The organism is Chitinivibrionales bacterium, assembly GCA_035516255.1.
Classification (GTDB): Bacteria; Fibrobacterota; Chitinivibrionia; order Chitinivibrionales; family FEN-1185; genus FEN-1185.
In genome coordinates this window covers 1-56,972 of the sequence record DATJAL010000051.1, presented here as the reverse complement: position 1 = coordinate 56,972, position 56,972 = coordinate 1, and the positions used below count along the sequence as shown (strand labels likewise).

The window sequence follows — 56,972 nt, the reverse complement described above, 5'->3', positions numbered from 1 at the left end:
TCGGTGACGATAGCCCCCCCCGCCGCGGTGTACCCTATCACCGGCGGGAGCGCGCCCACCAGCGCGCCCAATAAAACGGCGAATCGTGTTTTCGGCTTAAGCGGGGTATAAACACCGTTATACCACGCGAGGGTCGCAAGGCCGAGCAGGCCCGCAAGGGCCGTTGTGCAGAAAAGCAGGCCCGCGCCGGCAAGCCCGCAGGAAAAAGCGACCCTAAGGGCCGCCGCGGAAGTGATTTTTCGCATCGGTAAAGGCCGTGATTTCGTGCGCCCCATCCGGACGTCATAGGCGGATTCCTGGACCTGGTTGACCGCCGAGGCCGCGCACGCAAGGAGGAACACGCCTGCGAAGGCGGCGAGCGCGCGCCATTCGGTCCGCCGGCTGAACAGCACGTATCCGGCGACCGCGGAACAGGCCACGGCGAGCGAAAGCAGGGGACGCACCAGCGCGGCGACGGAGTTAAATGACAAACGGGAAACCGTCATTTGAGGCCCTTGATGTACGCGATGATCTGTGAAATTTCCTGGTCGTTTACGAGGTCTTTCGTGGGCGGCATGGTGTTGGGGAACCCCGACACAACGTCGGCGCCGGGGTCGGCGATCGACCGGTACAGATACGCGCTGTCGGCCGTTACGGCGTGTTCAACGCCGGCGGTGGCCACGACCACCTTCGAGCCGAACAGGCCTTTCAACGAAGGTCCCACCATGAGGGTGCCTTCGAGCGAATGGCACGAGATGCACCCGCGCTCGAACAGGAGCCGCTCCCCCGCCGGCATGTTCGCGTAGTTCACGTTGCCGAGCGGGATGCTCTTCCCCTTGAGCCAGTCGTCGAACTGGCCGGGAAGCACCACGTACAGCCGCGCGATCATCGACGAATGTTTTCTGCCGCAATATTGCGAGCAGAGAACGTAATGCGTTCCCGGGGTCGTGGCGTTGAACCACACGTACGTTTTCATCCCCGGCACCGCGTCCTGCTGGATCCGAAACGCGGGCACGTAGAACCCGTGGATCACGTCGGCCGAGACAAGCTCGCACCGCACGTTTCTTCCCATGGGCACCACCAGATCGGCGCTCTTTTTCCCATTCGGGTACTCGAAAAGCCACGACCACTGGCGCGACAAAACCTTTACACAAAAGGAATCCTTCGGCGCCGCGCGGAGGAAGCCGAACCCGGTGAGCCCGTAGAAGAACATGGTCATGACGATGAGCGTCGGCACGATCACCCACAGCGCCTCGATGAGGCGGCTCGCGGGCAGCTCCGACGGCACCGGGTTGCGCGATGCGCGGTACCGCACCAGGAAATATGCCATGAAAAACACGATGAGGAAAAACAGCAATACCGAGACCGCGAGGATGTAGATGAGCGCGCCGTTGACGATGCCGGTGGAGGTCGCCATTGAACCCTACCTCGTGAACACGTCGGAAAAGGTGAGCCCGATGAATATGGCGAGCGTGATCATGGCGATGGGCACGATGAGCCGTATGATAAGGCGGCGCTCGTACCAGAGCTGCATGAAATAAAATATCACCAGGGTCGACTTGACAGCCGCGATTGCCAGGCACACCACCACCGCGATTTTCTGCAGATTGAGCCCGGCCACCGCCACGGTGAGCGCGGTAAAGGCGATCAGGGCCGCCCACACCCCAATAAGGCCGCGCAGGCCGGTTTCCTTCAGCAACCCGCGCGATGCTAGTGAGACTTGTTGATTTTCCATTTTCATCCGCCCTAAATGTGTGAAACAAACATTGTCATTCCCGCGAAAGCGGGAATTCATGGCTGAAATTTCAAATGAGAAGATGGACTCCCGCTTCCATAGAGCTAACGCGCCGCGCGGGAGTGACAGCATTCCCTACTTTGAGTTATTCAAGGTCCTCATTCTATTGCCTTTTCTGCGTCCTTTGCGGCGAAGTTTTTTCATGTTATCAAATAAAATAGCGGAAATAAAAATATCCAGATAATGTCCACCAGATGCCAGTAGAGCCCCGCGTTCATGAGATACACGGGCCGCGACGCGTTTACCGTGCCGCGCAGGACCCGGCCGAGCATCACCGAAAGCACAACGATCCCCACGATCACGTGGAGGGCGTGCAGGCCCGTCATCATGTAATACAGCCCGAAATACAGAATTTCCCCTTTGGGAAGGCCGAGAAGGTGCGCGGCGCCGGGAAATAGGCCGTGATGGAACTTTGCCGTCCACTCAAAGGCCTTTACAATAAGGAAACCGCACCCGAAACCGATGGTGGCCAGAAGATACGCCGCGGCGGCTTTTATCCTTCCCTCCCGTAAAAACAGAATGGCGAGCGCCACGGTAAGGCTGCTCGTGATGAGGATGCAGGTGTTGAGCGTGCCGAAAAACCGCGACAGCTCCGTTGATCCGGCGTGGAAATCCGCCGGGTGCGTGAGCCGGTACATGGAGTACAGCAGAAAAAGCCCGCCGAACAGGATGAATTCCGTGGCGATGAACAGCCACATCCCCACGCGCGCGCCGGCAAAGGTGTCTTTTTCGGCGTTCATGCGGCGCCGTCTTTCTTTACAAAATCGTAAGGGCCCTTCGTGATGACCGGGATCTCCTCGAAGTCTTCGTGTCCGGGCGGCGACGGCAGCGTCCATTCGAGCGTGGCGCCTCCCCAGGGATTTGCCGGCGCCTTGGGGCCCGCCAGCATTCCTCTTATAAGGTTTGCGGCCATGAGAACGAGACCTGCCACCATGATGAACGACCCGATGCTCGCGAACAGGTGAAGCCCGGCAAACTGCGGAAGATAGGTCGCGTAGCGGCGCGGCATCCCTTCCCAACCCATGATGAACATGGGGAAATAAAACATGTTGAAGCCCACGAATATGATGAGCCACGACACCACCGCGGGCATCTTGGCGTACATCCTGCCGGTCATTTTCGGGAACCAGTAATGGATCGTGGCGAACAGGCCGAAGCCCATGCCGCCGAAAATGACATAGTGGAAATGCGCCACCACGAAGTAGGTGTTATGGAGCTGGACGTTCGGCGACAGCGCTCCGAGAAAAAGCCCGGTGAGCCCCCCGATGGAAAACAGGAAAATGAACGCCAGCGCGAACAGAAACGGCGGCTCCACCTGGATCGAGCCCTTGTACATGGTGGCGAGCCAGTTAAACACCTTGATCGCGCTCGGCACGGCCACGAGAAACGTGAGGAACGAGAAGATGATGCCGGCGGTGTCGCTTTGTCCGCTCACGTACATGTGATGGCCCCACACGAGCGATCCCACGCTCGCGATGGCGAGGCTCGAAAACGCGATCATCTTGTATCCGTAAATGTTCTTCCGCGAAAAAACCGGGAAAATGTCGGAGACCACGCCCATGGCCGGGAGTATCATGATGTAAACCGCAGGGTGCGAGTAAATCCAGAACAGGTGCTGGTACAGGAGCGGGTCGCCGCCCTTTGACGGATCGAACACGCCGATGCCGAACAGCCGTTCCACGAGCACGAGCAGCATGGTGACGCCGATGATGGGCGTGGCCAGGATCTGCACCCACGCGGTGGCGTAGAACCCCCACACCGAGAGCGGCATCCTGAAAAACCTCATGCCCGGCGCCCGGAGCTGGTGCACCGTGGTGACGATGTTGATGCCGGTGAGGATCGACGACATGCCGAGCACGAACACCGCGAACACCGCGACCGGCACGTTTACCGTGGTCTTGAGGCTGAACGGAACGTAGAAGGTCCAGCCCGTGTCCACCGCGCCGCCGCCGAAGAACACCGACACCATGGCGAGCAGCGCGCCGGTCACGAAAAGGTACCACGTGAACAGGTTGAGCCGGGGAAATATCATGTCGCGGCCGCCGATGAGGATGGGAAGAAAAAAATTCCCGAAGATGGTGGGCACGGCCGGGATGACCACCAGAAAAACCATGATGATGCCGTGCAGGGTGAACGCGGCGTTGTAGCGCTGCGGCGTGAGCAGGTGGCTGCCCGGAAGCATGCTGATGCGCATGATGACGCCGATGGCCACGGCGACGGAAAAAAACGTCATGATGCACACGAGGTAGAGGATGCCGATGCGCTTGTGGTCGGTTGACAAAAGCCATTCTATGGCGCGGGGAAGGTTTCCCCTGCGGGCAAAATACGGAACAGGGGTGCCTGCGGGACGTTCGCCGCTGGTCATCGGGGGCCTTTCGCTGCGCGCTTCCTGCCGGAGGCGATAAGGTACGCCACGAACATCGCCACGATGAGGAAAACGACCGTCGCGCTCACCTGAAGGACGTTGAACACGAACCGGTGGCTTTTGGGATCATAACTGAAACAAGCGCGCAGCACCCGCGCGATGGTGGGCTGGACGGCGCCGCTTGATGCCTGCATCAGCGACAGGGTGATGTCCATGGGAAGAAAATCGGTGCCCATGATGTAGCGCACCACCTTTCCCTGCGGCGACAGCACGACGAGGCCGAGCGGGTGGTCGAATTCGTTTCCCTTTTTTACAAACCGGAAGCCCACCGCGTTCGTGACGCGTTTGATGCTCGGGCCTGCGCCGGTGAGAAAATGCCACCGTGTTTTGGAAAGAGGTCTCTGGAGCGACTCAAGCGCGATGGTTTTGGCTTTTGCCGCGTCCGCCGGCGTTTCTGTTTCGTCAATGCTGATGGTGACCACGTTCGGCGCCGTCCCCGATGTGTCGCCCATGGCGCCCAGGACCCGCGCGATGCCGGTGAGGAGCAGGCCGCAGGCGTCGGGGCACCGGTAATATAATAAGGAAAGGACCGTGGGCCCCTGCATGACGTCTTTGAGCCGCACCGTGTCGCCCGCCTCATCGATAAAAGGAACATCGAGCGGAACCATGCCGCCCGGCTTTTCCTCAAAGCCCATGGTGCCGGACAGCGGCGATTTTTCCACGGTGTCAAGGTGAATCAGGGAATCTTTGAGCACAACATTCGAATCCGGCGCTTTATGAACGTGCCCGCCGTGCGCCATGACCGGCGATGCGAAAGCAATCGCTGCGACAAGCAGGGCAATTGCAAGGCGTTTTATCCTTAACGAAGATTTTACAACAGGTTTCATCATGGCGATTTATCCCAGGATTATCTCGGCACGGGAGGCGCGCCGGGCCCAACGTTGACGGACGCGGAATCATGCCTTGGTTGGACGCTCCCGGCCTGCGCCGTATCGTGCCGGCCGGCGGGTGCGGCCGGGCGGACCGCGGCGGGCGACGACGCGGGCGCCTTGACCTTCAATCCGCGCCCGTATATGATCCCCGACCCGAAATATCCCAGCCCGACCATGGCGATGAACGCGACGGTGTAAAGGACGGTCATCGTCATGGTATGGAGCTTGATTTCGCTTCCCAGGATTATGCCGGCGCCGATCACCACGAGCGCGACGGAAGCGAGGGTCATCTTGATCATGATCGGCACGAACAGGGTGGCATGGTAGAAATGGATCCAGTCGATCACGCCGAGCATGATGGTGGGAAATACGAAAATGAACGCGAGGATCGAGGCGTGCCGCGCGGTGAGTACGAATTCCTTGCGCTTGAAGAACACGGCCACCAAAAAGAAAATAAGGGCGCCGGTCACCAGGCCGATCGGCATGTGCGTTATGGGAGAATGGAGCGGCTCCCTGAAACCGATTCTGGCAAGAAAGGCATAGAGATCATCAATCATCGCCACGCTCCGGTTGCGGACATCTGACGCTTCCCCGATAAAAAATATATTCCGGTGTCAGGTGCGGCCCGTCATTAGAAAATGACGGGATAAATTTTAAACCATTTTCACGGTGCGAAACGGTTTTTCAGCACACTACGGCGGGCGAAATCCCGTCCAGCGATTCGCATCCCGTCATTTTCATCGCCCGGGCGAGGTCGTCCCTCAAATACTCCATTTGCATCCTCACGCCGTTTGCGCCGCCGCCCACCGCGGCGCGGACGATGTCGCGTCCGACAAGGACGGCACGGGCGCCGGCGGCCAGCATCTTCAATACATCGTACCCGGTGCGTACTCCGCCGTCTGCCAGGACCATGATCTTCCCGCCCACCTCCTGGGCGATCGCGGGCAGGACCTCGGCCGTTCCCGGCGTATGGTCGAGCACCCTGCCGCCGTGGTTCGACACCACGATCGCCGCGGCACCGGCGTCAAGAGCGTTTTGCGCGTCTTCGACCGACATGACCCCCTTGATGATCACCGGCAGGGCCGTTGCGGCCACCAGTTCTTTTAAGTCAAGCATGCTTTTCCGGAACACGGGCTGGTGATGGCGCGCCATGGCACTGGAGCCATAGCCGTCGATATCAACGCCCACCGCCGCGCACCCGGCCCGCTCCGCCTTCCGGAAAAATGAGATGACGGTCGCCTGGTGCCGCGGCTTGACAATTTGTACTCCCCACCCGCCCTCGTTTGCGATCGCATCGATGCCGAACGCGTTTTCGAGGGAGTAATTGAATGAGTCGCCGCGCCATCCCAGGGTGCCCGCCATTTTACAGCCCGTGACGACGGCGCGGCACAGGTCGGGCTCGGTGATGACGCTGTCACCGCCGAAACTCTGGTTGCCGCTCACGCTGGCCGCCATGACGGGCATGGAAAGGCTGCGGCCGAAGAAATTGAACCCGGTGTCGGGCGTAAAATCCCGGCCGATGAGGCTTGACTTAAGGCAAATCGCGTCGAGCGCCTTGATGTTGTTGGCGAACGACGCGCCGCTGCCGATGCCGCCGATGCCGACGGGGCTCCCGTAACTGTGCCCCTGGCACAGCCGGATGTCCTGGCCGTCGCAAATCCGGTACACGCCGCAAATGCCCTTGAGCTTGGCCTTTGCAGCCTCGCGGACATCCTCAAGAGAAAGAATTTTGTCGGGCATAATTGATCACCTTTATTAAAGTCTAACAAAAATTGCGGCAGAAAAAGAGATTGTTAAAATTGCTTAATCAATAGGCAACTTAGTTTTCGTGTCATTCCCGCGAAAGCGGGAATCCATTTCAGAAGTTTCATAAAAGAAGATGGACTCCCGTTTGCGCGGGAGTGACGGTTTTCCTGACAAAATGAACTTTTAGAGACCCCTATTGATTGTTTCTGATGTTATCCTTCATGTTTTCCGCGCTCACAGCGGCAACCCATCACAGCATCATTCAGGTTATTCATCTTTGTTCAATTTTCACATATTCCCGCGGCCGCGGACCTGTATACAGGCATTCGGGCCTGAACAGGCGGTTGTCTTTCCGCTGCTCGAGAATGTGCGCGAGCCACCCCGCCGAGCGGGCCATGGCGAAAATGGGCGTGAACAATTGCCGCGGTATCCCGAGCATTTCGTACACGCCGCCGGAGAAAAAGTCCACGTTGGGATACAGCGGCTTTCCTTTCTGATCCATGCGCTGCCTGAAGCTTTTCTCGAGCGCGAGTAAAATTGACAAATGCCTGTTGCCGCCTTTCCTTTCGGTCAATTCCCGCAAATAGCCCTCCATGAGGTGCGCCCGCGGGTCCTTGACCCTGTATTCCCGGTGCCCCATGCCCATTATTTTTTTCTTTTCGGAAAGCGTCTTGTCGAGCCATGGCTCCACCTTGTCAATGCCGCCGATCTCATCAACCATTTCCATCACCTGTTCGTTGGCGCCGCCGTGCAGCGAACCGCGCAGCGACCCGATGGCGGCCGAGATGCTGCTGTAACAGGTGGAAAGGCTCGACGCCACCACGCGCGCGGTGAAGGTCGATGCGTTGAACCCGTGCTCGGCGTGGATGATCATGCATTTGTCCATGACGGCCGCCTCGTAGGGCCGCGGCTCCTCTCCGCGCAGCATGTACAGGAAATTCGCGCCGTGCGCAAGGCCTGGCCGCGGCGCGACATAGTTTTTTCCCTCCTTGAACCGCTGATACGCGGCAATCACGGTGGGGAGCTGGGCCACCTGGTGGAGCGTCTCGCGGCAGTTGCAGGTCGCGGAATGTTTTATCTTGTGCGCGACGTAGCCGCTCAGGTACGACATCACCGACTGGAGCAGCTCCATGGGATCGCCCGACTCGGGAAAGTTGCGGATCATGTCTTGGATCTGCGGCGCTATGTCCCTGCCCGAGCGGAAGTTTTCCTTGAACGCGGCAAATTCCGCCGGCGTGGGAAGTTTTTCGAACAAGAGCAGATATACGGTTTCTTCGTACGTTGAATTCCTTGCGAGATCATCGATGCCATACCCTCTGTAAAGAAGCCTTCCGTTTTGCCCGTCGATCTGGCATATCGTTGATTCCCCGGCAATAACGCCTTCAAGACCTTTTGCGTAAGCGGTTTCGGTCATGGGCTTTTCCTTTTTTAATGATTGTTGAATTAGTGCAACGCTGTCGTATCACTGCTTCTTCCCTACTGGCGGCGCGTGCAAGGAGCGTTTGTCAACATCGAGCGCGGCCTCGCGCAGCGCCTCCGACAGCGTCGGGTGCGCATGGACCGTGCGGGCGATGTCCTCGGCGCTGCCGCCGAACGCCATCACCGAGACCGCCTCGGCGACGAGCTCCGAGGCAACCGGGCCAACAATGTGCACCCCGAGCACCGCGTCGGTCGCGGCATCGGAAAGTACCTTGACAAAGCCGTCGGTCGCGCCCATTGCCGAGGCCCGGCCGTTTGCCCTGAATGGAAAACTACCGGCCGCAAATGCGATGCCGCGCTCCTTTAAATTTTCCTCGGTCGCGCCGACAAAGGCTATTTCGGGCGATGTGTACACAACGCCGGGGATTGTGGCGTAATCGACATGCCCGGCTTTTCCCGCAATGGTTTCGACGACCGCAATGCCCTCTTCAAACGCCTTGTGTGCGAGCATTGGACCGGGAACGCAGTCCCCCGCCGCATACACACCGTCGCATGCGGTCATGCCCAGCTTGCTTATCGGGATGCACCCGGTTTTTTGGTCAGGGATGATGCCTATTTTGTCAAGGCCCAGGTTTTCGGTGTATGGTCTGCGTCCCACAGCGACCAGGACCTTGTCGGCGGCGACGTCGCCGACCATGTTGTTCCAGCGGACGGCAAGGTGCATCCCGTCGCCGCGCATTTCCTCGCCTTCAACGTTTGCTCCGGTCATCACCGCAACGCCCTGCTTGTTCAACACACGGGCAAGCAGCCGCGCGGCCTGGCCGTCCCATCCCGGCAGCAGCTGCGGCATCAGCTCGATGATGGTCACCTTCGCCCCCAGCCTGGACCAGACGCTCCCCAGTTCCACGCCGATCGCCCCGCCGCCGACGATCGCGAGCCTTGCGGGTACCTTGTCAAAGGAGAGCGCGGCCGTCGAGTCGACAACCGTCGTGCCGTCGATGGGAACCGAGGCAAGGCCGGCAGGTGCGCTTCCCGCGGCAATGACGATTGCGCGTCCCGCCGTAATGGCATAGGTTCCGCCTGCGGATTCGATCGCCAGCTCACGCGGGCCCGTGAAACGCGCCGCTCCATGGACAAAATTGATGCGGTTGGCGCGGAACAGGGTTTCGATGCCGCCCGTCAATGCGGCCACAACGCCGTTCTTGCGCGCCATCATGGCCCCAAGGTCCAAGGAAACGTTTCCTGCATTCACGCCGTGGGCGGAAAGCACGTTTTTCGCCACGTCGAACAGCTCGCTCGAATCGAGCAGGGCCTTTGACGGAATGCACCCGACGTTGATGCAGGTCCCGCCGGCTGTTTTGCTTTTGTCAATGACCGCGGTCGAGAAGCCGAGCTGCGCGGCCCTGATGGCGGCGCAATAGCCTGCGGGGCCCGCGCCGATGACGAGGATGTCGTAATGCGTTTGCGCGTTCATGGAGTCAGCTTCACATTTCGAGCAGCAAGGTATCGGGATCTTCCACAAACTCCTTTACCTTTACCAAAAAGCCAATTGCATCTTTTCCGTCAACGATCCGGTGGTCGTAGGTGAGCGCGACGTACATCATGGGCCGGACAACCACCTCGTCGCCGACGGCGACCGGCCGCTTTTTTATCGTGTGCATGCCCAGGATCGCCGACTGCGGGTACGCGGGCACCGGCGTTGACATGAGCGACCCGAACACGCCGCCGTTGGTGATGGAGAAGGTGCCGCCGGACAGCTCGTCGGGCAAAAGCCGCTTGTCGCGGCCGCGCCGGGCCAAATCGGCGATCGCACGCTCCAGTTCGGCAAAGGTGAGCCTTTCGGCGTTGCGGACCACCGGCACGATGAGCCCGCGGTCCATGGATATCGCGATGCCGATGTTGCAGAAATCGTTGTACACGATTTCGTCGCCCTCCACCTGCGCGTTGAGCTCGCGGTGGGACGAAAGCGCCTTGCAGCAGGCCTTGACAAAAAACGACATGTACCCTATTTTGACGCCGTGCTCCTTTTCGAACGCCTCCTGGAAGTGCGAGCGGATCCCCATTACCTTGCCCATGTCGACCTCGTTGTAGGTAGTCACATGCACCGATTCCAGCCGCGCCTGCACGAGGCGTTCGGCGGTTTTTTTCCGCAGCAGGGTCATTTTCACCCGGGTCTGGCCGGTTTTTGCCGCAGCCGGCGCGACGGCCTGCGGTTGTTGCTTTTCGGCGGCGGCCTGCGCGTCCGCCTTGGTGATGCGTCCGCCCGCGCCGCTGCCCGGCAGCGCCGAAGGCTCGAGCCTGTTTTCCTCCACGATGCGACGCACCGACGGCGACAGCGGCACCGGTGGCTGCGCCACCGGCGATTTTTCCGCCGCGGGTTGTGAAAGCGGCATGGCCGCGGCCGCATCGTCAACCAATGCCACGACTTGACCAATGCGCACCTCCGCGTCCTTTTCCGCGAGGATTTCAATGGTCCCGCCGCTGGTGGCGGGAACGACCACGGTCGCCTTGTCGGTCTCCAGCTCAAAGAGTGGATCGCCTTCCCTGACCGCGTCCCCGTTCTTTTTCAGCCAGTCAACGATAACGCCCGTGCTCACCGACTCGCCCATCTCAGGCACAACGATGTTTTTTTTCATACGCTACTCCTCCGGAAAAATGCTTTCCACGAGTTTTTGCTGTTCCGCGCGGTGTTCCTTGAGCCTGCCGCTTGCGGCGCTGGCGGATTCCGGCCTGCCGTGATATCCGAGCGCGACGTCCGGGAAATTTTCCAGAAACCGGTCGCGGACAAATTGCCACGCGCCGAAATTTTTGTGCTCCTCCTGGACCCATGTAATTTTTTTATTTTGCGGATACCGGCCGAGCGCTTCCCGCACCTGGCGCGCCGGAAACGGGTACAGTTGCTCGATCCTGATGATCGCGGTGCGCGCTGCGGGCGCCTTTTCCTGTTGCGCAAGCAAGTCGTAATACACCTTTCCCGAGCATAGGAGCACCCGGACGACGTCAACGGGCGAGACGGGATCACCCAAGACCTCCACAAAGGTGCCGTTTGACAAATCAGAAAACGGCGATAAGGCGGACGGATGCCGCAACAGGCTCTTGGGCGACATGACGACGAGCGGCTTTTGCAAGGAACCTTTTGCCTGGCGCCGCAGCAGGTGGAAATACTGCGCCGGCGAGGTCGCGTTGCACACCTGGATGTTGTTGCCGGCGCATCGCTGCAGGAACCGTTCCAGGAGGCCGCAGGAGTGGTCGGGCCCCTGGCCCTCGTTGCCGTGGGGCATGAGCAGGACCAGGCCGTTTTTCTGCTGCCATTTTTTTTCCGCGCTGCAAAGGTAGTTGTCGAGGATTACTTGGGCGCCGTTAGTGAAATCGCCGAACTGGGCCTCCCAAATCGTAAGCGCCGACGGGTCTCCGAGGGCATAGCCGTATTCGAAGCCAAGCACCGAATATTCGGAAAGCGGGCTGTCGAACAGCCGAAGCATCGCCTGGCCCTGCCGCAGCTCGTTCAGCGGAGTGCGTGAAACCGGCGTTTGACTCTTTGCGTCCCACCAGACCATGTGGCGCTGGGCGAACGTGCCGCGCTCGCAGTCCTGGCCGCTCATGCGCACCGGCGTTCCTTCGAGCAGAAGCGATCCGAAAGCAAGCGATTCGGCAAAGGCCCAGTCAACCAGTTTTTTTTCGTCAAGAAGCCTGGCCTTTGCCGCGACGATCTGCCGCAGCTTCGGGTGCATGGAAAAACCTTCGGGCACCGTGGTGAGGCAAGCGGCCACCGCGCGCAGCGTTTTTTCCGCGACACCGGTGAAGACCGGCGGTTGTTCCTTTTCGTCAACTGGCGCCGGCTCGGGTGCGGCCGCGGCCTCGGCCCTTGCCTTGTCAAGAGAGAATTTGAGCCGGTCGTGATACGTTGAGCGCAGCCGCTGCTGCTCCTGCGCGCCCATGACGCCCCGCTGCTCGCAGCGTTTGCCGTACATGACGGCAACGCTTTGGTGCTCCGCGATGAGCTTGTACATGTGCGGGTGCGTGAAGGAAGGTTCGTCGCCTTCGTTGTGGCCGTGCCGGCGGTAGCAGAAGATGTCTATCACGCAGTCGCCGGCGAACCGCTGCCTGAACCGCAGCGCAAGCCCCACGGCATAGACGAGCGCCTCGGGATCGTCGCCATTGACATGTAAGATGGGAACGGCGAGCATCTTGGCCACGTCGGTGGGAAAAAACGTTGACCGCGCGCTGCGCGCCGACGTCGTGAACCCGATCTGGTTGTTGATCACGATGTGTATCGTGCCGCCCGTGGCATAGCCGGGCAGCCGCGAAAGGTTCATTGTTTCAGCCACAATACCCTGGCCCGAAACCGCGGCGTCGCCGTGGATGAGCACCGGCACCACGCGCTTGCGGCCGGCATCGCCCTTTTTATCCTGGCGCGCCCGGGCGATCCCCTCCACCACGCCGTCAACCGATTCGAGATGGCTCGCGTTGGACGCAAGAGTGACCCTGATGGAGCTGCCGTCCTCGTTCTTGTGGACCATGTCGTAGCCGATATGGTATTTGACGTCGCCGGCGCCGCCGTACATTCCCGGATGGTAATTTTCGTCGAATCGCGAGAACAGTTCCTCGGCCGACATGGTGAGCACCGTGGTGAGGATCGAGAGCCTGCCGCGGTGCGTGGAGCCGAGCACGATGTCGCTGATCCCCTGCCGCGCCGCCTCGTCCACCAGAAAATGGAGCGCGGGCACGAGCGCCTCCGAGCCCTCGAGCGAAAACCGGCGCTGCCCCAGAAAAAACGTGTCGAGAAAATGCTCGAGCTCCTCGGTGCGCAGAAGATCGTCGAGGATCGTTTCCCGCTGTTCCGTCGTGATGTCGGGCCGGTTGCGGGTGGTTTCCATGGTTTCCACGAGCCAGCGCCGTATCGCCCGGTCCTGGATATGGAGGAACTCGACGCCGATTGACGAACAGTAAGTATCGCGGAACGCCTCGATGAGGGTCCGCAACGGCGCGTTTTGCGGCCGCATGGCCCTGCCCGCGAAAAAGACCAGGTCGAGATCTTCCTGCGGAATGCCGAATTCCTCGAGGGTGAGCCGCTCGTAATCGCCTTTTGCCGGATGGGGCAGGTAGCTGTGGTCGAGCGAATAGTCTCCCAGCGGATTGAGTTTCGCGTACAGGTAGCCCACGTCGCGGAATGCCCAGAGCAGGCTGTCGACGCGGCTTTGCTTAAGCTGCTGAAAGGGCTGGCCGGCCGAAGTCTCTTTAACAGGAGCAGTTGCCTGCGTCGCGGGTGTCAAGGTACCGTCATTCTTCGCAAACACCTCGTGCCATTCCTTTGGGACGCCGGCGGGGTCCTTTTGCCACAGGGCATACAGGTCTTCTATATAGCCGATGTTGTCCATTGGTAACCGTCCCTGACCTGAAGTACTAGCTCGCACCTCACCGCAAAGGCGCAAAGAACGCAAAGTCAAATGGATTTTTTTTCATGGCACATTCTCTTGTAAATCTTCTTTGCGGCCTTTGCGTCTTTACGGTGAATGTATCATTTGCACACCTTATCGAAGTCCCAAAGCCCCCACCACCAAGTCCGGTCTGTCAACAATGATCACGCCTGCATCCTCAAGCACCGCGATTTTCTCTTCAACGCCGCCCCTTCCCGCCGAAATAATGGCGCCGGCGTGGCCCATCCTTTTTTCCTGCGGCGCGGTTTTGCCCGCAACATAGGCGACCACCCGTTTCGACATATGGCGGATATATTCGGCGGCGCGCTCCTCGTCGTCGCCGCCGATCTCGCCGATCATGACGACCGCCTCGGTGGCTTCGTCTTCATCGAAAAGATTGAGCAGTTCAACGAAACTCGTGCCCTTCACCGGGTCTCCCCCTATACCAACGACGCTCGACTGCCCCAGGCCGGCAGCGGTGAGCCGCGCCACCACCTCGTAGGTGAGCGTGCCGGAACGCGACATCACGCCGACAGGCCCTTTGCTAAGGACAGGGGCCGGAATTATCCCCGCCTTGCACGCGCCCGGCGTCGCGAGCCCCGGGCAATTGGGGCCGACAAGCCTCACACCCCTGTTATTGACATATTGGCAATTCTCGACCATCTCAAGCACTGGTATCCCTTCGGTGATACAAACGATGAGCGGGATGCGGCTGTCCGCCGCCTCCCTGATCGCTGCGGAAGCATGCGGTGCCGGTACGAACACCACCGAGCAGTCCGCGCCGGCCGCAGCCTTCGCTTCCTCCACCGTGTTGAACACGGGCAGAGTTCCTACTTGTGAACCTCCCTTTCCCGGCGTCACGCCGCCCACCACGTCGGTTCCTTCCCGCTGCATGGCAAGAGCGTGGAACGACCCGTCGCGCCCGGTGATGCCCTGGACCAAAACGCGCGTTTCCCTTCCGACAAGTATGCTCATGGCGCGGCCCCCGCGAGTTCCACGGCCTTTTTAACAGCGGCAACCATGTCGGTCTGCGTATGGATGGCTGCGTCCGCCAGCATGGCGCGGCCCTTTTCCCCGTTGGTACCGGTGAGACGTACCACGAGCGGCAACCCGATGCCCAGTTGCCGTTTGGCAAGAAGAATGCCCTGCGCAATGTCGTCGCACCTCGTGATGCCGCCGAAAATATTCACGCAAATCACCTTCACCGTTTTGCCGGCGAGCAGGAGTTCGAACGCCGCAAGGATTTTTTGGGGGTTCGAGCTTCCGCCCACATCGAGAAAATTTGCCGGCCTGCCGCCGAACAGCTTGATCAGGTCCATGGTCGCCATGGCGAGACCGGCTCCGTTCACCATACAGCCGATGTCGCCGTCGAGCCCCACATAGCTCAGGCCGGCGCGTTGGGCGGCCATTTCGCCTTCGCCGTACTCCTCGCTGTTACGGAGCGCCTCGAGATCGGGGTGCTTGTACAGGGCATTGTCGTCAATGATGATCTTTGCGTCGGCGGCAACAAGCTTGTTATCTCTTGTCAATATATATGGATTAACTTCGACAAGAGAACAGTCTTTTTCGTATAAAAGGCGCGATAATGCCGCGACGGCATCGGCCGCCATAGTCGCGATTTCCTTTTTTCCAAACACGCGCATGAGTACGCCCTCGCCCACAACGGGCGCGCGGGGAGCCAGGGAAACCGGCGCGGTCACGATTTTTTCCGGTGCGGATTTGCTCGTTTCCTCAATATCAACTCCGCCGGCCGCGCTCATGACGCACTGGACGCTCCGGCTCGCACGGTCAATGGTCAGTCCCACGTAAAATTCCCCTTCCGCCTTCAGCCGTTCGGCCACAAGCACTTGCTTAACGGGAAATCCGTTGATCCGCATGGCAAGCATGCCGCGCGCGGCCCGTCCCGCCTCTTCCGGTGTGGCCGCAAATTTCACGCCGCCCGCTTTGCCGCGGCCGCCCGAAAGCACCTGGGCCTTTACGACAACGTCGCCGCCCAGCTGCTGCGCGGCGGCCGCAGCTTCCTTTTCCGAAAAGGCAAGAATGCCTTTGGGAACGGCGCAGCCGTGGGCCGCGAGCAGCTCCCGCGCCTGAAATTCATGCAGTTTGATGGCCGCCCTCCTTTTGCGCGGTTATCGCCCGTTTTGTTTCATTAATGGTCTTTGTCACCTTGATGCCGCGGGGGCAGACCCTGGTGCAGTTGAAGCGGTTCTCGCATGCCCAGGCGCCGTCGGGTGCGTCAAGGACGTTGAGCCGCTCGCCCGCGCCGATGTCGCGGCTGTCAAATATGAAGCGCGCCGCCTGCACCACGGCCGCCGGGCCGACAAACGCCGGGTTTACCTGCGCCACCACGGGGCACGACGAATAGCACGCGCCGCACAGGATGCATTTGGTGGGATCGTCGAAGCGCGCCCGCTCCTCCGGCGACTGGAGCACCTCGTGGGAACGCGGCAGCGCGGCAGGGACGAAAAAGGGCTTGACAGAACGGTATTTTGCAAAGAATGCGTCAAGGTCCACCATGAGATCGCGCTGAAGGGGCATGGAACGCAGCGGCTCGAGCACCACGACGCCGCCCTCCACGGCAACGTCCCTGATGATTGTTTTGCAGGCGAGGCGCTCTACCCCGTTGATGAGCATGGCGTCCGAGCCGCAGATGCCGTGGCAACAGCTTTTGCGCACCGCGAGCGTCCCGTCAAGGCGGTGCTTGACATACAGGATCGCTTCAAGGACTCGGTCGGACGGATCGGCGTCCACCGGGTACTCCCGGTACTGGGGCGGCGCGCCGGTTTCGGGATCAAACCGTTTGATTCGCAGGACAATGTTCATGAAAAGTCCGTTTCAATAAGTGCGCGCCTTTGGCGCGAACCGCGACGTGTCGACACCCTTGGAGCCGAGTCTGACCTTTGTGCCACTGAGCCACGCCAGCGTGTGGTTGAGAAACCGCTCGTCATCGCGCTGCGGATAATCCTCCCGCGCATGGCCTCCCCTGCTCTCGGCGCGATGCGATGCGCACACCGCGGTGACCAGCGAGAGGTCGAGCAGGTTCGAAAGCTCCAGCGCCTCGAGCAATTCCGTGTTGAACCGGGAGCTCCGGTCGGAAACGCGAATGGAAGCGATGCTTTCACGGAGCGCGGCTAGCTCCGTCACGGCCTCCTCCATGAGTTTACCCGTGCGAAAGATGCCGACCTTGTCCATCATGATGCTCCGCATGCGTTCGCGGATGTCTGCCGCGTTATCTTTTCCCGTGCCTTCAAATAATTTTGACAGCTCCAAGCGTGCCGTCGTTGCGGCGTCGCCGTGAAGGGGCGTCAAATCGCAATGCTTGACATACTCCGCCATGTGTCTTCCGGCGCGGCGCCCGAACACGACGAGGTCGACAAGACTGTTGGTGCCCAGGCGGTTTGCGCCGTGCACCGAAACGCACGCGCACTCGCCGGCTGCATACAACCCTTCGTACGCATCCGTTGCGCCGTCGAGCACGCGGCCGTTCAGGTCGGTGGAAATCCCGCCCATGGCGTAATGCGCGGTGGGCTGGACCGGGATCGGCGCGGTTGCCGGATCAATGCCGAGATAGGTGCGGCAGAAATCGGCGATGTCGGGCAGCTTGGCCTCCACCGCGTCCCTGCCGATTCGCGTTGCGTCAAGGTTGAGAAAATCGTCGGCGCCGCCGGTGCCCAGAACGCCCCTGCCCGCGCGGATCTCGGTGACCATGGCGCGGGCGATCATGTCGCGCGGCGCAAGATCGAGGAGCGTGGGCGCGTACCGTTCCATGAACCGCTCTCCTTTACCGTTGCGAATCACCCCGCCCTCGCCGCGCACCGCCTCGGTGATGAGGATGCCCATGCCCCGGATGCCCGTGGGATGGAACTGGAAAAACTCCATGTCTTCGAGGGGAACGCCGCGCCGGGCAAGCACGGCCGGGCCGTCGCCCGTGCTGGCAAGGGCGTTTGAGGTGGTCGCGAACATGCGGCCGAAGCCGCCCGTGGCGACCAGCACCGCTTTCGCCCTGACCACGTACAGCAGGCCGGTGGCAAGCTCGAGCGCCACAATGCCGCCGCATGCCTTGTTGTCAAGCAGCACGTCAACGAGCTGGAACTCGTTGAAAAAAACCACCTCGTTTTTCACGCACTGCTGGTACAGCGTCTGCAGTATCATGTGACCGGTGCGGTCCGCGGAATAGCAGGCGCGGCACACCGGCGCCTCGCCGAAATCGCGGGTATGCCCGCCGAAGCGGCGCTGGTCGATGCGGCCGTCGGCCGTGCGGTTGAAAGGAAGGCCCCTGTTTTCGAGATCGTACACCGCGCGCACCGCCTCCTCGGCAAGAACAAACGCGGCGTTCTGGTCAACGAGATAGTCGCCGCCCTTGATCGTGTCGAACGCGTGCCATTCCGGTTTGTCAGCTTCAACGTTGCCGAGCGCGGCGGCAATGCCGCCCTGCGCCGTGCCCGTGTGGCTGCGCACCGGATGCACCTTGGAAAACACCGCGGTTTTCCTGTTCGCGGCGCTGCATTCCAACGCGGCGTACAGGCCCGCGCCGCCCGCGCCCACGACCACGGCGTCGAAATCGCGGACGGCGGCGATGCCGTTTTTGGCGAGCGCGGGATGCGTCATGCCGCCTCCGCGTTGAGCACGCCGCCGGCAAGCAAAACGCTGCGCTGCCGGTCCGATACGTCAAGCACGGCCACGATGACCCGCTCGTCGATCTCCGCGGCAATCTCGGTCGCGCCTGCCTCGATGGCGCGCCTGATGCCGGCAAAGACGATCCGGTCGCCCTCCTCGACGAAATCGTAGTCCCTGGGGTCTTTGAACACGAGCGGCACGATGCCGAAGTTGACGAGGTTCTGCTTGTGGATGCGCGCGAAACTCTTGGCGATCTTGGCCACCACGCCGAGATACCGCGGCGCAAGGGCCGCGTGCTCGCGCGAGGAGCCCTGGCCGTAATTTTCCCCGCCCACCACGACCCCGCTGCCCGCCTCCTTGGCGCGCCGGCTGAAGGACGGGTCGAGTCCTTCAAAAACGAAATCGCTTATTGCCGGAATGTTGCTGCGGAAGGGCAACACGCGGTTGCCCGCGGGCATGATGGCGTCGGTGCTTATGTTGTCGCCCACCTTGATGAGCACCGCGGCCGAAAGCGATTCGGGCATTGCGCCGAAACGCGGCAGCGGTTTAATGTTGGGGCCGCGCACGATCTCGACACCGCTTGCGTCGGCCGGCGGCATGATGAACCATTCCGGCTTGAAAAAATATTTTTCCGGGAGCGTGATTTCCGGATACGGTCCGAGCGTGCGCGGGTCGGTTATCCTGCCTGTCAAGGCCGATGCCGCGGCCGTCTCAGGCGAACACAGGTAGACTGCATCGTCCTTGGTGCCGCTGCGGCCCTTGAAATTGCGGGGAAACGTCCTGAGCGAGACCGTGCCGGTGGCGGGCGCCTGTCCCATGCCGATGCAGCCGAGGCAGGCCGGCTCGTGGACCCGGCCGCCCGCTTCGATGAATGCGCGCGTCCCGCCCGCCCTCATCACGTTGACGAGCGTCTGGCGGCTGCCGGTGTTGATCTCGAAATCGACGTTGGGGTGTTTCAGTTTGCCTTCCACGATTTTTGCGGCGATCATGAAATCGCGGTAACTGCCGTTGCACGACGAACCCAATATCACCTGCTGCACCTCCACGCCGCGAAGGTCGGCGGCCCGCTTCACGTTGTCCGGGTTCGACGGGCACGCGACCAACGGTTCTATTGTGTCAAGATCAATCTCCGTGTGCTCGTCCCATTCGGGGCCGCCGCCGGCCGACAATTCCTGCCAATCGCTTTCGCGGCTGTTGCGCGCCAGGTACTGGCGCGTTACTGCGTCCGACGGAAAGACCGCGGCCGTGCATCCCATGTCGACCGACATGTTGGCGATGGTGGCGCGCGCGCTCATGTCGAGGGTGGCGACGCCCGGCCCGAAAAACTCGATGATCCTTCCCAGCCCGCCTTTGCTGGTATGGCGCCGCAGCAATTCGAGGATGACGTCTTTGCCCGAAACATACGGCCTCAGCATTCCCGTAAGGTAAACTCCCCACACCGCGGGCGTCATAATATAGTAGGGTTTTCCGGCCATGGCCTGCGCCACCTCGATGCCGCCCGCGCCCATGGCAAGCATGGCGAGGCAGCCGCCCGTGGTGGTGTGGCTGTCGGAGCCTAGGAGCGTTTTGCCGGGTGCGCCGAAGCGCTGGCGGTGCACGTGGTGCGACACGCCGTTGCCCGGCCCGGAAAAGATCGCGCCGAACTTTGCCGCGCACGACTGCAGAAAACGGTGGTCGTCGGCGTTGCGGGAATCGGTCTGGATCACGTTGTGGTCCACGTAGCTCACGGCCAGCTCGACCTTGACGCGCGGCAATCCCATGGACTCGAATTCGAGATACACCATGGTGCCGGTCGCGTCCTGGGTGAGCGTCTGGTCGATGCGCAGGCCGATCTCGCGGCCCGGGCCCATTTCCCCTTCGATAAGGTGCGCGCGCAGCAGCCGTTCGGTCAATGTGTTTTTCATTGTGCCTCTTATTTTGTCAAGTACTGACGGAGGGGCCGATCATGTCCAGCGGCCGCACATAGGTTTCGAATTCTTTTTCGGTGACGAACCCGAGCGCCACCGCCGCCTGCTTGAGGCTCGACTTGTCCTCATGGGCCTTCTGCGCGATCTTCGCCGCCTTGTCGTAGCCGATGTGCGGGGTGAGCGCGGTCACCAGCATGAGCGAGCTGGCGACATGCCGGGTGATTGCGGCCGCGTCCGGCCTGATGCCCGCGGCGCAGTGCTCGTTGAAACTCCTGCACCCATCGGCAAGCAGCCGCATCGACTGGAGCAGGTTGTGGATCAACACGGGTTTGAAAACATTGAGCTCGAAATTGCCCGATGCGCCGGCGAAAATGATCGCCGCGTTGTTGCCCATGACCTGAACCGAGATCATGGCGAGCGCGTCGGCCTGCGTGGGGTTTACCTTTCCGGGCATGATCGAGCTGCCGGGCTCGTTGGCCGGAAGAATGAGCTCTCCGATGCCGCACCGCGGTCCCGAGGCGAGCCACCGTATGTCGTTGGCGATTTTCATGAGCGAGGCCGCCACGGTGGCGAGCGCGCCGCTGGTCTCCACGATCGCGTCGTGCGCCGCGATTGCCTCGAATTTGTTTTCGGCCGAGACAAACGGTTCGCCGGTCAGCTCGGCGATTTTTTGCGCTACCCGCTCCGCGAACCCGGCAGGACAGTTGAGCCCGGTCCCCACCGCGGTTCCGCCCTGGGCAATCCGGTACAGCCGCGGCAGGCACTGCTCGATCCGCTCGATGCCGTAGCGCACCTGCGTGGCATACCCGGAAAATTCCTGGCCGAGCGTGAGTGGAACGGCGTCCATCAGGTGCGTGCGCCCGATCTTGACAATGGGGGAATATTCACGGCTTTTTGCCTCGAGCGTCGAATGCAGGCCGCTCATGGCGGGAAGCAGTTTTTTTCTGATCGCCGCAACCGCGGCGATGTGCATGGCGCTCGGGAACGAATCGTTGGTCGATTGCGACATGTTCACGTCGTCGTTGGGGTGCACCGGGTTTTTGCTGCCCTTCACGCCGCCCAGAAGCTCGATGGCCCTGTTGGCGATCACCTCGTTGACGTTCATGTTGGTCTGCGTTCCGCTGCCGGCCTGCCATATGCCGAGCGGAAACTGCCCGTTCAATTTGCCCGAAATTATTTCGTCCGCGGCGCGGATGATGGCCTGCGCCTTTGCTGGGGAAAGCATATCGAGGTCGCTGTTGATTATCGCACTCGCTTTTTTCACGATGCCCAAGGCCCCGATAATTTCATGCGGCATCTTTTCCGCGCCGATATCGAACAGGGTCCGCGACCGCTCGGTCTGGGCGCCCCAGTAGCAGTCTTGCGGCACCTGCACCTCGCCCATCGTGTCTTTTTCGATCCGATAATTCATGGAATCGTTTTCCTCATTCTATATTGATTAAATGAACGCAAAATTCCTGCCGATCAGGGGAAAATTCAGTCCAGATTCATGAACAATGCCGAAATCCGGATGTGAAGGAGGCGTTTATTTTAAATCACGCAATAGTGAGAGAAGGTCCCGTTCTTAAATCTGCAAAAACCGTTCTCGGAATTGAGAATACCGGAAAAAAATGGACGCTCCCCTGCTTTGTAGGATCAACCTGGAAATAATGAACTTTGATTAATAGGATGAGACCTCAGCAGCCCGCCCGAACTTGACGAAGGGGAGGGAAGCGCCCATAGCTTTATTATCTTGCACTTGTAAACAAATTACTTTTCCGCAACATCCTTCAAATTCGCCAGCCCCGCGGAAAAATCCCTTCCCGGCATCTTTTCCATGTTGAAAAACATGCGGTTCAATGCGTCGAGCAGGAAATGCACGGATCGTACGCGCGCACCAGCATCTCGGCCCATTGTTTGACGCGCTCTTCCGGATCGTTTGCGTGCTCCGCCACCAGCGCCTCAAGATCCTTCTGGATATTTGCGTGGTTCTGGTTGGTGGGTATGATCAGGTTGGCGGCCACACAGTTGCCTCGTTCATCGAATGCATATTTGTGGAACAGGGTCCCCCGCGGCGCCTCCACGCATGCCGCCCCCACGGCGGCCTGCGGACTTACAACCGGGTAATGTTCCCGCTCCATGCCCCGTTCCAGCATCTCGTCGAGCAGCACTGCCGCGTGCTCCACGATGTGCACGCACTCGACGATTTGCGCAATGGTGTTCATGAACGGATTGTGGCGCCGCCGGTCAAGCCCGAGCGCCGAAGCGGCCTTTTTCGCCCGGGGCAGCAGCAAGGCGCCGTTGAGGTTGAAACGGGCAAGGGCACCCGTGGCATAGGATTCCCGGTGCAAGCGCGCCCACTTAGCTGTTGACATAGGGGGAATATACTCGCGGACTGCGGCCTCAAAACCGGCCGGTAGAATTCCATCCGCTGCATCACTGCTTGCGACCTCTCCATCGTATATGCTGTAAAGGCCGGGGCGCCTGACGGCGACGTATTCCGTTTCGCGTTGAAAATCGGGAATTCTGTCCAGAAAACCGCGCGCCTCCTCGACGAGTGACTCGAGCGGTTTGACCTGATCCTCAATTTTTTTCATGAGTGCACGCATGGTTTCCACCGAGGGAAGCATGCACATGCCTCCCACTCGGAACGACACCGGATGGGTCATTCGGCCGCCGAGGCGCTCCATCATATCATTGCCGAGCCGGTGAATCCCCATCACAGACTTTACAAAGGCGGGTTGAGATTGGGCAAGCGGGAAGATGGAGGCCGCGCCAAAGAAATCGGGCGCCGCGAGGAAGCCGATATGCAACGCATGGCTTTCGAGGTGCTCGCCGTAAAGGGTGAGTATGCGCAAAAGCTCGGTCTGACGGGAAATGGTAACGCCGAATGCCGCCTCGATCGCCTTGAGTGCGGCAAAGGAATGCGTGACCGAGCAAATGCCGCAAATCCGGCTTACCACGGTCTGGATGTCCTGAAAGTTGCGGCCGCGCACCATGGCCTCGAAAAACCGCGGCGCCTCCGGCACCTGCCATTCGACCTTTTCCACGCTCCCGTCCGCGACGACGATGTGAATGCCGCCGTGCCCTTCGACACGGGTGACATGCTTGACGGTTATTTCGGTTCTTTTTTTCATGAGTGACGGAGGCATCAGCGCGTGTTGAACAATGCGATTTTGTCAACAAGGCTTTCAAGGGTGATGTTGTATTCTTTCATCATTCCGCGCGCCGCGTTCACGTTGGGATCGTCGACCAGGCCGCGGCAGCCGAAGCACCAGAAACCGGCCGAGGGGCACGGCGCGTTGCACCCCGCGCGGGTGATCACGCCGAGGCAAAGTTCGTTGTAATCGTAGCGGCAGGGATTTCCCCGCATCTTGCATTCCACGCACACGGGATAGGAGGGGATGTCGGGCTTCGTTCCGATGACGATGCTGGTCATGACCTTGGTGAATTCCACCAAGTCAATGGGACATCCATGGATCGTGTATTCCACCTGCACCACTTCGTGTATCGCCTTCGTTTGGTAAGTTGCGAACTGCGGCAGGCCCGCGCTGCTTCCATAAACGCACGATTTCACCTCATCCAGGTCCGACGCATTCTTGATCTTGTTGACGCCGCCGATGGAGGCGCAGGCGCCGAGCTCGATGAGCACCGGGGCCTGCTCCCGGATGCGCCTGATGCGCTCCTCGTCTTCCGGCCTGGTGATCGACCCCTCGATGAGTGCGATATCATACGCTGCACCGTGCTCGGACATTCCCTCCCGCCATTCCACAATGTCAACAACTGCGAGGAGATCAAGCAGCTTTTCGTCCATGTTCAGCAATTGGAGCTGGCAGCCCTCGCAGCAGGCGAAATCGAACACCGCAACACGTTGCTTTTTCATAATCGCGAAGCCCGATTGAATGAATCCGGTTATCCCGCTATTGTAATTGCGTCCACCGGGCAGCTTTCCGCCGCTTCCCGGCATAATGCCTCTTGGTTCGCTGGCACGGGGGTCGAAACCGCCTCCGCAAACCCGTCTTCGCCCATCGAAAAAATAGAAGGGCATATCTGGGCGCACAATTCGCAGCCAACGCATAAACTCTTGTCAACGGCGGCTTTCATTTTCCTTCCTCCTATTTCATTGAACAATCGCCTCCGGATCAATGAGAACGAGCTAATTTTATGCCAGAGAGATAACCTATTTTATCGACGGAAACCTATTTCATTCTTGGCATGAATTTTGAAGTTTATCGGGAAACAATCAAAAAAGGATTTTGCGTGCCCGACCTGCCGAGCTCTTTTGAAGAATTGATTTTCACCTATGAAAAACCCGTGCTGGTTGATTTCTGGGCGGTGTGGTGCGCGCCGTGCCGGATCATGAGCCCGACCATCGAGCAAATCGCGAAGGAATATTCGGGCCGGCTTCTGGCGATAAAAGTGAACGTTGACGACAAGCCGCTCATCGCCACCCGGTATCAGATCGGTAGCATCCCGACGGTCATGATGTTTTGGAAAGGAAAGCCCGTTTTACGGATCATCGGGGCGCAACCGTTGGAAGAGGTCAAACGCCAGATCGATGAACACTGGCCGGAGCAGCCTTCTCAAGCCGCAAGCCAACCCCTGTTCGGCTCCTAGGAAAACATACCGCTGGGGCCTTCACTGCCGCCGCATGCCTTGTATAAATCAATTAATCGAAATGGTAACTAGGAGTGCCTTGTCTCGTTGAAGAAATCAAGAATGCGTTGTCGGTGATCGTGTTCATCATCGCAGAGATCCCGGAAGAGCCACAAAGCCGGTGAGTCCTCTTTCGAAGCCAAGGCCAACTCAAAGTAAAATTCCCCGGACGAGGATTCAAGCTGCAAGGCGCGATGACGGACTAATTGATAATCGGACAACTGGTGAGTATATTGTCGAATCGCGCTTTCAACTTCTGAATTTAATTTTTGGATGCTCGTGAGATCAGGGTCCATGGCCTCCAGGGGAAAAAGATCTTCATCAAAAAAGCGCTCCATGCCTGCCTGGAATAAGATCGCATGATGCTCTTCTTCATTCATCAGTTTAAGCCAGAACGGTCCGTCTACGGGAAATAATCTATCCAATAAGCGATAGAATTCCGCGCATTTCCGCTCCATACGAATGGTTGCGTCAAAAATGGCAACAAGCCTGTCATCCATCTTACCGCCTTACCATCAATCAAGCAAACCCTTTTCGATGAGCCAGCGCTCGGCATCGAGCGCGGCCATGCACCCGCTGCCGGACGCGGTGATGGCCTGCCGGTATTTCCTATCCGCAATGTCGCCGGCCGCGAAAACGCCGTCAACCGAGGTCATGGTGGAGTTGGACTGCGTCCGGATATGGCCCGAATCCTCGAGCCTGATTTGAGAGCCGAGGAATTTGTTGTTCGGCACTTCGCCGATCGCTTCAAAGGCGCCGCTCGCCGCGATGTCGGACGTTTCTCCGGTTTTCTCGTCCTTGAGCCGCAAGCCGGTGAGCACTTCGTCGCCGAGGAACTCCACGACGGTTTTGTTCCAGAAGACGTCGATTTTTTTATTTTCGAGCACGCGCTGCTGCATGACTTTTGAGGCTTTTAATCTGTCCCGCCGGTGAATGACGGCGATTTTTATTCCGAACTGCGTGAGGTGGAGTGCACTTTCGGCCGCGCTGTCTCCCCCGCCTATGACGGCCAAAGGCTTGTCCCTGAAAAGCGGCAGGGCGCCGTCGCATACGGCGCAAGCTGAGACGCCCCTGCCCCAGAATTTTTTTTCCGATTCCATGGGCAGCCGCCGGGCCGCTGCGCCGGTCGCGACGATGACGGCCTTCGCCTCGACGTTTTTACCGTTGGCGCAGGTCAGGGTGAACGGCCGCGCCATCAGATTCGCAGAGACCACGTCGCTCGCGATGGTTTGCAGACGGTATTCCCGCACCTGCTCGCGCATGAGCCGCACGAGCTCCGGTCCGTCAAGGCCCTTCGGAAGCGCGGGAAAGTTTTCGATCACGCCCGCGTTCATGAGCTGGCCGCCGGCGATGCCGCCGCTCTGCGCGCCTTCGATGACCAGCGGCCCGATGCCCGCCCGCGCGGCGTACAGCGCGGCGGTGAGTCCCGCAGGACCGGATCCGACAATCACCAGGTTTTCCATATCCGTTCTCTCCTATAATGGGTGTTAACTGTATTCACGGCCGTCCTTTTCAGAATTCCAGGGCCCCTCCCAATGTTACATGCGAAAAATCCTCATCAAGCCCTGAAAGATGTCCCCTGCATGCCTGCGACTGCTCGAGGAAAAGCCCTTTTATGACGTCGTTCTCCTCAAGGTCTGCCAGCTTTGAAAATAACTCAAGCTCCTTTTTTTCCTTGTTTGAAATAAAAATAAATACCTCGTTGATCGTCGTGAGGTTTCTCAGATTGATGTCAAGCATATACTGGACAAATGGGCTCAAAACCTGTCGTTCCGTTTTGTCCATTATCTCATCGGCGTTTCCCATTGCCGCGATAAGGCTCCGTTCGTGGTTCCTTTTGCGCTCCGCCATATTTTTGAGCAGTTTTTTCTGAGCCGAGCCGCGGATGAGCCGGGCGATGTTCTCGTAGCACCACCTCATTTCCCGGCAGCGGAACAGGAAAAACTGGATAAAGTCATTTCTTCGCGGCTCGTCCTGTGAAAAGATCACCGCTTCGACGACCGGGGCATGCTTCTCACCCGCCGGCGGACTGTCTTTTGGCTCTTTCTTTTCGTCAGAAGGCATAAGGCATCCGCCTGTTCCTTTTATTACTAAGGTGGCCATATTATTTGGACGGCCTTTTCGTCACCTGGGGTTGAGACGGCGGCAGCACCGGAACCCTTAAACAGGAATCGGGGATCGTCCCTGTAAGCGCATTGAAAAATGCCATGACGTCGGAAACTTGCATTTCCGACAGCTCTTTGTCGAGCTGGACCCTGGCCATTATCCTCACCGCTGTGTCGAGCGAGGCAACCGACCCGTCATGGAAATAGGGCGCGGTCATGGCAATGTTTCGCAGCACCGGCACCTTAAAAACATATTTGTCGCTTTCATCGCCCGTTACGATGAAGCGGCCGAGATCCTTTGTCGCGCTTTTCGTAGAGATCCAGTAGGGCTCTTTGATTCCGAATTTTTTATACTCTTGTCCTCCCAGATACGGACCGTTATGGCAGTTTGAGCATCCCGCGACGATAAAAACGTTCATCCCCGTTTTCTGGGCCGCCGAAAGCGCCGACGCGTCTCCGTTTTCAAATGTGTCAAGCGGACCCGGCGTGACGAGTGTCCTTTCAAACGCCCCGATCGCAAGCGCAAAATTTTCCGGCGTTACCGGATCGGCGCTTTTGGGAAAAGCGGCCCTGAACAGCGGCGGATATCCGGGAATCGACTTGAGGACTTTCATGGCCGAGTCGTACGACGGCATGCCGAGCGACACCGGCCCCACGAGCGCCTGCTTCGCCTGGTCTTCAACGTCGGTCCTGTTGCCGACCCAATGCGCCGAAATCTGGGCGGCGGCATTGAAAACGGTCGGTGCGTTCCTCGGGTTTACTTTACAGGAATTGCCGATTGCAAGCGGCAGGCCGTCGGTGCCGTACAGGCCGAAAAGATGGCAGCGCGAGCAGCTTGCGGTCCCATCCTTTGAAATGCGGGTCTCAAAAAAAAGAATCCTTCCGAGAAATGTTTTTTCCGGGGTGACATCGTTTTTCGGCGACGCCATCACCGCAGGCAGGACACCGAAAGTCCTGAGCGCGATCTCCATAAGACCGGAATCATTTTCCCCGGCGCCGGCCGCCGTAGGTGCGGCGAGGGAGACACCGCCAAAGAATATCGGGAAAACAAAATAAAAATTTAAACGGCGGGCGCTCATGACTTTTTAATCCTCTTGCCTAGTTCCCGCCGCCAATTTTTTTTATGGTGCCGATTATTTTATGCGCTATTCTCCTGCCGCCCTCAATGGTGTAATGGATTTGGGCCTTTGCATATTCCTTGATTTCGTCAAGCGTTGACAACCGGTTGCCGGCCTTGATTACGGCATTGCTGTCGAGGGAGAAGGTGTCCTGCTGTTCAAGGGCCGCAGAAATGATCATGGTTCTGCCCTGGTCCCGGATGGACCGTATCACACCCTCGGCCATTATCACGTCGTAGCCTTTTATCACCGCCGGGGGCGCCTCCCGCCACATGGGTTGGGTCGCGATGCGCATGGCGATTTTTTTACCTTCCTTGATCGAATAATGCACATGCACGGGGATCTTGGGAGCAAGATCCTTCATGGTCGCATTTATTTTACCCGCCTTTATAATGACCGCGCTGTCGACCTTAAAGGTGTCTTCCCGCTCAATGTTTGCCTTGAGAACGAGGGATTTTCCTGCGATATCGACGGACACGATGCGGCCTTCTATCATCACAGGGCTTTGTAATGACGAAGGTGCCGACGCCTGCTTTGCCTCCTGGACCGCAAAGGTCCAGCCGGCACACAGCCCGAGGAGCAAGACGATTGCAAATGTTCTTTTCATAGCGGATCCTCCTTAAAAAAGATGAATCACCCTGGGATTAAATCGGCATAAAATCTTCGGAAGCACCTCGTTTTTTATTTCTTTTTCCGGCTTTCATTTCAAGATACGCCTTAAGGGCGGTTGCATTGTTAAACGCCCTATCGCTTGACGCGTGGAGCAGCGTGAGCGTTCCTTTATTATTTTCACCGCTAAGGATTTTTAACTCATGTTCCTGTTTATCAAGTTCGGCAAAATAACGCCGTTTGAATTCGGGCCACCGGCCGGGGTCATGGTGAAACCAGGTTCGCAGCGCGGTGCTCGGTGCGATTTCCGGAACCCATGCCTTTATGGCAAGACCTTCTTTCTTTTTACCGCGCGGCCATAAACGGTCCACGAGAAACCTCGCCCCGTCGCTTGCCTCGACGGGATCATACACCCGTTTTACCTTGATCATACTTTCGGCCTTTTCACGGTCGTCCGCGCACTCCAAGGATGCTTGCCAGGATATTTCATATTGTCAATTGATAAGCGGCATAAACCATGAGACGGTTCGGGCCATCGATATCGGTACCCGCGGAAATCAGAATATGGTGCGCGGCATTGACATTGACGATGCCGCCCCCGTTTAACCCGGTTTCCGCCTGGTTGGCGTTCACCGCCTTGGTATTGTGGAAGAGTTCCGCCCCGAGCGTGAACATTTTGGTAATATCGTATTGGGCTTCCCATCCGAGAGACCAATAATTAAATTGGGAGTAGCTTGGACTGAACCACATTCCCCCGCCGCCGTATGTGGTAAAGGCGCCGAAACTTTTCTGCAGCCACAGCGGAACAAAAATCTGGTAGCGGCCGGTTCCGGTGCCCCGCGCCGTGTCTCCGGTAGGAACAAGCAGGTGCGGGAACGTTCCCACCTGCGGAAACCACGGATATTCTTTGATAAATCGGTATTTCACGCCCAGTTCTATATCGCCGATCCCATTGCGCAACCCCCCTCCGCTGGGATTCACGATGAGGTAGGGGGCTATGATATGCAATTGCCCGCCGGGAAACGCGCCGAAATTTACCTCTACGTGCGGGAGCGTCCCCTGGATTCCATAAGCATTTTCTTCTATCTGCGAACCGACATAGACTTCCCAGTGAAGGAAATCCACAGGTTCAGGGTCGTCGGTAACGAACGGCGGTCCTGCGAAACTCTTCTGCGAAGCGGCGAACACCGCAGCAAGAATGGCTCCATAAAAAACTATTTTGCACGGTTTCATTTCTCAAAATCTCGCGGTTTTTTTATTCATCAGCAGTTACAATGAGCAATAGATGTTCCAAAAGTGTTCTTGTTCAACGGTGCCGCTAATATTTCCCCAATGTTTCTTCCAATACTTTTTTTGAACTTAATCAAACTTTACTTCAGGCACATTGTTTGCGGTCATTTAAAATCGAAAATGGGGATTTTTATTTCCCTTTTGCATATTTAGGAATTTTTTTCTTTTACTTTCACTTTTAAGAAAGGAGTTTTTATGGCTGACAGTATCGACCGTAAGAAAATCGAGCAGCGCGCCTACCAGATTTTTGAAGAACGGGGCAGGACTCACGGGTGGGATATCGATGATTGGATACGAGCTGAAAGGGAAATAAAAAGCCTGGAGAAAAACAAAAAACCATTAGGCAGAAAAAAAACATTTCTGTAACAAGGTCGATTTTAAAAAGGCCCGCAGGTAAGGGCCTTTTTCAATTTTTGGCGATTCCCGTTTCAGCCGCTATCGCTGAGGCGACCATTGGCAAGGCGGAAATAAGATTTCATGTGGCAAAATATGCCGTCCATAGTATCCGTAAAACAATAAACGGAGGGAAGGGAGAAATTATGAATAAAACCATGGGGACAAGAAGGGTATTTCCTGAACGGCAGGATGAGTACGAAGCAAGAGAAAAATATCCGGAACCGGCGGTGTGCCCGGAGTGCGGGGACGTTTTCAGGAATGGACGCTGGACCGGACGTAAAATGTTTCCCAGCGGCGACTTGTACCTTGCAAAATGTCCGGCCTGCAGCAGAAAGGACGGCAACCGGCCGGCCGGGGACATCAAAATCAGCGGGCCTTTTTTTCAGGCCCATCAGGCAGAGATACTGAACAGGATCAGGCGCATTGAACGCAAAGAAAGAGGGACGCATCCGCTCGAGCAGATCATCGCGATGCATTCCGAGCCGGACTACGCCGACATCTCCACGAGCGGGATCCATCTTGCCCGCAGAATAGGAGATGCCTTGCGGCATTCCTTCAAGGGCGACCTGTCGTATTCCTATGGCAAGGGCGAAAAGAGCATTCGCGTTATTTGGGCGCGAAATTAAGGTAGGATTTTTCCGAGCGGAAATGGGATGGAAAAATGGCGACACGCGCGCAAATAAAAAAAATTCACGCGTTAAAATCCGTCCTCAATCTTGATGAGGATAATTACCGCACGATGCTTTCTTCGTTTATTATGCCCGACGGGACGCCGGTGTGGTCGAGCAAGGACCTTACTTTCGATCAAGCCTCTTCCCTCATCGCCGCCCTGGAACATTCCATCGATCATTCTCCGTCTTTGCAAAAGCGCCTCTATGCATCCGCGAAACAGCTTCGCCTGATTGCTGTCTTATGGAAACGGATCACCCGGGCAAACGATGAAGAAGGCGCCTCGAACACCCTTCACGCTTTTTTGCGGCACAGGTTTCACGTCCGGCGCTTTGACAGGATTCCTAAAAAACAAATTGGAAAAGTGATAAAATCCCTGCGCATAATGACGGAACATCGCCCTGCGCCGTAATGAACCGCCGAAGGGATAGCTCTCCACCTTAAAAATTAAAGGGGTTGGTAGGTCGCGCAATCGGCATGACTCTCATGGAGAGAGAACCGTACCGAGCCCGCAGTGCATTGCAATAATTTATTATAAACGCATGACTGCACCTTGCATGCCCCTACCCCGCCCGAGACATTTTGCAAACCGCCTTTAACGTTCGTTTTAAAAAACGTGTCACAGCTTGCGCAAATTTCATTCGGGCCGCCGACATTGATGGCGAATGCATGGCATTTTTTATTCTGATTGAACGAACATTCCATCGCATCGCATTCTTGAATCGCGGCCATCATTTCTTCTTTTTCTTTCATAGGTCTGACTCCTTTCTCGCTTGCCGTCCGTTCCCAAAAAAAAAAATTCACTCACTCATGTCTCGCCGTAATTCTTATGCCCACGATAATTTTGTCTTTTTCAAAAAAAAATGGCACGTGCGGTAATATTTAGGAACAAATTTTAAAAATGAAAAATTGAGGAGATGCTTCGTTTGTGAGGCAGCACCGATATCCGGCCTTCAATTTAACGCCGTTACCACCGTATAATCGGGTGCAATGATTTCCTGTTTTTCCGCCTTTGGCGGGATAAAATGTTTCTTATGATTAAGATACCAGATTTTTACGTCAAATAAAAATTCTCTCGACAGGTCGGCCAGCATGAGAAGAATTGCATTTATCCTCTCATCTTTTTCAACCGCCGCATAGGAAAGATAAAACTCCAATTCATCGGCCGCTGTTTCATGGACGTTTTTAAAAATATGCTCCAAACCTTCATCAATTCCTTCGCAGGGCGGCAGTGAAATTTTTTCCTCGCCCATGAGATAAACCCGAGGCGCCAGTTCAATGCCGAGGCAATGGACGATTTTTTCTATAATAACCCGTTGTGCGTCTTTTTTAACGCTCAAATAATTATAAAATGCCTTTTGAACGAGCGTCTCGGTTGCGCATTCTTTCTGTTCAAAAAACGTGACAGCCTCTGTTGCACGCTTTATTGCCGAGGTTAATATCCGGGTTATTTGAGAATGATTGACGGGGTTTTTATCCGAAAATTTTATGAAAGGATTTTTAATCGTATTGATCTGTTTCATTTTATTCCTCCAATTTTTATAACGTTTAAATTGCCCCCAATTCTTAAAAGGAAAACTGCAATAATAATGCCAATATTTGGCGAGCATCCGAAAGTTTAAAAGTGGAGTTTATCTGTTATAAAAGATGGTGTCAATACATCCCGAAACTCGCAAGAATCTCTTTTACCTTCTGGGGAGAAATGGGTTTTTCCAAATAATAATCTGTTCCCAGCGCAAAGACCGCTTGCTTGGTTTTTTCATCGCCAAAGGCGGTCATCACGAAAATTTTGCACTCTTTCTGATTTCTTTTGGCGGATTTGATCACTTCATAGCCATCGTAGTTTGAGATGCCGCTCAATTTGAGATCGGCAATGACTGCCTGATAGTCGTTTTCCTGAAGGAGCTTTAGCGCATCATGCAGCGTTTGCGCTGTGTGGATCTCAACTTCAGGTCCCGCAAGCGTTTTGGAAAATGCAAAAAGAATCGCCTCTTCATCGTCGACAATCAACAGTTTGTTTTTTTTCTGGTCCATGCTGTTCTTTTCCGAGCCCCTTTTCAATCCCATATCTGGAAAATAAAAAAAATTAAAAGCCACCCGCCTCAAAATAAAAGAAATTTTATAATGCCGTTTAACCGCTTTTCCCCATCTCACTAAATTTATTTGCAATATTCCTGCCATTAATAATTAGGAAAACCTATCATAAAAAAACATCAAATTACAAATCTTAAGGTTTTTCATAACGGTATATTCTTACTATTGATTATCAGTCATTCTAAAAAATGAGATTTCGATATTCTTTTTGTTTTAAAAATCCAGGTTTTCGGAATATTTTCTGGCATATTAATTGCCATTTTTTCATCCCCATGGTTCTGATTTTTGGTAAAAGCACAAAAAGGGTCTTTTTCAAGGAGGGCCTATGGTATGCAATGGAAAAATGCAATGCCTGGAATGTGTTTTGAGATCAACATGCCCTTCCAATACCCGCGTATTTATCAATTATTGCGGAAGCATGCCGCAGTCGCTCAAGGAACAAATTAATCGTGCCAAAGTGGATTGCCGGGTCCGCCGGCGGAGTTTGAGATATCACCGAATGCCTTTTGTCCGCTCTGCCGATATTTATGAGCCTTCAGGCGGCATGGTAGCAACGCACTGTCACCTATAATAAATGGCAAAGGAGAGTCCCAATGGAAAGCACGGTTCTTGAACAGGAAAAAACGGAAACGGTCCTGCGATTTCCCAAGAAATCTTCGGCCGCACTTCTTTCCCAGACAGTTCAGCAGCCCATAAAGCAATATTTGTATTTCGCCTTTCGCAGGAGTCTCCGCGATAAGGAGACCTACGAAGATGCCGCATCGCACATCCCTGATGACGACCGGCGCATTTTTCTTCTCGAAATGGCACTGCGAAAGAAGGAAGAGGCGGAACTTTTATACAGCTTTTACAAGGCGGATGGATATCGTGCGATGCTTAAAATGAAAAAACGAAGCATTATTTCCATTCCGCATTATCAACCAGGAATTAATATGTCGCAGATCGCTTCAATCGAAGACACGTATTCTTTTGCGTTCGCCCGTGAACACAACAAGCAGGTTCTCTATTTGAACCTGGCCGGTCTCGACAGCAATCGTCAAACGAAAAACCTTTTCAATTACCTTTCCCAACTGCAAACGAACCACATCTCGTTCATTGAAGAGAAGCTGGCCCGGTTAACCAGGCAATACGCCGTATAGAAAGCGGCTTTTCAAGCTTTGCGGCACGCAGGTTGAACATCAGCGCCGGCCGCAATCGAGCGGCGGAACACTCTCTATTTTCCTTCATCTACTTTTGCAAGTTTCCGGTAGAGCGACGAGAGGGAAATGCCGAGAATCTCGCTTGCCTTATACTTGTCGCCCGCGCAATGGTCAAGCACCCTCTTTATATGTATTTTCTCCATTTCCTCGAGATTTATCGGGGAGAACCCGTTCCCCCCTTGCAATGGGGACGGCGCCGCAGCGTTGAGTCCGGGAAAATGGACGGGTTCGATTTCCTGCCCTCGCGCCAGCAAAAAGGCCCTTTCCAGCATGTTCCGCAATTCGCGTATATTCCCCGGCCAGGGATACGCCACCAGAAGGTCGTTCACGGTCCTTGACAAAGGCAAGTGGGAATAATCGAAACTTTTCAGAATTTGTTCGCACAGTCCGGGAATGTCGTCTTTTCTCTCGCGCAGTGCCGGCAGATGAACGGGGAAAACGCAGATCCGGTAGTACAGATCGTTCCTGAATTTTCCGGATTCTGTTTCCTTGAGCAGGTCCCTGTTGGTGGCGCATATCAGCCTGAAATCGCTTTTCCGAAGGTGGTTTTCCCCTATTCTCCGGAACGATTTCTCTTCGATGGTCTTGAGCAGCTGCGCCTGCACTTCCATGTCCATGTCCCCTATCTCGTCGAGAAACAGGGTCCCTCCGTCGGCAACCTCGATAAGCCCTTCCTTGTCCTTGATGGAGGAGGTGAATGCGCCTTTAACATGACCGAACAACTCGCTCCGCAGAAGGTCTCCCCTGAGGCTCGAGCAGTTCAACTCGACAAAGGCCTCGGATTTTCTTTCGCTCTGGTTGTGAATCCATTTGGCAAGCAATCCTTTGCCGGTGCCGGTCTCGCCCAGGATCAGAACCACGGTATCGTTGGCGGCGGCGACGGCAGCGTGCTCCATCACCTCGGCAATGGTCCGGCTTGAGCCGAAATACGGTTCGTCCTGTTTGCCAAGACGGTTTTGAACCAGGGCCAGTTTCCGGAGGGATCCGATTTCAAGGGATTTCCGCAGCGAGGCGAGCAGGTCGGTCATTTCAACCGGCTTGGTGAGAAAGTCCTCAGCGCCGTTTTTTGTCGCTTTTACCGCCGTGGGAATGTCGCTGCTGCCGGTGATGACGATGACCGGAAGATGGGGATATCCCTTTTTCAGCTCGGGAAGCCATTCAAGGGCGTCACCATCCGGCAATTTCAAATCGAGGACAACTGCGTCAAAGCGGTCTGATGAAACGGCATTCTTTGCATCCGCAAGGTTTGAGGAGCTCTGCGTCGCATACCCGTTCTTGGTAAGGTATCGCTCATAGGCGAACAAAGCGGCCTCATCGTCTTCAACGAGAAGTAATTTTTGCGTTCTCATAGGGTTTCCCACCTATAAAAAAAGAAGGGTGCGATATCCAAAGATTCCCAATTCAAAAAAAATTCTTATTTCCATTATCAGGGTAATTAAAATAGGCTTTTTTCTCAATCACCTGCAATTAAATCCAGTGGCATTTCCTTTGCGTAATTGTCTGGCATAATCTAAAAAGAATAAATTCACCAAAAGAGGATGTCTTGATAAGGTTTTTCTTCCGGTCACTGAAATACCATCTCTTCCACTCGTGATGGTATTGACAGGATTTTTCTGCGCGTGCAATCCCCGCCGTCCTTCATTATTAAAATTGCTTCATATCTATTTGCAATGTGCATGCCTGTTTTGGGAAACGGGCAAAACAGCGTTTTTTTAATAAAAAAAGACTTTTGCCAGGACTTTTCTTGAAATCGAAAAAAATATTCTCATATATAATAATTAAATTCGAGGTAAAATGTTCCCCGCAAAAGGTGTGGAAGATGGGTGCGTCATCTGAAGGCCTCCACTTCCTTAATCAATTTTGTAAATAGTTTAATTCAAAAAAAGACGTGCTTCATCTCCATCGAGCCTCCGTTTTGTGTAGGCATACCGTTTGCATATCCATTTTAAAAGGCAAAATTCACGAGTGGAAAAGTAACTGCGTGCGAGTTGTCGCAGCGAGAGGACGGGACGCATGAACACCAAGAAATATTTCCACAACGGGTTTCTGGAACCAATTTTTAATAATGAAACGCCACGGAAAAACTTCGCGGTCTTTGACCAGGAATTCGGTTTTTATTCCGAAGATTATTTCCATAACATGCTCGTCATCGAGAGAAAAAGGAGCGAACGTTCTCAGAAATCAATTCTCCTCGTGATGCTCGGCATCGGTGAGGTGGCCTCCCGCACCAGCCACAAAATATTCGCACAGGAAATAGCGTTACTTCTCACGGCATCAACCAGGGACATCGACATAAAAGGGTGGTACAAATCCGGCCAGCACATCGGCATCATCTACACAGAAATATCGGGCTCGTCCAAACAAACAATATTAGAGAAAATTTATAAAAACCTGATCGTTGCATTCGGGCCGGAACGAGGCAGTAAGATCGCCGTGTCCTGCGCCCTGTTTCCCGACGAGAACGCCTCATCTCCGGGGGGGCCGGGGAATATCGCTGATCTCAGGTTCTATCCCGTCCTTGATGATTTTCGACCGGCAAAACGGTTGACGCTCCTGTTTAAACGGTGCGCCGACATCATCGGCAGCATTTTTCTCATCCTATTGTTCTCACCTCTTTTCATCATCATCGCCGTTCTGGTCAAATGCAGCTCAAACGGACCGGTGTTATTCACCCAGACCCGCATCGGTTTGCGCGGAAACAAATTTACCTTCTATAAATTCCGGTCCATGCGCGTCGGGTGCGATTGCGCGGTGCATAGGGACTTTGTAAAAAACCTCATACAAGGGAAAACCGAAGGCGCAGCAGCGCAGCAGCCCGGGGTTTATAAGATAGTGAACGACCCGAGGGTAACGAGAATCGGCAAGTTCCTCAGGAAAACGAGTCTTGACGAAATACCGCAGTTGTTTAATGTTCTTTTCGGCGACATGTCGCTGGTGGGGCCCCGTCCGCCCATTCCTTATGAAATTGAAAATTACCTTTCCTGGCACAAACGCCGGGTCTTGGAAATCAAACCCGGCATCACCGGATTCTGGCAGGTAAAAGGACGGAGCGCCACATCGTTTGACACGATGGTGAGGATGGATCTGCAATATATCACCAGGTGGTCCCTGTGGTGGGACTTCAAATTGATGCTCAGCACCCCGGCCGCCATTTTCAAAGGCGCCTATTGACCGGAGCGATGAAGAAACCGGGCGGCATGACGGGATATTGACAGTTTACCAATGAGAATTGATACTATGGTTAACATCGGCGTTATCGGCTACGGGTACTGGGGACCGAACATCGTGCGGAACTTCTGCAACGCCGACAACGCAAAAGTCGTTGCGGTATGCGATAAAAAGCCCGAAACGTTGAAAAAGCTCACGACGAACCACCCCTGCATCGCTTCGGTCACCGACAGCCGCGACATTCTCGGGTCCCCCGACATCGACGCGGTGGCGATCGTGACGCCGGTGTCATCCCATTTTGAACTTGCAAAAACCGCCTTGGAAAACGGGAAACATGTATTCATCGAAAAACCGTTCACCGATTCCATCGCGCACGCGGAAGCGCTGATCGAACTCGCCGCGCAAAAAAATCTTGTCGTCATGGTGGACCATACTTTTCTCTTTACGGGCGCGGTGCGGAAAATCAAGGACCTCATCCGTGAGAAGGCGCTCGGCAATATCTATTATTACGACTCGACCCGCGTGAACCTCGGCCTTTTCCAGCATGACGTCAACGTCATCTGGGACCTTGCGCCGCACGATTTTTCCATCATGAGCCACCTCATCGAAGACCGTCCCGTCGAAGTCGCCGCCTACGGCAGGGCGCACATCAACGGGTTCGAAGACATCGCCTACATCGCCGTGTATTTCGCCTCCAACCTCATCGCCCATATCAACGTCAACTGGCTCTCCCCTGTCAAGATCCGCACCACGCTCATCGGCGGCGAGAAAAAAATGCTCGTGTGGAACGACGGCACCGACGACGAAAAGATCAAGGTGTACGACAAGGGCATCGACGTGACGACCCAGGAGGGCATTTACAATCTGCTGGTGAACTACCGCTCCGGCGACATCTGGACGCCGAAACTCGAAAACAAGGAAGCGCTGAAGGACGAAACGGAATATTTCATCGAATGCGTGGGGAGCGGCACGAAACCGATCAACGACGGCGAATCGGGCCTCCACGTCGTACGATTGCTCGATGCTTGCGACCGGTCGCTGCGCCAGAACGGGAAGACGGTGGCGCTTTAAATTTCCCCTCTGTGAATAATGCCGATGGTTTGAGACGCCATTTTACAATCTCGCCTCAGAACGAGGACCAAAACAATCCTTCTGTTCGCCGTCTTCCATAAATTTTCGTATTTGTTGCTTTTCGCAGAATTGGAAAAAAAATTTTAAAAATGCCAAATAATGATAATGGTTCGCCCATTATTACCAGAAAATCCACTTGGCATAACTTTTGTGTTTATATTCTGATATTCCAAGAGGTCTCTGCCATGAACGAACTTCGTCCGATAAAAATGGTGATGCGAAGCCGGCCGACGCTTGAAGGCGCCGGGGTGTCCCTGAAACGGGCATTCGGTTATTATCACGTTCCGCAGCTCGATCCCTTTCTTCTTCTGGATGATTTTCATTCGGATGATCCCGACGACTACGTCCGCGGCTTTCCCTGGCACCCGCACCGTGGCATCGAGACCGTCACCTACGTGCTGCACGGCGCGGTTGAGCACGGCGACAGCATGGGCAACAGCGGCGTCATTTCGTCGGGCGACATCCAGTGGATGACTGCGGGCAGCGGGATCATCCACCAGGAAATGCCCAAAGGATCCGAAAGCGGGCTCATGTGGGGATTTCAACTGTGGGCAAACCTTCCGGCGTCCCGCAAAATGATGGAGCCGCGTTACCGAGGCATCCTCAAGAGCCAGGTGCCCGAGGTGACGCTTGCCAACGGCGTCCGGATCAAAATCATTTGCGGCGCGGTGAACGGCGCCGAAGGCCCGGTGAGCGGCATCGTGACCGAGCCGGAATACCTTGACATTTTTATCCCCGAAAAGACGGAATATTCGCATAAGGTAAAGAAGGGACACACGGCGTTCGCCTACGTCATAGAGGGAAGGGGCATCTTTTGCAACGGCACCGACCCGTATCAGTACGACATGGCGGGCAGCAACTACTTCGACATGGCGAGGGACGCGGAGCTCCATGCGGAATCGCTCGTTTTGTTCGGCGACGGAAGCGTGATCGCGGCTTCAACGAATGATGAATCCATGCGCTTTCTGCTCGTGTCGGGGGAACCGATCAACGAACCGGTGGCGTGGTACGGGCCCATCGTGATGAACACGCAGGAGGAATTGAGAATCGCTTTTGAAGAATATAACAACGGCACGTTCGTAAAAACCGGGGCCGCTCCGGATGCCGGCGTGCATAAAAATAGGAAGGGGGCACCCTATGCCGGTACGCACAAGTGAGGCGGTATGGAAAGGCACCCTCGTCGGCGGGGTTGGGGAGATGAAAACAGGCTCGGGCGGTATCAAGTTTCCCTATTCATTTTCTTCCCGGTTCGAGGCCGGCAAGGGATCAAACCCCGAGGAGCTCATCGGCGCTGCGCACGCAGGCTGTTTTTCCATGGCCTTTGCGGGGATCCTGGAGCATGCGGGCCATGTGCCGGCTTCCATAAAAACCGTTGCCAGGGTGGCAATCGAAAAGGACGCGGCCGGATTTGCCATAACATCAATCGACCTTGCAACCGAGGCCAGCGTGTCCGGCCTTGACGAAACGACGTTTCAAAAACTGGCGGAGGAGGCAAAGCGGGGATGCCCGGTTTCGAGGGCCCTCGCCGGGACGAAAATATCGGTGGCGGCGACGCTCCTGCCCCCGGACGCGGCAAAAAAATAAGGGAAATTCCAACGTATGGAAAATAATGATTACAAGTATATAATAATCGGCGGCGGCCTTGCCGGCGCGTCCGCGGCGGAGGGCATCCGTGAGATCGACGCCGAGGGAAGCATCCTCATCATCGGCGACGAGGCATTTCTGCCCTACAACCGTCCTCCGTTGACAAAGGGGTTATGGTCGGGGAAGAAAAACGTTCAGGATATTTTCGTGAAAAAAGAGGATTTTTTCACCCGGCAGAACATCGCGCTGCGGCACAGCACCAGGGCCGTCTCCGTCAGCGCCGATGCAAAGACGGTCACCGACAGCACCGGAACGGAATTCCATTTTGTTAAATTGCTCCTTGCGACCGGCGGCGCCCCGAACCGGCTCCGGATCCCGGGAGGGGACGATGACGGCATTTTGTATTACCGGTATCTCGACGATTTTCTTCTCTTGAATCCCCTTGTCAAGGACGGCAAATCCGTGCTGGTCATCGGCGGCGGGTTCATCGGGACCGAAATCGCGGCCGCGCTCGCGCCCAAAGGCATGGCGGTGACCATGCTTTTCCCCGAAATGCGCCCCTGCTTCCGGGTCTTTCCCGCGCCGCTCGGCGACAGCATCCTGAAAATGTACCGCGACCGCGGCATAACCGTGCTCGCGGGCGATGTGCCGAAGGCCATCGAAAGGAAAGGCGACCGTTTCACCGCCTACACCGAAAAGGGTAAAATCCTGGAGTCCGACCTTTGCATCGCCGGCGTCGGCATCTCACCGTCAGTTGAGTTGGCGAAGATTGCGGGCCTTGCGGTCGCGGACGGCATTGCCGTGAATTCGCTTTTGCAAACCTCGCATCCCGATATATATGCGGCGGGAGACAACGCCCAATTTCCCGAACACCTGCTCGGCGTTACCCGGAGAGTCGAGCACTGGGACAATGCGCTCAACCAGGGCAAACACGCGGGAAGGAACATGGCCGGCGCAAAGGAGCCGTATGCCTACCTGTCTTATTTCTTCTCCGACCTGTTCGAATTGGGATACGAGGCGGTCGGCGAGATCGACAGCCGCCTCGAGACGCGGCAGGATTGGCAGAAGGAAAACGAAAAAGGCGTGGTGTATTATTTGAAGGACGGCAGGATCCGCGGAGTGCTGCTGTGCAATGTGTGGGGGAAAGTCGACGCCGCCCGCACCTCGATAAAAAACAACGAACCGGTCTTACGTGAAACGCTGCAAGAAGCGGTGTAATCGCCCTGCACCGGTGACCCGGCAATCATTATGACATCTCACCGTCTGCCATTATTTACTTTTGCGCTTGCGATACTTGCCGGAACATTCAGCCCGGCACGGGCCGAGGAGGCGAAGGACCGGGAGCGGCTCAAGGCCGCGCTCGGATGGTACGAGGACGGCCTGTATCAAAAAACGGCGGACAGCCTCACCGCACTGCTCCCGCAGCTCTCCGACCTTGACGACGAGCTGCAGAGCTACAAATACCTCGGCTTCTCCTACGCCATGTTGAACCGGATCGATACGGCAAAAGGCATCTTCAAGACCGCGCTGCAAAAATTCCCCTCGATGTCCATCGACACTCTTGAGGTCCCGCCGAACATCGCCCTGGTCTTTAAACAAGCAAGACTGGAAAAAAAACTCGAGGCCATCGCTTCGGCCCCGGTCCGGCCGGTGCCCGCGATCGCGCGGAAGAAAAACACGGTCCTTCCGTCCGTTCTGCTGGCCGGCGGTGTTGCAGGATTGGGAGTCGGCGCATACTTTTTTTACAGCGGTTATCAAAGTTACAGCAGCTATCGGTCATTTTCGAAGCCCGACCAAGGCCGGCTGGACGCCTACTACTCGATGAGCAGGAATTACTTTATCGCCGGCGCTGCCTGTTCCTGCGTCGCGGCGGTTCTGGTTCCGGTCTCGATCTATCTCTTCGCCAGGAAGGAAATCCGGCCCGCTCCCCTTTCGGTCTCCCTTGTCAATGGATCGCCTCGGCTGATGTTTTCATTCTGACGATCCTTCAAGCGCCGGCGCGGCGGCCCCGACCTCCTCGAGCCGCACCTTTACCCGAGCCACTTCCCCCTGCACTACGGCAACGATCCCGTAATACGGCTTGTATCCGTCCCGTTTGATCATCACGCTGTGGATTCCTTCCGGGAGCGTGAGCGGCGTTTGCGTGGGCGAGGTCCCTTCGTACGTGCTGTCGATGTAAATTCCCGCCCAGGGATAGGAATACACATGGAGAAACCCCGCGCCCCGTTCCATGGGCTTGAGCGCGACCGGCATGCTCTGGACGAGATTGGCCTTTACGGAAAGGATCGCGGTAAACGATCTGTATCCGCTTGCGGCCGCGGCAAGCGCGTGCGACCCCGCCGCCACTTTCACCCCAGCGGCGATATCATTGGGCAAAATTCTTTTTCCGTCAAGGTACACCGCCGCGGTCGGCGGATCAAGGGTGATCTTCACCGTTCCCAGGCGGCCCTGATCGCGCATTGCGGCCGCGCGGACCGCACCTTTGCCCGCAACCGGTGCGGGGGAGGTTTTTTCCCTGACGTGTGTAAAAGGGGCAACCCGTTCCGACGCGGTGTCTTCCTTGCCAAGCATTGCGGCGCTTGCGGGCTGCGGCGCCGTATCGCGAATTGCCGGTTTCCGCACCGGCGCCTGTTGAACGGGGTGCGGTCCGAAAACTCCCCCGACGGTCTTGACATCCGATATGATTTCCGCGTTGGTTTTCCTGATGAACAATGCGAGCGCAATGCTTCCCGCCGTGACGGCAACACCGATGGCCGCTATTTTTAAAATGGTCTGCAGGGGAAGCTCCGCAAGGCCTGATACCCACGCCAGAATGCCGTTCATGATCGCCGCAGGCGCGGGCCGCGCCTGCCTGCCTGCCCGGTACTCGGGCGGCAGGGGCCGGGTGGGTTCCTCTTTTAGCGGGGCGGCGGGGCCGAACCGTTCGGCCTCCTTGAAATGGGTCTCTGACCTGGCGATGTCGCCTAAGTCAAGATATTCGTTGCCTTTATTACGGTGATACTGCGCGAGAAGCCGGGCAAGCTCCACGGACGCCTTTTTCCGGTCCTGCAGGTATTCCACGAGCACCTTGTCGCTGTCGCGGACGCCGAGCTCATACAGATACTCGTTGAAGGAGTCAATCATTCCGTCAATGGCCGCGGGCCTCTTTTTGGGATCTTTTTGGAGGCAGGCCCGCACTGCGGCGGCGCAGTCGCCGGGAAGCCAGGGGCACAGCTCCTGTATGTCAATCTCAGGCGTATTGACAATGGCATGGACCGTTGCCCGGACATCTGGGCCGGTAAACGGGAGCCGCCCGCTTACGATCTTATAGGCGAGCACGCCCGCCGACCAGACGTCCCGGGCGATGTCCTGCATCGTGCTCCCGCGCGCGACTTCCGGGGGCATGTATCCCGGCGTGATGAAAATGGTGGAAGGATCACCCCCGTCGGCGGCCTGGGACGTCGCGTGCGCAAGGCCGAAATCTACGACCTTCACCTTGCCCGTCCTTGACACAAGGATATTCGCCGGTTTTACGTCGCAATGCACCACGCCCCGCCGGTGCGCGTAATTGAGGCCTTTGAGCGCCTTGAGCAGCACGATGATGCCGATTTCCCTCGGAAAGGGCCGCAGGGCCATGAGCTGTTCAAGATTGCATCCGTCAAGGTATTCCATCGAAATGAAAAACGACCCGTTGTCGGCACCGAAGTCGAAAACCTGGATGATGTTCTCATGATCGAGCGCGGCCGCCGATTTCGCCTCGTTTTCGAATCGTTTTACAAGGGACGGGTCTTTTTTCAGGTTTAACGCCAGTTCCTTTATCACGACCTTCCGCCCGAGGGAAATTTGCGTCGCAAGGTAGAGGTTCCCCATTCCCCCTTCACCGATTTTCCTAAATTCGCTAAAATCTCGTAAAGAAAATGCCATATTCAATAACCGTTCACTGAGGTGGACCCCGCCCCGATTTCCATTTTCAACATCGCCTTAAATTATTAATAATTTCTCCGGTTTCTTCTTCCCCTTAGGTGTCCACATTTCCGTCACTATTGGCATGCAATTAGCATGCCTCAAAAAATAAAGACTGGAATAATCGACATACCGTGAATCGGAAACGGTTCTTTCAATAAAAGAGCTGCAGTGATGAAACCGTTCCATGTAAAAATCGCCGTCGCCGCTTTGACGGCCTCTTTGCTGAGCGCTTTTTTCTTTTGCGAACGCACCAACCCCTTCGACGCGAAGTCCGCGCGCTACGTCTCGGGTTCCCGACCGCAGGTGGTGTTCGAAAAGGATTCCCTTACGGGATATCTGTACGACACCATTCCGATCCGCATCCTATGCCGCGACACCACGGTCGGCGGCGAAAAAGGCGCAATAAAGAAATTCTATTTCAGCTGGGACAACGACACGGTCTTCGAAGACAGCACACCCGGGACCGACCAGGACACCTTTCTGGTAAAACACGTCTTCGGTCCCGGAGTTTTCACGGCGCGCGTCATGGCGGTCGACGAAGACGGGAGATATTCCGCGCATGACAGCATCAGGCTTATCATTAAAAAGAGCGTGCCCGCCATCGTGGGAATGCTGGTGCCGCACACCGTTGAAACCGGCGCGCGGTTCACCATCACGATCACCGCGTCGGACCAGGGCGGAACCATAAGCGCTTATTTATGGGCGCTCGACGGATTCGATTTTCTGGACACCACCGCCGACGCAACCATTTCCTCCGTATATTATGACACCGGGCAGAAAACCATCCCGATAAAAGTGCTTGACAACAAGGGGATCGTCTCCCCGGCCGACACCGTCCACATCGCGGTTGTGCTGAAGCCCGACACGACGCCGCCGACCATGGTATTCCTTGCGCCCTTAAACGGAGACAGCGTGAACGTGCAGGACATCCCCGTGTATGTCCAGGCGACCGACGAAAACGGCGTTGCGTCCGTTTCACTCAACGGCGCTGCGCTTTCCCGCACGCAGGACGTCTGGAAGGGGCAGTACCATCTGAACGCGGGAACGAACCTTCTCGTGGCCCAGGCCGTTGACACAAGGGGAAACATCGCGCGGGACACCATCGCCGTCGTCTGCAACGCCTCGGCCCTGGACCGGTCGCCGCCCACGGTGATTTTCCGCGTCCCGCCGCACAAAATCGACACGGTGAATACCGCGGTGTGCCAGGTGCGGATCTTCGTGGTTGACGAATCGGGAATCGCCGGGGAGTTTCTCAACGGCACGCCCATGGCGCGCGACCCAACCGACAGCACTTACGTGATTTCGATGCTCCTCGCCGAAGGCTGGAACGTGTTCGCGATAAAGTCGGTTGATACCAAGGGGAACATCGGCTACGACACGTTGAATATCTTCCACCTGGCCGCCGCAATCGACATAACCCCTCCGAGCATCACCATTTCGGATCCCGCGCCGCTCAAACACATCGGCGACACCGCGGTGCTGGTGCGCGGCATCGCCACCGACGCGAGCGGTCTCGCGTCGGTGACTATAAACGGCGCGGCGGCCGCCGTCGCGTATCCGGACTTCAGCCTTCTAGTGAAATTGCGTCACGGGCCCGACACGCTGCGCGTCACCGCGGTGGATTCGAGCGCCAACCGGAACGCCGCGTTTGATACGGTGGTGGTCGTGCAGAACTTTCCGCCGAAATTTTCCGCCGGCCAGCTCGACACGCACCTGACCGTCAACACCTCCTACGCCGTTGCGCTGCATGCCGTGGACGCGGACAATGACTCCCTGAAGTTCAAAATTCTCCAGTCGCCCGCCGCCGGCACGACAATGCCTTCGCTCGTTTCAGTCGGATCGACCGCTACGCTGCAGTGCACGCCGACGGCCACGGGCACGGACACGTTCGCGGTGCTGGTGCAGGACGGCTGGGGCGGCAGCGACACCGCGCAATGGCGCATGTTCGTCACCGCGCCGGGCGATTCGGTTCCTATATTTACAAACGATAAGTCGACCGTCCCCGATTCCGTGGTCGCTCTCTCGGCCTACATCGCGACGGTAAAGGCGCAAGACCCCCAGAACAAGCCGCTCACCTATGCGCTGGCAAAGCCGCCCTCCCCCTCGGCCATGTCCATTGATGCCACGGGCCGGATCACGTGGACCCCCCAGGCGGGGGACACGGGTAAATTCCAGGTGCTCGTTTCGGCGAGCAACGGCAGGCAGAGCGCCTCCCTTGGATGGACCGTGACAGTGGTCCCGTACAACTGGCCGCCCGTGCTCGTGAACCCCGGCAACAAATCGGTTGACAAACTCAAACTCCTGCGCTTCACGCTCGTTGCGTCCGACGCGGACGGCGACCCGCTCGACTTCTTCTTCGGGCCGCAGTTCCCGCTCGGCGCGCGCCTCGACAGCGCCGTGTTCTCCTGGACGCCCTCCTACTGGGACGCGGGGCAGCACGCGGTGTCGTTCGTGGTGCGCGAGCGCAACCGCGCGGTGCCGCTTTCCGATACGCAAAACATCGTGATCACGGTGAACAATGTCAACGTGGCGCCCGTGCTCGTCAACCCCGGCGCCAAATCGGCCGTGGTGAACCAGAACCTTTCATTTGCGCTCGCCGCATCGGACATGGACGTCGGCCAGACGCTCACCTACTCGATGGCGGGAGCGCCGGCCGGCGCATCGCTTTCGGGAAATCAGTTCAGCTGGACCCCCGCTTATTCACAAATAGGACAATACACCGTGATGTTTTACGTGAAGGACAACGGCGCGCCCGTGCTCGGCGATTCGGCCGCCGTCGCCATAACGGTCCTCAAGGCCAACGTCGCGCCGGTGCTCGCAGACCCGGGGAACAAAACGGTCAACGAAAACCAGCCTGTCGCATTCAACCTCTCCGCGTCCGACGTCAACGGCGACAGCATACGGTTTTCCGCCGAAGCCCTGCCGCCGGGCGCGACGCTTTCCGGCGCGCATTTCAACTGGACCCCGTCCTACACGCAGTCCGGCGTCTATGTGGTGAAATTTTACGCGACGGACAACGGCACGCCGCCGCTTGCGGATTCGCAGAGCATCACCATCACCGTCAACAACGTCAACGCGCCTCCCGTGCTTGCGAACCCGGGAAACAAATCGGTTTCGGCAGGCAAGACCCTCGCGTTCACTCTGTCGGCCACCGACGTCGACAACAACAGCCTTTCCTATTCGATGCAGAACGCTCCGACCGGCGCGGCCCTCGCCGGCAACCAGTTCTCCTGGACGCCGGTGTACGCGCAAATCGGACAATATCAGATATTATTTATTGTAAAGGACAACGGTTCTCCGCCGGCCGCCGATTCCGCACTGGTCACCGTGACCGTGAATAAAATCAACATCGCGCCCGTTCTTGCGTCACCGGGCAACCGCTCCGTTAATGAGGGCCAGCTTCTGCAATTCACCCTGTCGGCGACCGACGTCAACGGCGACAGCCTGACGTTTTCCACGGCCGGCGCCCCGGCCGGCGCCGTGCTCGCGGGCGGGCAGTTCTCGTGGACCCCGTCCTACACCGCGGCAGGTGTCTACGACGTGAAATTCCGCGTCACCGACAACGGCACCCCGCCCATGAGCGATTCGCAAACCATTTCGATAACGGTGAACGATGTCAATGTGCCTCCGGTGCTGGCGAATCCCGGCAACCAAACCGTGAACGAGAACCGCCTACTCGGCTTCTCCCTTTCCGCGACGGATATCGACGGTGACCAAATAAGCTTTTTTGTCAAGAACCCGCCGTCGGGGGCCTCCCTCACGGGCCCGCAGTTCACCTGGGTCCCCGCCTATGGCCAGGCGGGAACCTATTCGGTGATGTTTTACGCACGCGACAACGGCGTCCCGCAGATGAGCGATTCACAGGTGGTCTCGATCACGGTGGTCCATGTGAACGTCGCGCCGGTGCTTGCCCCGATCGGCAACAAGCTCGCGGCCGAAACCAAGCCCCTGCAATTCGTTCTGTCGGCCACCGATTCCAACCAGGACGTCATCTCCTATTCCATGCGCAACGCCCCCGCGGGAGCGTCCCTCGCGGCGAACCAGTTTTCGTGGACCCCGGCCTACGGCCAGGCGGGAACCTACGCCGTCGCCTTTTTCGCATCCGACAACGAGGTCCCGCCGTTGAGTGACTCGCAGACCATCACCATCACCGTGAGCGCGACGCTGCCCGCCGCGCCCCTGGCGCCCAGCGCCACGCCGCAGTCCGCCACGGCGGTCTCGGTGAGCTGGCCCGCCGCCGCGGGCGCCCTCACGTACAACATTTATTATGCGGCCGGCGCAACGGTGACCAAGACCGCCGGAACAAAAATCGCCGGCGCCGCCTCGCCGGCCACCGTGGTCGGGCTGACCACCGGAACGCAATATGCGTTTGCGGTGAGCTCCCAGAACAGCGCCGGCGAATCCGGGCTCTCACCCGTCCAGACGGCAACGCCGATGCCCCCCATCCCGAATGCTCCGGTGATCCAGAGCGCGGCCGCGGGCAACGGCACCGTGACGGTGAGCTGGGCCGCGGTGACCGGCGCAACATCATATATTTTGTACTACGCCGCGGGCGGCACGGTTGACAAAACGACACTCACCAAGGTCACCGGCGCGGTTTCGCCCCAGGCGGCGGCCGGCCTTATAAACGGGACGCAGTATGCGTTCGCCGTGAGCGCGGTGAACATTTCAGGCGAGTCGCCGCTCTCGCCCGTGCAGACCGCCACGCCGCAGCAGCCCGTACCGGGCGCCCCGCTCATCTCAAACCTGCTTGCCGGCGACGGGAGCGTCACCGTGAGCTTCAGCAGCGTTTCGGGTTCCACCTCTTACAACATTTATTACCAGGCGGGGAACACGGTGTCCAAGGCGGCCGGCGTGAAGGTGGCCGGCGTGGTCTCGCCCGCCCTGGTCTCCGGATTGACAAACGGCACACAGTATGCGTTTGCCGTGTCGGCCCAGAACGTTTCGGGCGAGTCCGACCTGAGCCCGGTGCAGACCGCCACGCCCCAGCCAGCGGTTCCCGCGGCTCCGGCGATCACCGGCATCGCAGCCGGCGACGGCGCCGTCACCGTGACATTCGGCCCCTCCGCTCGCGCAACATCGTACAATGTGTATTACCAGGCGGGAAGCTCAATTGTCAAGGGGACCGCCGCCGTGCTCACCGGCGCGGTTACGCCGGCGACGGTAAGCGGGCTTGCCAACGGGACACAATATGCGTTTGCCGTGAGCGCGGTGAACGTTTCCGGCGAATCGCCCCTGAGCCAGGTGCAGACCGCGACCCCGCAGCCCGCAGTACCCGCGGCGCCGGCCATCACCGCCGTTGCGCCCGGCAATGCGTCGGCGACGGTTGCGTTCGGCTCCTCTGCGCGGGCGACATCGTATAACCTTTACTACCAACCAGGGCTCTCAGTTGTCAAGGGATCAGCCTCGGTGATCACCGGCGCAACTTCCCCGCAGGCGGTGGGCGGGCTGACCAATGGGACCCAATACGCCTTTGCCGTGGCCGCGGTGAACATTTCGGGAGAATCCCCCCTTTCCGCGGTGCAAACCGCCACGCCCTTGCCTCCCCTGCCTGCCGCGCCCGCGATAACGAGCGCCATCCCGGGAAATGCGAGCGTGACGGTAGGATGGAATTCCGTGTCGGGCGCCACGTCGTACAATCTGTATTTCCAGGCGGGCGATTCGGTGGTCAAGACGTCTGCTACCCAGATTCCGGGTGCATCGTCACCCCGGACCGTTGCCGGCCTCGCCAATGGAACGAAATACGCGTTTGCGGTGACCGCGGTGAATATCGCGGGTGAATCTCCCCTGAGCGCGCCTCTTGCCGCGACGCCGCTTCCCGCGGTGCCGCCGGCGCCGGCCATCACGGGCGCGCTGGCCGGCAACACGAGCGTGAGCGTGGCATGGTCGGCCGCCTCCGGCGCCACGTCGTATAACCTGTATTACCAGGCGGGAAGCTCAATTGTCAAGGGGACGGCCGCGGTGATCGCCGGCGCGGCATCGCCGCAGGCCGTGACGGGCCTTGCCAACGGCACGCAGTACGCGTTCGCCGTGACGGGCGTAAACATCGCCGGCGAATCGCCCCTGAGCGCGGTGCAGACCGCGACCCCCATGCCGCCCACGCCGGGTGCGCCGCTCATCTCCTCCGTGCTCGCGGGAAACGCAACGGTCACCCTGACGTGGGCCGCGGTTCCGGGGGCCACCTCGTACAACGTGTACTACGAACCGGGAAATTCGGTGGCCATCGGCGCGGCATCGGTCGTCACCGGCGGGGCGTCCCCGCAGATTGTTTCCGGTCTTGTCAACGCGGTGCAGTACGCGTTCGCCGTGACCGCGGTCAACGCATCGGGAGAATCCCCCCTGAGCGCGGTGCAGACCGCGACACCCATGCCGCCCGTTCCGGCCGCGCCGGTCATCAGCGGGGCGACGCCGGGTGATGCAAGCGTTTCGGTGGGATGGGTCCCGGTGTCGGGAGCAACGTCATACAATATTTATTACCAGACGGGGAATACCGTTGACAAAGGAACAGCAACGGTCATAACGGGGGCGGCTTCCCCGCGGCAGATCACCGGGCTCGCCGATGGGACCCAATACGCGTTCGCCGTGACCGCGGTCAACGCGTCGGGCGAATCGCCCCTGAGCGCGGTGCAGACCGCGACGCCCATGCCGCCGGTTCCCGCCGCGCCCGCCATCGGCGGCGTGACCGCCGGCGACGCAAGCGCGACGGTGACCTGGGCCGCGGCGGCGGGGGCGACTTCGTACAATCTCTATTATCAAGCCGGATCCGCGGTCAGCAGGACGACGGCCTCGGTCATTGCCGGCGCGACCTCGCCCGGGCTTGTTTCCGGTCTTGTCAATGGAACGCAGTATGCGTTTGCCGTGACCGCGGTCAACATGTCGGGCGAATCGCCCCTGAGCGCGGCGCAGACCGCGACGCCGATGCCGCCGGTCCCCGCCGCGCCCGTCATCGGCGGGTTGACGGCGAGCAACGACACCGTGATGGTAAGCTGGAACGCCGTTCCAGGCGCCGCGTCGTACAACCTGTATTATGCTACCGGGAATACGTTTGTCAAGGACTCGGCGACCGTCCTTACGGAAGCGGTTTCACCATTCATTCTGCCGGGACTCATCCCCGCCGTGCAATATTGGTTTACCGTGACCGCGGTGAACCTTGCCGGGGAATCACCGCCAAGTGCTTCAGTCTCGGTGACGCCGTAACGTTTACTTGTGCCTTCCGGGCCCTTCTTGCTAAATTCCGTTTTACAAAATAATAATACTCTGGGCGTTCCGCGGCCTCGCCGCGGCGGCGCTGCGGGCGCGGCGTCTTTTGCCTACTTTTCTTGGCTGCAGAAGAAAAGTGGGTCGGGGTTCGGGGCTGAAGGCCCCGATGATTACAAGTGGTGGAGCTTTTCTTTAGTAAAGAATGTCAGCATCTGAAGCTAAAGGCAGGCAGCTTACAGGGCATTATTGACTTTCGCCGCAATGATAAAATCATTTTTCGACAACCCCTCCACCGAATGGGTATACAGCTCGATGACGACCTTTTTATAATACACGTGCATCGCGGGATGGTGGTTCTCGGCGTCGGCGATCGCGGCGACCTCGTGCGCGAAATCAGCGCCGTCCATGTATGTGCCGAATTTAATCTCCCGTTTGATCTTGTGCGGCGTTTCGCGGACCAGATCCCATCCGGCAACGGATTCGAGATACTCGTCTTCATCCCGGTCGCTCAGCGGAGCGCTTCCGGCTGCAATTGGGGTGCAGTGCTCATTGTTCAGGTTCATGCCGTCTCCTTTAAGGGTTTATTATTCGCAGACGTCAATAATCCTCGTAATGGTTCCATTCGGCGTTTTCGAGCCATTCGTTCGGGTGCCGCTGGAATTCCATCAATTGGTGTATCAGCGTCACATGCGCGTGCTCCTGCTGGATGATGAGCCCGAGCACCAGTTTTTGCTCCTCGTCATCCATGTCGTCTTGCATCGCGCCGTAGAACTTTATGCTTTTCTCCTCGACGCCCAACGCCTTCTTGTAGGCGTCTTCGTGGTCGAGGGCGGGAACGCCCGCCGCATCGAATTGCTGCGACAGGTTCTTGAAGGCCTCCGCGACCTTATCCGGCAGACCGGTGTCCTCCACGGGCGGCGCCGCGCTGTTTTTCTTCCAGGCTTCGAATATTTCGTAATGGCGCTTCTCCTCGGTTTCAAAAAACCTGAAAATGCCCGCGATTTCACGCGGCGCGGCCTTTTCGGCAAGGCCGGCGTACAGGGCCATGCCTTCCTCTTCGATACCCAGGGCAAAATCCAGGATGTCCATGTACGGCATTCCTTTCTACGCGGCCTTTTGCTGTTCCTGCGCGCTCACCACGACCCGGTTCTTCCCGCCGCGTTTCGCCTCGTACAACGCGGTGTCGGCTTTCTGCAGGAGCTTTTGCGACGTCCGGGTGTCGTCGCCGTAGGATGCCACTCCGATGCTGACCGTCAGACTGCTGCCGTCAAACTGGCTGTGCGCGATCCGTTCCCTCAACCGCTCCGCCAGGATTCCGGCTTCGTCTGAATTGGTGAGCGGCATCACCACCGAAAACTCGTCGCCGCCGTAGCGGCAGCAGATGTCCGGCTCCCGCACCTCCTCGCGAATAATTTTTCCCAGCGACACCAGGACGTTGTCCCCCGCCTGGTGGCCCAACCGGTCGTTGATTTCCTTGAAATTGTCGATATCGATCATGAGGAGCGATGCGGGCGTATGATAGCGGGTGAACCGCTTCAGCTCGGCGTCCATTTTCTGGAAGCAGGACGAATGGTTGAACAGGCCGGTGAGGCCGTCATGAACGGAAAGATAGACGAGATTGGAAATATACCCTTCGTCGCTCACCGTGGGGGAAGGGAGTTCCGTGGTAAGGTTCGAAAGGTAGTCGAGCGAGGCGACGGCGATCCGGATGTTCCGTTTCATGATGCTTGACATTTCATATTTGTGCCGCAGGATTTTGTTCCACAGGTCCTCGGCGACGGAAGGGGAAAAAAAACGGTGCGTGACGGCGTACAGGAGGTCGGAAAAAAACTTTTCCTCACGCTTTTTCCGCATTTCCTCCACCACCGCTTTTTCGGGATCGGTGAGCGGCCGGTCGCCCGCCAGTGCGGAAACAAGGTCAAGGGACAAGGGAGTGTAAAACGGCAAGGTTTCCACCCCTTCCTCATCATTTCTTTCGCGGCTCGTTTCTTTATCCACAGGTGCGTTCTCAAGAACCATGGTGATCGGGCATGCGCTGTCCGGCATGGCGGCTTTACGATTGGAAAAACCCCCGCCATTCCGGATGCAGTTCGTCAATGTCAATGTCTTTTGCGCCACGGGCGTTCTTTTCCTCAATATCGGGATAGAACAAGCAGAATATCTTGATTGCCGCCGCTTCGTCGGGCTCCAGGTACGCGGCAAGTTTCTGCCCAAGCTTTTCGAGAATCCAGTTTTTGTCGGCCCTGCTGAATTCGGGACACAAAATGCCGATAAGCTTATCGCGCATGTACCAGCCCTTCAGGTCGATTTCCCGGGTGGAGGAATTTACCGCCAGGGCAAGGTTCTGAAAAAGAATGTCGTTTGCTTCCCGCCGTTTTTCAACCAGCCGGCCCACGTCAAGCATGATGAGCATGAAGGGCCGGCCGAAACGTTCGGTCCGTTTGCGCTCGTGAATCAGCATTTTTTGGAAATAGTCTTCGGAGAGCAAGGCATCGTTCTCGATCACCGGTGTCCCAGTTTGGTTCATAATTTTTTCCCCCGATTCTTATTGCGCCCTCTCCGGCCCCTTCGTTATCGAAACGGGTCGATGGTAACAGTCAACTATAATAAGCAAGCAACGTGCCTTGTCCCGCGTATTTCTTTATGACTAGTTGCTTTTCAACCGGTGCTTTTACCCGGATTGCTTTCCACGGACACTTTCCCGTAAGAATACCATTTTTGATAATCTCTTTTGCAAAAACAGGAATATCCGATTGTACCATTGACATTTTCCCCTGTTAATAAATAAATGCAAATCCCTTTTCCCAGGTTGGAACAGGAATTGCGAAAGGTTAATGAGTAAGAAAACCAAAGCACACCGTCAACAGGGAGGAATTTATGAAAGCTTTTCAACAAAGGTTCGTCCTGCTGTTTCTGGCCGCCTTTGTTAGCATTGCCGCAGCGCACTCCATGGAGAACGATTCGATGGAGATGAAAATGATGAAGCCGACCCACCAGTTCGGCTACATCAGCCCCGGGTTCTCCTGGATTGACTTCGGGCAATTGAACAATTTCCTAAAATCCTCAGGCTTTTCGGCCTTTCCCGAACAGGCATGGACGCTTTCACTCGGCGGGTATAAAGACTATCGCCGGCTGGTCATGGAAAGCGCGATCATGTTCAGGATTTGGGGAGACAATGTAAACGGGCCGGTCCGCGTGACATTGTGCGCCGGCGAAATAGTGTGGAACATGGGGTTCAATTCACTCCCTCCCGAATGGCCCGTCAGCCTGTACCCGTATCTCGGCCTGGGCGTGGGCGGCAATTCAATTTACTTCAGGGACAATTCAAAAACGCTGGCATCGCTGCTTGCTTCCACCGAACCGAATTCATTCATCGGGCAACTGACGCCGCTTCTCAATCTCGGACTCGGCAGCAATTACGTGCTCGCATCAAAGGACGGGGACAAGGGGCTGGCCATAGGACTCAGGATCGGGTATTTGTTCGATCTGTACATAAACAAAAGCTGGTATTCCGATGGGATCCGTGTGTCCGACATGCCTTCGATCCTGCAGAACGGCGCCTATATCCGACTGGTTCTCGGAGGCTGGGGCGGGCACCACAAGCATATGCACATGCACGAGTGACCGCATAGTAAATCGGGACGGACGGCTTTACACGCGCCGAGCCGGCGGCGCGACTCATCAAAACCCGAACATGCACACATTTGAGCGGAGGGCGTTATGATCATAAAGTTTGCAAGCCTGTACGTGAAAAATCAGGATGAAGCGCTGCAGTATTACACGACGGTCCTGGGTTTCATGAAGAAGGGTGATGTCACGCAGGGGGAATACCGGTGGCTGACGGTGAGTTCACCCGAAGGCGTTGACGGAGCGGAATTGGTCCTTGAAGCTGCCGCATCCCCGCAGGCCCAAACGTACCAGAAGGCCATGTACGGGGCGGGCATGCCGGTCTTGATGCTGGTCACAAAGGATTTTGACGCCGAGTACGGCCGCCTCAAGAAGCTGGGCGTCGCCTTCCGGGGCGAGCCTTTTTCCATGGGCCGAATCAAGTCTGTGCTTTTTGACGACACGTGCGGCAATCTTGTCAACCTGGCCCAGCCCGCGGGTTGACGCGGCGCTTTTCCCCCCTCGCGACAACCTTTTCTTGATATTCCCGACAAAGGGAATTCCAATGAACGCGAAAAAAATAAAGACGGCGCCGCACATTTGCCGTTATTCCAGCGACGATGACGACACGTTAATCATTGAGATAGCGCTTCCCGGGGTAAAAAGGAAGGACATCGAGCTCAGGCTCAACGAAAACAGCATGTATGTATCCGCGCCTATGGGCGACATCCACTATGTAACGTCCGAGTCCTTGTGCTGTCCCATTGTTCCCGGCAAGGCGCACGCGCGGTTGAAAAACGGGTTGCTGAAAATAGAGGCACCCTATCGGGACACCGTGAAAGGGGCGATGAGGATCACGATCTCCTGAACCGGCGCCCCGTGTAACGCGGCTTTTTTCATTTCGCAAGCCTTATCGCCCTGACCAATTCCGTTTCTCCGCAGGTCAATCGTACAAAGTAAATGCCGGCGGGAAAAAAGCGCGCATCGAGCGGTACGGAATGCATTCCCGCCTCTTGACGCCGGAAAACGGCAAGGGACATACTGTTCCCCAGCAGATCAAAAACCTCAACCCTTACCGGTCCGGCTTGGGGAACGCCGTACGTTATTGAGGGCATTCTTGGGTTGCCCGTGTTCACAAGCAGAAAAACGCCGTTTTGCAACGAGCGGCCGTTTTGCCCTAAATTCTTCACACCCGATCCGTTCGCCGTAAACGAGCCGGTCATGCCGATGCTGAAATGGACGTCGCACTGGTAATGGTACGTCCCGGCCACTTTTATCACGTATTGGAAGGACGTTCCGCCGCCGTTATGCCAGCTCTGCGCGCCCGTGGGAATGGTGGTCGAGCTCAACGGGTGCACGCTGAAATCGCCGATCCATTGGACCGTGTCGCCCACTGTTGCGGTGAAATTACTCGGTGAATAGACGAACCCCAAATTTCCCCCGAATTGGACCACCTGTATTGCGGCCCATCCGGTCCCGGCAGCCAGAATTAAAAGGGCGGCCGCCCCATATATTTTGCGAAGACAATTTCCATTATTGCGCCGCATCGCTACCTCCTCACTTTACCCCATGGTCCTTGGAATTCTTAAAGAAATTTTCGCAAAAGGAATGCCATGGAATTTCTTTCTAAAAACACGCAAAAAGACCAGGTCAAGAGGCTAACAGAACAAAAACCGTTTTTAAAGCGACTTTACTTCATCCGGTTTTTTTGCAAATCAGGAATTTTTTTTCAGAAATGCGAATAAGTCTTTTAAGCAAAAAGCCCCCATTATCCGCCGTTCTGTGAAATAATTGGCATGCTGTTCGCATTAAATAAACGTCTTATCCGCCAGAAAAAACAATCTCTCAAGGAGCGCAACCATGAACATGAATATTCCTGATCCGGAAAAAAGCGACCTTTACCGTTTCCCCTGGTCGCTCAACGACAATCCGCAGGGATGGGTGGAGATCACCGACATCTGCAACCTGCACTGCCGGGGCTGCTACCGCCAGCGGCTCGAGGGCCACAAGCCGCTGGAAAAAATAAAGGAAGAAATATTATTCCTC

At 57.2% G+C, this 56,972-nt stretch carries 55 protein-coding genes (1 of these 55 running past the window's edge); 16 read left to right on the top strand and 39 right to left on the bottom strand.

From position 1 onward, the window contains the following. The 21 genes from VLX68_14855 to VLX68_14755 form a co-directional block, all read right to left on the bottom strand. Positions 1-485, bottom strand: the 5' portion of a protein-coding gene (locus VLX68_14855; GenBank protein ID HUI93523.1) for a UbiA family prenyltransferase. It extends 376 nt beyond the left edge of the window; only the first 485 of its 861 coding nucleotides appear in the window; the start codon lies at positions 483-485; its stop codon lies off the left edge, out of view. Then, positions 482-1,396, bottom strand: coding sequence for a cytochrome c oxidase subunit II (gene coxB / locus VLX68_14850; protein ID HUI93522.1), 915 nt, complete (start codon positions 1,394-1,396; stop codon positions 482-484). Before coxB ends, VLX68_14855 begins: the two co-directional genes overlap by 4 nt. Positions 1,397-1,402: 6 nt before the next feature. Further along, positions 1,403-1,714, bottom strand: a complete 312-nt coding sequence (locus VLX68_14845; protein HUI93521.1) for a cytochrome C oxidase subunit IV family protein — start codon at positions 1,712-1,714, stop codon at positions 1,403-1,405. Positions 1,715-1,914: 200 nt separating this feature from the next. Then, entirely contained in the window at positions 1,915-2,514 is a 600-nt protein-coding gene (locus tag VLX68_14840) for a cytochrome c oxidase subunit 3 (protein ID HUI93520.1), read from the bottom strand. Continuing rightward, positions 2,511-4,139 carry a cbb3-type cytochrome c oxidase subunit I gene (locus VLX68_14835; protein HUI93519.1) on the bottom strand — a complete coding sequence of 543 codons (1,629 nt, stop codon included), beginning with the start codon at positions 4,137-4,139 and terminating at the stop codon, positions 2,511-2,513. Before VLX68_14835 ends, VLX68_14840 begins: the two co-directional genes overlap by 4 nt. Next, complete coding sequence (locus VLX68_14830; GenBank protein ID HUI93518.1) at positions 4,136-5,029, bottom strand: SCO family protein; 894 nt, start codon at positions 5,027-5,029, stop codon at positions 4,136-4,138. The genes VLX68_14835 and VLX68_14830 overlap by 4 nt, the downstream gene beginning before the upstream one ends. A 17-nt stretch (positions 5,030-5,046) precedes the next feature. Beyond that, positions 5,047-5,628, bottom strand: coding sequence for a hypothetical protein (locus VLX68_14825; GenBank protein ID HUI93517.1), 582 nt, complete (start codon positions 5,626-5,628; stop codon positions 5,047-5,049). 127 nt (positions 5,629-5,755) lie between these two features. Then, the gene (locus VLX68_14820) at positions 5,756-6,811 is read right to left on the bottom strand and encodes an alpha-hydroxy-acid oxidizing protein (protein HUI93516.1); all 1,056 of its coding nucleotides are present in this window, start codon (positions 6,809-6,811) and stop codon (positions 5,756-5,758) included. Positions 6,812-7,088: 277 nt separating this feature from the next. Then, entirely contained in the window at positions 7,089-8,231 is a 1,143-nt protein-coding gene (locus VLX68_14815) for a citrate/2-methylcitrate synthase (protein HUI93515.1), read from the bottom strand. 48 nt (positions 8,232-8,279) lie between these two features. Continuing rightward, the gene (gene lpdA, locus VLX68_14810) at positions 8,280-9,710 is read right to left on the bottom strand and encodes a dihydrolipoyl dehydrogenase (protein ID HUI93514.1); all 1,431 of its coding nucleotides are present in this window, start codon (positions 9,708-9,710) and stop codon (positions 8,280-8,282) included. Positions 9,711-9,720: 10 nt separating this feature from the next. Next, entirely contained in the window at positions 9,721-10,872 is a 1,152-nt protein-coding gene (gene odhB, locus VLX68_14805) for a 2-oxoglutarate dehydrogenase complex dihydrolipoyllysine-residue succinyltransferase (protein HUI93513.1), read from the bottom strand. Between the two features lie 3 nt (positions 10,873-10,875). Further along, a complete protein-coding gene (locus VLX68_14800) occupies positions 10,876-13,614 on the bottom strand; it encodes a 2-oxoglutarate dehydrogenase E1 component (protein HUI93512.1) in 2,739 nt (912 codons plus the stop codon). 153 nt (positions 13,615-13,767) lie between these two features. Then, the gene (gene sucD / locus VLX68_14795) at positions 13,768-14,628 is read right to left on the bottom strand and encodes a succinate--CoA ligase subunit alpha (protein HUI93511.1); all 861 of its coding nucleotides are present in this window, start codon (positions 14,626-14,628) and stop codon (positions 13,768-13,770) included. Next, positions 14,625-15,731, bottom strand: coding sequence for an ADP-forming succinate--CoA ligase subunit beta (sucC, locus tag VLX68_14790; protein ID HUI93510.1), 1,107 nt, complete (start codon positions 15,729-15,731; stop codon positions 14,625-14,627). The genes sucD and sucC overlap by 4 nt, the downstream gene beginning before the upstream one ends. A gap of 16 nt (positions 15,732-15,747) precedes the next feature. Beyond that, positions 15,748-16,476: a succinate dehydrogenase iron-sulfur subunit gene (locus VLX68_14785; protein ID HUI93509.1), complete on the bottom strand. Its 729-nt coding sequence runs from the start codon at positions 16,474-16,476 to the stop codon at positions 15,748-15,750. Positions 16,477-16,488: 12 nt separating this feature from the next. Continuing rightward, the gene (gene sdhA, locus VLX68_14780; protein HUI93508.1) at positions 16,489-18,261 is read right to left on the bottom strand and encodes a succinate dehydrogenase flavoprotein subunit; all 1,773 of its coding nucleotides are present in this window, start codon (positions 18,259-18,261) and stop codon (positions 16,489-16,491) included. Beyond that, entirely contained in the window at positions 18,258-20,174 is a 1,917-nt protein-coding gene (locus VLX68_14775; GenBank protein HUI93507.1) for an aconitate hydratase, read from the bottom strand. The genes sdhA and VLX68_14775 overlap by 4 nt, the downstream gene beginning before the upstream one ends. 16 nt (positions 20,175-20,190) lie before the next feature. Continuing rightward, entirely contained in the window at positions 20,191-21,588 is a 1,398-nt protein-coding gene (gene fumC / locus VLX68_14770; protein HUI93506.1) for a class II fumarate hydratase, read from the bottom strand. 424 nt (positions 21,589-22,012) lie between these two features. Further along, positions 22,013-23,293, bottom strand: a complete 1,281-nt coding sequence (locus VLX68_14765; protein ID HUI93505.1) for a Ni/Fe hydrogenase subunit alpha — start codon at positions 23,291-23,293, stop codon at positions 22,013-22,015. Positions 23,294-23,307: 14 nt separating this feature from the next. Further along, positions 23,308-24,039 carry a hypothetical protein gene (locus VLX68_14760; protein ID HUI93504.1) on the bottom strand — a complete coding sequence of 244 codons (732 nt, stop codon included), beginning with the start codon at positions 24,037-24,039 and terminating at the stop codon, positions 23,308-23,310. A gap of 29 nt (positions 24,040-24,068) precedes the next feature. Next, positions 24,069-24,260, bottom strand: coding sequence for a ferredoxin (locus VLX68_14755; GenBank protein HUI93503.1), 192 nt, complete (start codon positions 24,258-24,260; stop codon positions 24,069-24,071). Between the two features lie 156 nt (positions 24,261-24,416). On the opposite strand from VLX68_14755, the gene trxA reads away from it, so the two are divergent. Next, positions 24,417-24,773 carry a thioredoxin gene (gene trxA, locus VLX68_14750; protein ID HUI93502.1) on the top strand — a complete coding sequence of 119 codons (357 nt, stop codon included), beginning with the start codon at positions 24,417-24,419 and terminating at the stop codon, positions 24,771-24,773. A 68-nt stretch (positions 24,774-24,841) separates the two neighbouring features. On the opposite strand, the gene VLX68_14745 is transcribed toward trxA, so the two are convergent. From VLX68_14745 to VLX68_14715, 7 genes are read right to left on the bottom strand one after another with little or no spacing between them, the layout of a single operon-like run. Further along, positions 24,842-25,312, bottom strand: a complete 471-nt coding sequence (locus VLX68_14745; protein HUI93501.1) for a hypothetical protein — start codon at positions 25,310-25,312, stop codon at positions 24,842-24,844. 15 nt (positions 25,313-25,327) lie between these two features. Continuing rightward, positions 25,328-26,275, bottom strand: coding sequence for a thioredoxin-disulfide reductase (trxB, locus tag VLX68_14740; protein HUI93500.1), 948 nt, complete (start codon positions 26,273-26,275; stop codon positions 25,328-25,330). A gap of 49 nt (positions 26,276-26,324) precedes the next feature. Further along, on the bottom strand, positions 26,325-26,876 hold the full coding sequence (locus VLX68_14735; GenBank protein HUI93499.1) for a hypothetical protein: 552 nt from the start codon (positions 26,874-26,876) through the stop codon (positions 26,325-26,327). Positions 26,877-26,916: 40 nt separating this feature from the next. Then, on the bottom strand, positions 26,917-27,996 hold the full coding sequence (locus VLX68_14730) for a cytochrome c peroxidase (GenBank protein ID HUI93498.1): 1,080 nt from the start codon (positions 27,994-27,996) through the stop codon (positions 26,917-26,919). Between the two features lie 19 nt (positions 27,997-28,015). After that, positions 28,016-28,642 (bottom strand): hypothetical protein, encoded by a 627-nt coding sequence (locus VLX68_14725; protein ID HUI93497.1) that lies wholly within the window; start codon positions 28,640-28,642, stop codon positions 28,016-28,018. A gap of 37 nt (positions 28,643-28,679) precedes the next feature. Beyond that, a complete protein-coding gene (locus VLX68_14720) occupies positions 28,680-29,075 on the bottom strand; it encodes a DUF488 family protein (GenBank protein ID HUI93496.1) in 396 nt (131 codons plus the stop codon). Positions 29,076-29,130: 55 nt separating this feature from the next. Then, the gene (locus tag VLX68_14715; protein ID HUI93495.1) at positions 29,131-29,877 is read right to left on the bottom strand and encodes a transporter; all 747 of its coding nucleotides are present in this window, start codon (positions 29,875-29,877) and stop codon (positions 29,131-29,133) included. A gap of 252 nt (positions 29,878-30,129) precedes the next feature. Here VLX68_14715 and VLX68_14710 point away from each other — a divergent pair, with 252 nt between their 5' ends. The 3 genes from VLX68_14710 (at position 30,130) to VLX68_14700 (ending at position 31,411) form a co-directional block, all read left to right on the top strand. Next, positions 30,130-30,300: a DUF2934 domain-containing protein gene (locus tag VLX68_14710; GenBank protein HUI93494.1), complete on the top strand. Its 171-nt coding sequence runs from the start codon at positions 30,130-30,132 to the stop codon at positions 30,298-30,300. A 173-nt stretch (positions 30,301-30,473) separates the two neighbouring features. Continuing rightward, positions 30,474-30,956 (top strand): BCAM0308 family protein, encoded by a 483-nt coding sequence (locus VLX68_14705; protein HUI93493.1) that lies wholly within the window; start codon positions 30,474-30,476, stop codon positions 30,954-30,956. Positions 30,957-30,991: 35 nt separating this feature from the next. Continuing rightward, a complete protein-coding gene (locus tag VLX68_14700) occupies positions 30,992-31,411 on the top strand; it encodes a phage protein GemA/Gp16 family protein (protein ID HUI93492.1) in 420 nt (139 codons plus the stop codon). A 35-nt stretch (positions 31,412-31,446) separates the two neighbouring features. On the opposite strand, the gene VLX68_14695 is transcribed toward VLX68_14700, so the two are convergent. The 3 genes from VLX68_14695 to VLX68_14685 all read right to left on the bottom strand — a co-directional run bounded on the left by VLX68_14695 (position 31,447) and on the right by VLX68_14685 (position 33,033). Then, positions 31,447-31,752 carry a DUF1540 domain-containing protein gene (locus VLX68_14695; protein HUI93491.1) on the bottom strand — a complete coding sequence of 102 codons (306 nt, stop codon included), beginning with the start codon at positions 31,750-31,752 and terminating at the stop codon, positions 31,447-31,449. Between the two features lie 200 nt (positions 31,753-31,952). After that, entirely contained in the window at positions 31,953-32,522 is a 570-nt protein-coding gene (locus VLX68_14690) for a hypothetical protein (protein HUI93490.1), read from the bottom strand. A gap of 130 nt (positions 32,523-32,652) precedes the next feature. Next, a complete protein-coding gene (locus VLX68_14685; GenBank protein ID HUI93489.1) occupies positions 32,653-33,033 on the bottom strand; it encodes a response regulator in 381 nt (126 codons plus the stop codon). A gap of 653 nt (positions 33,034-33,686) precedes the next feature. Here VLX68_14685 and VLX68_14680 point away from each other — a divergent pair. Next, positions 33,687-34,232: a hypothetical protein gene (locus VLX68_14680; protein HUI93488.1), complete on the top strand. Its 546-nt coding sequence runs from the start codon at positions 33,687-33,689 to the stop codon at positions 34,230-34,232. 74 nt (positions 34,233-34,306) lie between these two features. Here the strand turns inward: VLX68_14680 and VLX68_14675 are convergent, their stop codons facing one another. Further along, a complete protein-coding gene (locus VLX68_14675; GenBank protein ID HUI93487.1) occupies positions 34,307-35,641 on the bottom strand; it encodes a sigma-54 dependent transcriptional regulator in 1,335 nt (444 codons plus the stop codon). A gap of 664 nt (positions 35,642-36,305) precedes the next feature. Here VLX68_14675 and VLX68_14670 point away from each other — a divergent pair. From VLX68_14670 to VLX68_14645, 6 genes are all read left to right on the top strand, one after another. Beyond that, on the top strand, positions 36,306-37,463 hold the full coding sequence (locus tag VLX68_14670; protein HUI93486.1) for a sugar transferase: 1,158 nt from the start codon (positions 36,306-36,308) through the stop codon (positions 37,461-37,463). A gap of 66 nt (positions 37,464-37,529) precedes the next feature. Further along, a complete protein-coding gene (locus VLX68_14665; GenBank protein HUI93485.1) occupies positions 37,530-38,531 on the top strand; it encodes a Gfo/Idh/MocA family oxidoreductase in 1,002 nt (333 codons plus the stop codon). A 245-nt stretch (positions 38,532-38,776) separates the two neighbouring features. Continuing rightward, positions 38,777-39,748 (top strand): pirin family protein, encoded by a 972-nt coding sequence (locus VLX68_14660; protein ID HUI93484.1) that lies wholly within the window; start codon positions 38,777-38,779, stop codon positions 39,746-39,748. Then, positions 39,729-40,175 (top strand): OsmC family protein, encoded by a 447-nt coding sequence (locus tag VLX68_14655; GenBank protein HUI93483.1) that lies wholly within the window; start codon positions 39,729-39,731, stop codon positions 40,173-40,175. The genes VLX68_14660 and VLX68_14655 overlap by 20 nt, the downstream gene beginning before the upstream one ends. A 15-nt stretch (positions 40,176-40,190) precedes the next feature. Next, positions 40,191-41,393: an FAD-dependent oxidoreductase gene (locus VLX68_14650; GenBank protein ID HUI93482.1), complete on the top strand. Its 1,203-nt coding sequence runs from the start codon at positions 40,191-40,193 to the stop codon at positions 41,391-41,393. A gap of 30 nt (positions 41,394-41,423) precedes the next feature. Then, entirely contained in the window at positions 41,424-42,155 is a 732-nt protein-coding gene (locus VLX68_14645; protein HUI93481.1) for a hypothetical protein, read from the top strand. Here the strand turns inward: VLX68_14645 and VLX68_14640 are convergent. Further along, positions 42,147-44,078 (bottom strand): serine/threonine-protein kinase, encoded by a 1,932-nt coding sequence (locus VLX68_14640; GenBank protein HUI93480.1) that lies wholly within the window; start codon positions 44,076-44,078, stop codon positions 42,147-42,149. The genes VLX68_14645 and VLX68_14640 overlap by 9 nt on opposite strands. Positions 44,079-44,291: 213 nt before the next feature. On the opposite strand from VLX68_14640, the gene VLX68_14635 reads away from it, so the two are divergent. Beyond that, complete coding sequence (locus tag VLX68_14635) at positions 44,292-51,317, top strand: fibronectin type III domain-containing protein (GenBank protein HUI93479.1); 7,026 nt, start codon at positions 44,292-44,294, stop codon at positions 51,315-51,317. A gap of 236 nt (positions 51,318-51,553) precedes the next feature. Here VLX68_14635 and VLX68_14630 read toward each other — a convergent pair whose 3' ends face one another. From VLX68_14630 to VLX68_14610, 5 genes are all read right to left on the bottom strand, one after another. Next, positions 51,554-51,883 (bottom strand): 4a-hydroxytetrahydrobiopterin dehydratase, encoded by a 330-nt coding sequence (locus tag VLX68_14630; protein HUI93478.1) that lies wholly within the window; start codon positions 51,881-51,883, stop codon positions 51,554-51,556. A 34-nt stretch (positions 51,884-51,917) separates the two neighbouring features. Then, complete coding sequence (locus VLX68_14625) at positions 51,918-52,409, bottom strand: ferritin family protein (GenBank protein HUI93477.1); 492 nt, start codon at positions 52,407-52,409, stop codon at positions 51,918-51,920. Between the two features lie 15 nt (positions 52,410-52,424). Beyond that, entirely contained in the window at positions 52,425-53,366 is a 942-nt protein-coding gene (locus VLX68_14620) for a GGDEF domain-containing protein (GenBank protein HUI93476.1), read from the bottom strand. 7 nt (positions 53,367-53,373) lie between these two features. Next, entirely contained in the window at positions 53,374-53,847 is a 474-nt protein-coding gene (locus VLX68_14615) for a hypothetical protein (protein ID HUI93475.1), read from the bottom strand. 70 nt (positions 53,848-53,917) lie between these two features. Beyond that, positions 53,918-54,082 carry a hypothetical protein gene (locus VLX68_14610; protein HUI93474.1) on the bottom strand — a complete coding sequence of 55 codons (165 nt, stop codon included), beginning with the start codon at positions 54,080-54,082 and terminating at the stop codon, positions 53,918-53,920. Positions 54,083-54,197: 115 nt separating this feature from the next. Here VLX68_14610 and VLX68_14605 point away from each other — a divergent pair, with 115 nt between their 5' ends. The 3 genes from VLX68_14605 to VLX68_14595 all read left to right on the top strand — a co-directional run bounded on the left by VLX68_14605 (position 54,198) and on the right by VLX68_14595 (position 55,794). Continuing rightward, positions 54,198-54,944, top strand: coding sequence for a hypothetical protein (locus tag VLX68_14605; GenBank protein ID HUI93473.1), 747 nt, complete (start codon positions 54,198-54,200; stop codon positions 54,942-54,944). Positions 54,945-55,040: 96 nt separating this feature from the next. Continuing rightward, positions 55,041-55,430 carry a VOC family protein gene (locus VLX68_14600; GenBank protein ID HUI93472.1) on the top strand — a complete coding sequence of 130 codons (390 nt, stop codon included), beginning with the start codon at positions 55,041-55,043 and terminating at the stop codon, positions 55,428-55,430. A 61-nt stretch (positions 55,431-55,491) separates the two neighbouring features. Then, positions 55,492-55,794, top strand: coding sequence for a CS domain-containing protein (locus VLX68_14595; protein ID HUI93471.1), 303 nt, complete (start codon positions 55,492-55,494; stop codon positions 55,792-55,794). Between the two features lie 28 nt (positions 55,795-55,822). On the opposite strand, the gene VLX68_14590 is transcribed toward VLX68_14595, so the two are convergent. Continuing rightward, a complete protein-coding gene (locus VLX68_14590; protein HUI93470.1) occupies positions 55,823-56,473 on the bottom strand; it encodes a plastocyanin/azurin family copper-binding protein in 651 nt (216 codons plus the stop codon). Positions 56,474-56,786: 313 nt separating this feature from the next. Here VLX68_14590 and VLX68_14585 point away from each other — a divergent pair. Continuing rightward, positions 56,787-56,972: hypothetical protein (locus VLX68_14585; protein ID HUI93469.1), on the top strand; the 186-nt coding region annotated here is incomplete at its 3' end.

What these genes read in the sequence shown, in the direction of transcription:
- coxB (HUI93522.1), bottom strand. Translation starts at nt 1,396, where the DNA reads ATGGCGACCTCCACCGGCATCGTCAACGGCGCGCTCATCTACATCCTC.
- VLX68_14845 (HUI93521.1), bottom strand. Translation starts at nt 1,714, where the DNA reads ATGGAAAATCAACAAGTCTCACTAGCATCGCGCGGGTTGCTGAAGGAA.
- VLX68_14840 (HUI93520.1), bottom strand. Translation starts at nt 2,514, where the DNA reads ATGAACGCCGAAAAAGACACCTTTGCCGGCGCGCGCGTGGGGATGTGG.
- VLX68_14835 (HUI93519.1), bottom strand. Translation starts at nt 4,139, where the DNA reads ATGACCAGCGGCGAACGTCCCGCAGGCACCCCTGTTCCGTATTTTGCC.
- VLX68_14830 (HUI93518.1), bottom strand. Translation starts at nt 5,029, where the DNA reads ATGATGAAACCTGTTGTAAAATCTTCGTTAAGGATAAAACGCCTTGCA.
- VLX68_14825 (HUI93517.1), bottom strand. Translation starts at nt 5,628, where the DNA reads ATGATTGATGATCTCTATGCCTTTCTTGCCAGAATCGGTTTCAGGGAG.
- VLX68_14820 (HUI93516.1), bottom strand. Translation starts at nt 6,811, where the DNA reads ATGCCCGACAAAATTCTTTCTCTTGAGGATGTCCGCGAGGCTGCAAAG.
- VLX68_14815 (HUI93515.1), bottom strand. Translation starts at nt 8,231, where the DNA reads ATGACCGAAACCGCTTACGCAAAAGGTCTTGAAGGCGTTATTGCCGGG.
- lpdA (HUI93514.1), bottom strand. Translation starts at nt 9,710, where the DNA reads ATGAACGCGCAAACGCATTACGACATCCTCGTCATCGGCGCGGGCCCC.
- odhB (HUI93513.1), bottom strand. Translation starts at nt 10,872, where the DNA reads ATGAAAAAAAACATCGTTGTGCCTGAGATGGGCGAGTCGGTGAGCACG.
- VLX68_14800 (HUI93512.1), bottom strand. Translation starts at nt 13,614, where the DNA reads ATGGACAACATCGGCTATATAGAAGACCTGTATGCCCTGTGGCAAAAG.
- sucD (HUI93511.1), bottom strand. Translation starts at nt 14,628, where the DNA reads ATGAGCATACTTGTCGGAAGGGAAACGCGCGTTTTGGTCCAGGGCATC.
- VLX68_14785 (HUI93509.1), bottom strand. Translation starts at nt 16,476, where the DNA reads ATGAACATTGTCCTGCGAATCAAACGGTTTGATCCCGAAACCGGCGCG.
- sdhA (HUI93508.1), bottom strand. Translation starts at nt 18,261, where the DNA reads ATGACGCATCCCGCGCTCGCCAAAAACGGCATCGCCGCCGTCCGCGAT.
- VLX68_14775 (HUI93507.1), bottom strand. Translation starts at nt 20,174, where the DNA reads ATGAAAAACACATTGACCGAACGGCTGCTGCGCGCGCACCTTATCGAA.
- fumC (HUI93506.1), bottom strand. Translation starts at nt 21,588, where the DNA reads ATGAATTATCGGATCGAAAAAGACACGATGGGCGAGGTGCAGGTGCCG.
- VLX68_14765 (HUI93505.1), bottom strand. Translation starts at nt 23,293, where the DNA reads ATGAAAAAAAGAACCGAAATAACCGTCAAGCATGTCACCCGTGTCGAA.
- VLX68_14760 (HUI93504.1), bottom strand. Translation starts at nt 24,039, where the DNA reads ATGAAAAAGCAACGTGTTGCGGTGTTCGATTTCGCCTGCTGCGAGGGC.
- VLX68_14755 (HUI93503.1), bottom strand. Translation starts at nt 24,260, where the DNA reads ATGAAAGCCGCCGTTGACAAGAGTTTATGCGTTGGCTGCGAATTGTGC.
- VLX68_14745 (HUI93501.1), bottom strand. Translation starts at nt 25,312, where the DNA reads ATGGATGACAGGCTTGTTGCCATTTTTGACGCAACCATTCGTATGGAG.
- trxB (HUI93500.1), bottom strand. Translation starts at nt 26,275, where the DNA reads ATGGAAAACCTGGTGATTGTCGGATCCGGTCCTGCGGGACTCACCGCC.
- VLX68_14735 (HUI93499.1), bottom strand. Translation starts at nt 26,876, where the DNA reads ATGCCTTCTGACGAAAAGAAAGAGCCAAAAGACAGTCCGCCGGCGGGT.
- VLX68_14730 (HUI93498.1), bottom strand. Translation starts at nt 27,996, where the DNA reads ATGAGCGCCCGCCGTTTAAATTTTTATTTTGTTTTCCCGATATTCTTT.
- VLX68_14725 (HUI93497.1), bottom strand. Translation starts at nt 28,642, where the DNA reads ATGAAAAGAACATTTGCAATCGTCTTGCTCCTCGGGCTGTGTGCCGGC.
- VLX68_14720 (HUI93496.1), bottom strand. Translation starts at nt 29,075, where the DNA reads ATGATCAAGGTAAAACGGGTGTATGATCCCGTCGAGGCAAGCGACGGG.
- VLX68_14715 (HUI93495.1), bottom strand. Translation starts at nt 29,877, where the DNA reads ATGAAACCGTGCAAAATAGTTTTTTATGGAGCCATTCTTGCTGCGGTG.
- VLX68_14710 (HUI93494.1), top strand. Translation starts at nt 30,130, where the DNA reads ATGGCTGACAGTATCGACCGTAAGAAAATCGAGCAGCGCGCCTACCAG.
- VLX68_14705 (HUI93493.1), top strand. Translation starts at nt 30,474, where the DNA reads ATGAATAAAACCATGGGGACAAGAAGGGTATTTCCTGAACGGCAGGAT.
- VLX68_14700 (HUI93492.1), top strand. Translation starts at nt 30,992, where the DNA reads ATGGCGACACGCGCGCAAATAAAAAAAATTCACGCGTTAAAATCCGTC.
- VLX68_14695 (HUI93491.1), bottom strand. Translation starts at nt 31,752, where the DNA reads ATGAAAGAAAAAGAAGAAATGATGGCCGCGATTCAAGAATGCGATGCG.
- VLX68_14690 (HUI93490.1), bottom strand. Translation starts at nt 32,522, where the DNA reads ATGAAACAGATCAATACGATTAAAAATCCTTTCATAAAATTTTCGGAT.
- VLX68_14685 (HUI93489.1), bottom strand. Translation starts at nt 33,033, where the DNA reads ATGGACCAGAAAAAAAACAAACTGTTGATTGTCGACGATGAAGAGGCG.
- VLX68_14680 (HUI93488.1), top strand. Translation starts at nt 33,687, where the DNA reads ATGGAAAGCACGGTTCTTGAACAGGAAAAAACGGAAACGGTCCTGCGA.
- VLX68_14675 (HUI93487.1), bottom strand. Translation starts at nt 35,641, where the DNA reads ATGAGAACGCAAAAATTACTTCTCGTTGAAGACGATGAGGCCGCTTTG.
- VLX68_14670 (HUI93486.1), top strand. Translation starts at nt 36,306, where the DNA reads ATGAACACCAAGAAATATTTCCACAACGGGTTTCTGGAACCAATTTTT.
- VLX68_14665 (HUI93485.1), top strand. Translation starts at nt 37,530, where the DNA reads ATGGTTAACATCGGCGTTATCGGCTACGGGTACTGGGGACCGAACATC.
- VLX68_14660 (HUI93484.1), top strand. Translation starts at nt 38,777, where the DNA reads ATGAACGAACTTCGTCCGATAAAAATGGTGATGCGAAGCCGGCCGACG.
- VLX68_14655 (HUI93483.1), top strand. Translation starts at nt 39,729, where the DNA reads ATGCCGGTACGCACAAGTGAGGCGGTATGGAAAGGCACCCTCGTCGGC.
- VLX68_14650 (HUI93482.1), top strand. Translation starts at nt 40,191, where the DNA reads ATGGAAAATAATGATTACAAGTATATAATAATCGGCGGCGGCCTTGCC.
- VLX68_14645 (HUI93481.1), top strand. Translation starts at nt 41,424, where the DNA reads ATGACATCTCACCGTCTGCCATTATTTACTTTTGCGCTTGCGATACTT.
- VLX68_14640 (HUI93480.1), bottom strand. Translation starts at nt 44,078, where the DNA reads ATGGCATTTTCTTTACGAGATTTTAGCGAATTTAGGAAAATCGGTGAA.
- VLX68_14635 (HUI93479.1), top strand. Translation starts at nt 44,292, where the DNA reads ATGAAACCGTTCCATGTAAAAATCGCCGTCGCCGCTTTGACGGCCTCT.
- VLX68_14630 (HUI93478.1), bottom strand. Translation starts at nt 51,883, where the DNA reads ATGAACCTGAACAATGAGCACTGCACCCCAATTGCAGCCGGAAGCGCT.
- VLX68_14625 (HUI93477.1), bottom strand. Translation starts at nt 52,409, where the DNA reads ATGGACATCCTGGATTTTGCCCTGGGTATCGAAGAGGAAGGCATGGCC.
- VLX68_14620 (HUI93476.1), bottom strand. Translation starts at nt 53,366, where the DNA reads ATGCCGGACAGCGCATGCCCGATCACCATGGTTCTTGAGAACGCACCT.
- VLX68_14615 (HUI93475.1), bottom strand. Translation starts at nt 53,847, where the DNA reads ATGAACCAAACTGGGACACCGGTGATCGAGAACGATGCCTTGCTCTCC.
- VLX68_14610 (HUI93474.1), bottom strand. Translation starts at nt 54,082, where the DNA reads ATGGTACAATCGGATATTCCTGTTTTTGCAAAAGAGATTATCAAAAAT.
- VLX68_14605 (HUI93473.1), top strand. Translation starts at nt 54,198, where the DNA reads ATGAAAGCTTTTCAACAAAGGTTCGTCCTGCTGTTTCTGGCCGCCTTT.
- VLX68_14600 (HUI93472.1), top strand. Translation starts at nt 55,041, where the DNA reads ATGATCATAAAGTTTGCAAGCCTGTACGTGAAAAATCAGGATGAAGCG.
- VLX68_14595 (HUI93471.1), top strand. Translation starts at nt 55,492, where the DNA reads ATGAACGCGAAAAAAATAAAGACGGCGCCGCACATTTGCCGTTATTCC.
- VLX68_14590 (HUI93470.1), bottom strand. Translation starts at nt 56,473, where the DNA reads ATGCGGCGCAATAATGGAAATTGTCTTCGCAAAATATATGGGGCGGCC.